This is a genomic window from Methylobacterium sp. BTF04 (assembly GCF_010692745.1).
Classification (GTDB): Bacteria; Pseudomonadota; Alphaproteobacteria; order Rhizobiales; family Beijerinckiaceae; genus Methylobacterium.
On sequence record NZ_JAAHTB010000035.1, the window covers coordinates 1 to 48814 of the forward strand.

Sequence of the window (48814 nt, forward strand, 5' to 3'; positions counted from 1 at the left end):
TCACAGGCGGAGTCAGGCCGTCAACGACAAGGGTTCAAACTGATAGATGCTCAGCCCCCGAGCCGACGAATGTTCTTTCGGCCTGCAGGCGTGACCGCAATGCTTCCTGCCGACTTTCGTCGATCTCTGAACTGCCTCGATCGGCCACCCACCGGTCTTTGTGCAATACGCTGACACGCCGGGGGCATTTGTCCTCCGTTCTTCCTTTAGCGCAGGAGCGTCTGTACACATGCGTCGCTGATCGTGTCCTTCGCTCGATGCGGTCGGTGCGGCACGTCGAGTCCCTGTTGCCGCCCAGAGGATCTCTCATGCGCTTCCTGGCTCTCGCCCGCGCCGTGTCCATCCTCGCTCTCTTGCAAGGCGGAGCCGCGAGTGCCGCGGAGACCGGACGACAGGGAGCCGCCGAGGCGCCGGTCATGACGCCGCTGGTCGCCGATGTGCTGGCACCACCGCGTGTGGTTCCGATGTCCGACGGTCGCAACCACCTCGTCTACGAGCTTCGCCTATCGAATGTGCTGGACGGGCGCTTCGACCTGACGCGCCTTTCCGTCCTCGACGGCGGCTCTGGCCGGCCACTTCTGGTGCTCGACCGGGACGCGATCGGTCGACGCCTGTCGCTCGGCGGGCGCCGCGGCAGCGAGACAGCCTCGCTCGGCGCTTCCCAGTTCGGAATTGTCTTCCTCCACGTCAGCCTCGATGACGGGGCACGCGTGCCCGAGACGCTCGTCCACGAGATCGATGGTTTTGCCGAGCCACTGAAATCTGCGTTGTCGATGCGGGTCGCCGAAACTCCGGTAATCGATAAACCACTTCCCGTATTTGGGGCCCCGCTACGGGGACAAGGGTACATCGCAGGGGATGGATGCTGCGACTCCATCCGGCATGTCCGCGCCCTCCTGCCGCTCAATGGTGGCTTCCGGTTGGCGCAGCGCTTCGCCATCGACTGGGAAAAGCTCGATGACGAGAACAGGATCGTGCGAGGCGACCTGAAGGATGTGAGGAACTACGTCATCTATGGTGAGCCCGTGTTGGCCGTGGCCGACGGCGCGGTAGTCGGCGCGCGCAACGATCTGCCTGACCAGATACCAGGGGCGCTCCCTTCGAATCTCGCCATCGCCGAGGCGGACGGAAACTTCGTCGTGATCGATATCGGCGCCGGAGCATTCGTGCTCAACGCCCATCTGAAACCCGGAAGCGTCAAGGTACGCGTGGGTGATCGGGTGACGCGCGGCACGCCGATCGGCGAGGTCGGTAACAGCGGCAACAGCCAAGCACCGCATCTTCACCTGCACGTCATGGACGGCCCGGATGGTCTTGTGGCGAACGGTCTGCCGTATGTGTTCGAGGCTTTTACTATTTCGGCAGAGGCAGCGGCGGGGACTGCGGATTTCGATCAGGCGGAGGCGACCGGCGCACCCCTGACCCTGACTCGCAAGTCACCTGCGCTCATCGTGCGCAAAGCCCTGCCCGTCGACCTCTCGATCGTGGATTGGCAAGCGCCGCTCTCGGAGCGTGGGACACCGTAGCGTCCGATCCGAGGGGCCGACACCGACGCATTCGCAGCACGGCGCGCGTCATAGCCTGCGCTTGCTCGGACGCGCCATCGCGCCGTTCAGAGTAAGGATTGGTCCCCGAGCGCTCCGACGCGGCGACCTGGCGCTGATGCTCGAGCAGGCGCGGAGTACAGACGCCCTGGATAATTGATGCTCTCGGCAGATTGTTATTCGTTTGCGCGATAGTCCTCAGTCCACGAACAACACCCGAGTCCGATGGTCGACCATGAACGTCATTCTGATCCGGTCTCTCGACATGGCGCTTCTCAGCGTGTGGGTCGGAATCTGTGCAGCCGTTCCCGAGATCATCTGGCAGGGCGGGAAACTCCTGCTCGACCATGGCGAGATCGAGGAATTCTTGATCTCGGCGCTGCTGGTCGGGATGATGCTCGCGTTCTTCGTCGAGCCGCTGACGGAGCGGATCAAGGCGCGATCCTGGTCGGCCCATCACCACGCCCAAGGCTGGACCTTCGTCACCATCTTGGTCGCAATCCTGTTCGGTATGGTCACCGTGTGCATTCACCAATGCATCGACACCCTGCTCCACAACAAGAGCACGTCATCTTTGCAAGAAACTACCGGCCTTCACGAGGCAATTCGCATCGTTGTGCAGTGGGCTTTCATTCCCACGATCTTCACCATCGTCTGGTTCATTGGACTGAAAAACCGCCGCCTCGGCAACCTATTGATCTTCTTCGCGTCCATACTCGTTATGCTGGTAACGAAATTGGGTTTCCAATGGCATATCTACAACGCCGCCAGCTCGACCATCGTCGGAGCACTGGCCTCCCTACTGGTGATCAATTTTGCCAGCTGGGGTCGATTTTTTTATGCAAGCGGAAACTATCACCTATCGATCAGTGCCGGCTTCTGTTTTGGCCTCTGCACGCTGATCATAATGTTTATCAATTACTACGTCATAAAGATCGATTACGATGGTCTGGATTACGGCGAAGATGCGAGATTTTACCTCGGATGGGCCTTGGGCCTATCGTTCCTACCGGACCTTTATCGTAAAACAAAGTATTCAGACGCGGTAGATTCTCGACGAGTTTGAACTCGGCAATAATCGATCATTTATTAAAAAAATCCAGGCAGCAGGATATTGACTTGCGGGCAGATCTCGGAAGCTTTTGAAATCGCAAAACAAGCCGAGGAAATCTCTGTGGCTTGATCGCCCGATCTTCGCCGACTTGTACAGATTACGATTCAAAAAAACGCTCAGCGCGCCATGGCCCGGGCCTGCGGCCGCTCGCCGGAATATTGCTTGAGGAAGGCGGCCATCTCGGCGAGTTCAGGGGCCTTCGCGCGGAACGCCACCGAGAGCGCCAGCAGCGTGTCGGCATGGTCGAGGCCTGGATAGACCCGTTCCTGTACCGGCACACGGGCCTCGCGCAGGCGGGCGGCCAGATTCTGGGTGTTGCGGGGCCGTACCGTGGTGTCGCCGTCGCCGGTGGCCAGGAAGGTCGGCGGCGAGTGGGCGCTGGCGAACGTGATCGGCTGGGTCGCCGCCTTGTCGGGAGCTTCGCCGAACAGTTCGGTGGCGGTGCCCTGGTCGAGGGGCAGAAAATCGTAGGGGCCGGAGAGACCAGCCACCGCACGGACGATCTTGGGTTCGACGCCGGCCTTGCGCAGGTAGCGTGGATCGAACCCGAGCATCGCGGCATTGTAGGCGCCGGCCGAATGGCCTGCGAGGACGATCCGGCTCGGGTCGCCGCCATAGGCCGCGATGTTGTCGCGCACCCAGGCTATCGCCCTGGCGCCGTCATCGAGAAAATCGGGGAAGCGCACCTCCGGATAGAGCCGGTAATCGGGCAGCACCGTCACGAAGCCCTGGGCAGCCAGCGCTTGGCCGACGAACTCGTAGTCTTCCTTCGCGCCGTTCTTCCAGGACCCACCATAGAAGAACACCAGGACCGGGGCACCACCGGTCGCGGCCACGGGGGTGTATACGTCGACCCGCTGTCGCTTGTGCGGACCGTAGGCCGCGTTCTTCAGGGCGAGTTTGCCGCCGCTGTCGCGCGGGCCGATCGCGTCGAACAGCGCGAGCGGCGAACAGGCGGTGATGCCCAATGCGGCGAGGGCAAGAACGGTGAGACTGGCGAAAACGGCTAGAATGCGGGTCATGCATCTCTCAGAGCGGAACAGTTCATCCCTGTGACAGGGCGCACACGGCGCTTTCATGGCCAAATTGGTGCGTCACGTCCGCAACACGAGACAAGCGCCGCCCGCGCCGCGAATCTTGCCGCACAACGCATCGGCGGCGGCCCGGCTCTGAGCGGGAATACGGATGCGGTAGAAGGCGCGTGTCCCGCGATTGCGCAGCCGGGTCCCGATGATCATCGGACGGACGTCGCCGATCACGCTGGTGTAGAGCTGGCGTGCCCGCCCGAAACTCTGCAGCGCGAGCGCCTTCGAGAAGTTGCCGGCGAGCTGGATGCCCCAGGGCGCCGCCGGCCCTTCGTTGCCGCCGATGGCGAAGCGATCGCCGCGGGACGGAATGCGCAACAGGGCCGTGACCTGGAGGCAGGTCTTTTCCGACTCCGGCTTTGCTATGGGGCCGACAGCATCCTTCTCCTGTGCCGGCATTTCGACGCCGGCGCCGGCGCGCCATTCTTCGGCGGGCGCACCGGTGATCGCCAGGACATAAGTGCGCGTCTCCGCCGGAAGGCCGCCGGTCCCGGCAAGCCAAGCCGAGACCCGGCCGGGACCACCATTGTAGGCCGCCGCCGCGAGACCGAGATTGCCGAATTGCCGGTTCAGGTCGGCCAGCAGGTGCGCCGCATGCGGGATCGCCTGCTCCGGATCGAACGGGTCGGTGAGGCCGCGTTCGCGCGCCGTACCGGGCATGAACTGCGCCACCCCTTGCGCCCCGACGGGGCTTACGGCGCCCACGCGAAAACTGCTCTCGCGCCAGATCAGGCGGGTCAGGAACGGCACCGGCAGCCCGCGCGCCTTGGCCGATCCCTCGATCAGCCGGCACAGAGCCTGTTCGACGGTCTCGGTCGCCCCCTCGGTCACGGCGGCCGAGGCCGGTGGCGACGCCGCGCAGCCGAGCGCGGTCACGAGGAGGGCGGAGAAAAAGACAGGGATGCGAAGCAAAGTCACGTCCGGGTTGTAGCGCGGGTCGCGCTGCGATCAATCGCCTGATCGTTCGCCGTTCGGCCTGGGCCGCGCTATAACCCCAATGCCTCCCGAAATTCGCACCTGCCCGCCCTGAAACCGAGTGCCCCTCAGCCCGATGACCGACCCGCTGCTCGACGTCCAGGATCTGTCGGTGGCCTTCCGTTCGCGGGAGCGCGAGACCTTGGCGGTCGACCGCGTCAGCTTTTCGATCTCGGCCGGCGAGACCCTGGCTCTGGTGGGCGAATCAGGATCCGGCAAGTCGGTGACGGCGCTCTCGATCCTGCGCCTGCTCGATGGCGGCGCGCATCATCCGGGCGGCCGCATCCTGTTCAAGGGGCGGGATCTGCTCTCCCTGCCGGAGCGCCACTTACGCAGCATCCGGGGGGCGGACATCACGATGGTGTTCCAGGAGCCGATGACCTCGCTCAACCCGTTGCACAGCATCCAGCGCCAAATCGGCGAGGTGCTGGAGGTGCATCGCGGCCTTTCGGGCCGGGCGGCGCGGGCACGCATCCTCGAACTGCTCGACCTCGTCGGCCTGCGCGATGCCGAGCGCCGCCTCAACGCCTACCCGCACGAACTCTCCGGCGGCCAGCGCCAGCGCGTGATGATCGCCATGGCGCTCGCCTGCGAGCCCGACCTGCTGGTGGCCGACGAACCGACGACGGCCCTCGATGTCACCGTGCAGGCACAGATCCTCACGCTGCTCGCCGACCTGCAGAAACGGCTCGGCATGGCGATGCTGTTCATCACCCACGACCTCGGCATCGTGCAGCGCATCGCCACCTCGGTCTGCGTCATGCTCGCCGGACGCATCGTGGAGGCAGGTGCCACCGCCGAGGTTTTTGCGAAGCCTCAGCACGAATACACGCGGCGTCTACTCGCCTCCGAGCCGAAGGGCCGCGCCAATCCGGTGCCTGAGGGCGCGCAGGACCTCCTAGAGGCCGGGCCCCTGAAGGTCTGGTTTCCGATCCGCGAAGGGTTTTGGCGGCGGACCACCAGCCACGTGAAGGCGGTGGACGGCGTCGCCCTGCGGGTACGCGAGGGCGAGACCGTTGGCGTGGTCGGAGAATCGGGCTCTGGCAAGACCACGCTGGGCCTCGCGCTGCTCCGGCTGACGGGTTGCGAGGGGCCGATCGTCTTCCTCGGTCACTCCATCGCCGGGCTTCCGCCCTCCGCCATGCGGCCGTTCCGGCGCGACATGCAGGTGGTATTTCAGGACCCCTACGGCTCGCTCTCGCCGCGCATGACCGTGGCCGATATCGTCGCCGAAGGACTCGTGGTCCAAGGAGCGGTGAAATCCCGGGCCGAGCGTCAGGCGGTGGTCGCCGCGGCGTTAATCGATGTCGGCCTCGATCCGGCGACGATGGACCGCTACCCGCACGAATTCTCCGGCGGCCAGCGCCAACGCATCGCCATCGCCCGAGCCATCGTGCTCAAGCCGAAATTCGTCGTGCTCGATGAGCCGACCTCGGCGCTGGACCGCTCGGTGCAGGCCCAGATCGTCACCTTGCTGCGCGACCTCCAGCGCGAACGTAAGCTCGCCTACCTGTTCATCAGCCACGACCTGAAAGTGGTTCGGGCGCTGGCGAACTACGTCCTCGTCATGCAGAACGGGCGCGTGGTGGAGGAGGGACCGGCGGAGACGATTTTTTCGGCGCCGCAGACCGCGTATACACGCGCGCTGTTCGCCGCCGCCTTCGATCTTCAGAGCGACGCGGTCGCCGACGCCGTTCCGGTCTGAAAGCGACCATGCCGCGCGCGCTTCTCATCGTCCTCGATTCCGTCGGTATCGGCGGCGCTCCCGATGCGGCCCGTTACGGCGACACCGGGTCCGACACGCTCGGCCATATCGCGGAAGCCTGCGCCACCGGTGCCGGCGACCGGGCGGGCCTCCGGTCCGGCGCGCTACGGCTCCCGAACCTCGCCGCCCTCGGCCTTGGGCTGGCGGCACAGGGTGCGACAGGACGCGTGCCGCCCGGCCTCGCCATCGCGGTGGCGGCGGAGGGCGCTTATGGCCACGCCATCGAGACGGCGGCCGGCAAGGACACCCCGTCGGGGCATTGGGAGATCGCGGGCGTCCCGGTGCTGGAGGATTGGGGGCACTTTCCGGACACGGTGCCGGCGTTTCCGGCGGCGCTCATCGACGATCTGATCGCGCGTGCCGCTCTTCCCGGCATCCTCGGAGATTGCCATGCCGCCGGCGTGCCGATCATCGAGCGTCTCGGCGCCGAGCATGTTCGGACAGGACAACCGATCTGCTACACGTCGGCCGACAGCGTCTTTCAGATCGCCGCCCACGAGGAGCATTTCGGCCTGGATCGGCTCTATACCCTGTGTCGTGTCGCGCGCGACCTCTGCGATCCCTACCGCGTCGGGCGCGTCATCGCCCGACCATTCGTCGGTTCGGCCGAGGACGGCTTCCGGCGCACCGCCAACCGTAAGGATTATGCGGTTCAGCCGCCGGGAGAGACACTGCTCGACCGGCTCGATTCGGCTGGACGCGCCGTGATCAGCGTCGGCAAGATCGGGGACATTTTCGCCCATCGCGGGACCGGACGCGAGATCAAGCCCGCCGGGAATGCCGCCTGCCTCGACGCGGCTCTGGCGGCGTTCCGTGACCTCCCGGATGGCGGCCTCGTCTTCCTCAACCTTGTGGATTTCGACACCGAATACGGCCACCGCCGCGACGTGGCGGGCTACGCCGCCGAGCTCGAAGCCTTCGATGCGCGCGTACCAGCCATCCGCGCCGGCCTGCGCACCGGCGACCTCTGTCTGATCACCGCCGACCACGGCAACGACCCGACATGGCATGGCACCGAGCACACCCGCGAGCAGGTGCCGATTCTCGCCTTTGGGCCCGGCATCGCACCAGCCGCCCTCGGTGGGCGCGCGACGTTCGCCGATATCGGTGCCACGATTGCGAATCATCTGCACATCGCACCTCTGGCGGCGGGACACGCCTGGTGGTGAGCTATTACGGGGCAAACGGGCCATGATGGACGACGAAGACAGGCCACGCCGCCCGGTGACGCACACCGTCGGCGAGGCGCTGGACGCCTTGTCGGTGGAGGAAATCGGCGATCGGATCGCGCTTCTGACCCGCGAGATCGAGCGCCTCCAAGCCACCAGATCCACCAAGGAGGCCGCGCGCGACATTGCCGGCTCGATCTTCAAGTTCTGAGCAGAATGAGCGCTCCACGCCGCAATCGAAAGTCAGTGCCCGACAAAATCTCCGCCAGCGATGCTCGCATACATACCATCACCCAAACAGGGGATGAAGAATGCAACGGTTGAGGCTCCAATGCGGTCGACTTGTTGGGGGGCAACCATGCAGGCATTGTGGAACATCGCACCGTGGATGCGCCGGCGAGCGCAGCGGCATCTCGAACGCGGCAGCAGCATGAGGGTGGTTCAATACATCCTCAGTTCGGCCGGATCCGACTCGGCCAAGGCCATCGAAACACCGGTGACCACAGTCGAGCCGTCAGCCCACAACATCATCCTGTTCAGAGCGCTCAAGCAATATTCGTGACGAGCACAGGTCGATAGCCGGTGAGGCTTTCGGCCGTCATCTGGTCTGTCTGACTGTCGAGCATGCAGAGCTCCGGCACGCAGTGTGACATTGCGAGCCAATAGCGTTGCAACGCGGGTCGGCAGGTCGCGACTGCCGATCGATGGCAGATCTGGCACTCGTCCCTAACGCGCCAGACCAAATCCCGAGATCAGGCGGGCGAGGTCGACCTGTCGGGTCACGCCCGTCTTGGCGAAGGTCGCTTTCACCTGCGATCGGATCGTCTCGAGGCTGACCCCCTGCGCCGCGGCCAGGGCCGAGAGCGTCAAACCGCCAGCAATGCCACGAGCGATGCGTGCCTCGGCTGCCGTGAGGTCGAACAGACCTTCCAACAATTCGGCTCCGGGTACCTGTGTCGGCATGACCGGCGTCATCACCATCAGCAACGCACTACCGGCGAAGATGTCGCGCGCCAGACCGCGCATGGGGATGAGGTGCGCCACCATTGCCGGGGCATCGCCGTCCGGCAGGATCGGGATCGAGCGGGATTCGAGCTCTCGACCAGCCCCGAGAGCGTCGGCCAGAAGCGCGTCGGCGCGTGGGCTGGCAAACGTGATGCGCTCGCGCTTGTCACGCACGATTCGCGGAATGAGCTGCGCAAACAGGGCATTGGCGGTCTGCAACGTGGAGCTATGGGTGAGGATGGCAGCCGGCAGACCCAGCATTTCGAGGGCCTCGACCGCCGCTTTCACACGCTCGAGCTTCAACCGGGCAGAGAGCAGGGCGGCACGTCCGAGGTGCGGACGCAGAGAATCCAGAATTTCGGTGGCGGCCCGCGGAACTGGGCCATCGGCGTAGCGGCGCTCGATGCTGAAGATCAGCGTATCGCCCGTCGGCAACGGAAACGCCGTGGCCGTCCCCCAACCCAGACCACGGGGCCGAAGAAAATCACGGATCAGACCGTCGTTTTCGAGTTCCTTGGCCGAGTAGACATCCTCTTCCAAGATGAAGCCGGCATGTCGGGCATCGAGGAGCTTCTGTGTCCGGGTTCCGACCTTGGCCCATCCACCCGACGCGAAATCTTCCATCAACCCGTCGAGCGCTGGAGAACTCAGCCAGCGCAGGTTCTTCATATCGGCCGCGAGAAGGATCGTGCCTTCTGCGCCGGCGATCCGCGCCAAATGATCGAGGACGTCGGGCCACTGATCTGGCACGACGGCAGCCTCGTAGATCAGGTCCTTCAGCGCTTCGAGCGGTGATCTCGCTGCTTTTGTCGACATATCGAGGAGTCTCGAAGGAAGAGCGTCCGCCGGCTCACGGTACGTAATCGCACGAACGAGCCCTCCTTCAACCGGCAAGTATTGATCGATTCAGCCGCGGCCGCCCCAAGCTGGGCATTTTTCCGCACGTGAGGGAATCTTGTCACCAAACCGTGATCTCGATTGAACGCGAGCGTAACCGATATTGTTGCGAAGCGAGACAACCGGCCCGCGAAATCGGCGGACGACGACGATTTCTTCGCGCCGATCCGACCCCGCGGCGGCCAAAATGGTCTACGGACTTCCCGAAGCCTGAACCTTATGGCCGCTGGTCCGGTATCTCTCCCCGGATATCGGCGAGGAGTGAGACTTGCGACCCTGGCGAGACGGACCGGGAGACCGGCGTAGCTATCATCACGGCAACCTCAAGGAGGCGCTGATCGAGGCTGCACGCCGGTTCATCGCCGAGCGCGGGGTCGGCGGCTTCACGCTCGTCGATGCCGCGCGTCTCGTCGGCGTTACCCCTGCCGCACTCTATCGTCACTTTCGCGGACGCGAGGCCCTCTTGGAGGAGGTTGCCGGCCGCGGGTTCGCCGATCTTGCCGAACGTCTCGCGCGCGCGCTCTCCGCACGCGGAACGCCGCTGGAGCGATTCACGCGGATGGGCGAGGCCTACCTCGCCTTCGCCGAGGAGGAGCCGGGCTATTACGCGGCGATCTTCGAGACACGTGGGCTCGCGGCCAACGTCCCCGACACGGAGATCGCGGAACGGCCGAGCCCGTTCGATCTCCTGGTGGACGCCCTGCAATCGACCTTCCCTGAGGGCTTTGGTGGTGTCGCCCCCCGCTTCATTGCTCTGGAAGTCTGGGCGCTTTCGCATGGGCTGGCGACGCTCGCTGCCTCCGGCCATCTGCCCAGGGGACCGGGTGTCCCGGACAAGTACGAATTGTTGCGGGCCGGCGTCCTCGCCCTTGTTCACGGGGCGGCCAGCGACAGATCCCGGGTCTGACACAGCCAAAACGTCGCACCTGCGCTCCCCCTTGAAAGCCCACTAAGCCATCCGCATGTGAATGTTGTTCACATTGACATCGGAGACGTGAGCCGTGAGCTTTTCCTCGACTTCCCCTTGGGCCACCGGCAAAGCCTGCCGCAGCGGTCCGTTTCCTCGCCGCTCCTTCGAGATCGGCGCCATCGTCGTCGGCTTCATCTATTGGTGGCCGTTGGCAGCCGCCTACGTCGCCTGGAAGGTTGCGGGCTATCCGGCGCTCGGTGAGTTGCGCGGCTGGAAGAACCGCGCCGAGGCGTGGCAGGCCGGCGCTGGCCGTTCGCGCTTCGCCGCCGCATTCGACGCCGCCAATGGCGGCGGCAATACCGGTAACCGTGCCTTCGACGAGTATCGCCGCAGCGAGCTCGATCGGCTCGACGCCCAGCGCAAGGCGCTTCAAGAGGAGAGCCGGGCCTTCGCCGAATTCGTCGAGGAGCTGAAGCGCGCCAAGGACCGCGAGCAGTTCGACGCCTTCATGGCCAAGCGCCGCAGCGCCGACGCCAGGCGCAACGTCTGATCGTCTTCGCACGCGTCGAGGGGCTTCCGGTCTGTCAGGCCGGAAGCCCTTTTTGTTGCGCGGTGTCGCGCGGAGGGCTCCGGCTCACTTCCGCCCAAGGCGGAAGGATGGTCTAGACACCGCACCCCGGTCTCACCGATCATCCCGGGGGCGACGGGAGAGCGGACGATGGTGGATGCGGACGGCAGGATTGCCGCGACGAACGCTCCCGAGAGGACGCATCCTGCGACCAAGGCTCCCGTGACGGTGGTCGGCCACCCGCTGGTCCAGCACAAGCTCACGCTGCTGCGTCAGGTCGAACGGTCCACCAAGGGGTTTCGCCAGATCCTCAACGAGATCGGCATGCTGCTCGCCTACGAGGTGACCCGGGACCTGCCGCTCGAACCCATCACCATCCAGACGCCGATCCAGGCCATGGAGGGCCGGCAAATCTCCGGCAAGAAGCTCGTGCTCGCGCCGATCCTGCGCGCCGGCGTCGGCTTCCTCGACGGCATGCTGTCTCTGGTGCCCTCCGCCCGCGTCGCCCATGTTGGGCTCTATCGCGACCCCGAGACGCTCGAGGCGGTGGAATATTACTTCAAGGCGCCCTCCGATCTGGCCGACCGTACCGTGATGGTGCTCGACCCGATGCTGGCGACGGCGAATTCCGCCGTTGCGGCGATCAACCTTCTGAAGGCGCGCGGAGCGCACGATCTGCGCTTCGTCTGCCTGCTCGCGGCGCCCGAAGGCATCGCTCGGTTGCAAGCCATCCATCCCGACGTCCCGGTCTGGACCGCCGCCATCGACAGCCATCTGAACGACCACGGCTATATCGTGCCGGGTCTCGGCGATGCCGGCGACCGGATGTACGGCACCCGCTGAAAGGTCGGCGTGCCCTTGCCAACCAGCCCGTTGGCCGCACATGACCGGGCGAGCGACGAGGACCATCCCGATGACAGCATCCCTACCCGAGACCATGCGCCAGATCCGGTTCACCCAAGCGGGTGGCCCCGATGTCCTTGCGGTTGAGACGGTGCCGCTTCCGCAGGCCGGACCAGGACAGGTGCTGATCGAGGTGGTGGCGGCCGGGGTGAACCGGCCCGACATCCAGCAGCGCGAAGGCAAGTATCCGCCGCCGAAAGGGGCCACTGAAATTCCCGGCCTGGAAGTCGCAGGGCGGATCGTAGCGCTTGGCGACGGCGTCGACGGGCTTGCCCTCGGCGACGAGGTCTGCGCGCTGACGATCAGCGGCGGCTACGCAGAGTTCGCGGTGGCGGAAGCCGGCCAATGCCTGCCGCGGCCGGCCCCGCTCTCGCTCATCGAAGCGGCGGGCATCCCGGAAACCTATTTCACGGTCTACAGCACCGTCATCGAGCGCGGCCGTTTGAAGGCTGGCGAGACGTTCCTCGTCCATGGCGGATCGAGCGGGATCGGCTCCACCGCGATCCAGATCGCCAGACATCACGGCGCTCGGGTCTTCGCCACGGCGGGGTCGGACGCAAAATGCGATTTCTGCCGTGATCTCGGAGCAGATGCGGCGATCAACTATCGTGAGGCGGATTTCGTCGAGGAGGTGAAGCGTCTCACTGACGGTAACGGTGTCGACGTCATCCTGGACATGGTGGGTGCACCGTACCTCACCAAGAATCTCTCGGCGCTCGCCGTCGAGGGGCGTCTCGTCCAGATCGCCTTCATGCAGGGCTATAAGGTCGATGCCTTCAGCATGACGCCGATCATGATGAAGCGACTAACCTTCACCGGCGCCACTTTACGGGCCCGTCCGAAATCCGAGAAGGCTGCGATCGCGCAAGGTCTTGCCCGCGACGTGTGGCCGCTTCTCGAGGCGGGTACGATCAAGCCGATCATCCATGCGACTTTCCCGCTGGAGGACGTGCGCAGCGCGCACGAGCTGATGGAATCGAGCACGCATCTCGGCAAGATCCTGCTCGTGACGGGCCGCTAACGCCCTGCGGTCATATCGGCCAGGAACTCTCCAATCGAACACGGCGTTTGACGATCATCACAACAACCGATGGTCGAACGTCGTGCCGCGACCGGTATGACGCATCAACGAGGGTATCGATGGCAGAACAGCTTCACGGACAGGACGCGCGTCAAGGTCGGAAGGGCAAGCCGGTTCTCATCGTCTTGATCGCCAGTCTGGCGCTCCTTGCAGTGGCGATGGTGGGCCTGATGTCGTGGCAGGGTGCGAAATCCCCGCCGGATTACGCCAGCCAGACACCGGCCGGCGCGCAGAACCCGACCGCATCGACGCAGCCGAACAAAGGCTTGAAAACCGACGTTCCGTCGAGCACTGGCAGCACAATTCCGGCCTACACGCAGCCGTCCTCGCCGCGCTGAACCTTGGAGCTGAGCTGAACCTTGGAGCTGAAACGAAAGGAAGCCGGCCCCGTCGCCACGGAGCCGGCTTTCTCGTTTCGAAATTCGTGAGTTCAGCGGGTCGGGACCGGGGTCTCACCACGGTAATCGTAGAAGCCGCGCTTCGACTTGCGGCCGAGCCAGCCGGCCTCGACGTACTTCACCAGAAGCGGGCAGGGGCGATATTTCGAATCCGCCAGCCCCTCGTAGAGTACCTGCATCACGGACAGGCAGGTATCGAGGCCGATGAAATCGGCCAGCTGCAGCGGACCCATCGGATGATTGGCGCCGAGCCGCATGGCGGTGTCGATGGATTCTACAGAGCCGACACCCTCGTACAGTGTGTAGATCGCCTCGTTGATCATCGGCAGCAGGATGCGGTTGACGATGAAGGCCGGAAAATCCTCCGACATGGTCGAGGTCTTGCCGAGCTTGGCGATGAACGCCTTGGCCGACTCGTAGGTCGGGTCTTCCGTGGCGATGCCGCGGATCAGCTCGACGAGCTGCATCACCGGCACCGGATTCATGAAGTGGATGCCGATGAACCGCTCGGGCCGGTCGGTGGAGGCGGCAAGCCGCGTAATCGAGATCGACGACGTGTTGGTGGCGACCAGCGCATCGGGCTTCAGTGATGCGCACAGGGCGCTGAAGATCTGGCGCTTAATCGCCTCGTCTTCGGTGGCTGCTTCGATGACGAGGTCGCATGGAGCGAGATCGTCGAAGGTGTTCGCTGCGACGATGCGGGAGACGGCGCTGCGACGCTCCTCGTCGGCAATGGTCCCCTTGGAAACCTGCCGGGCGAGGTTTCCATCGATGGTGGCGAGGCCGCTGTTGATTCTGGCGGGGTCTCGGTCATTGAGCCGGACATCTAGGCCGGCCATGGCGCAAACCTGGGCGATGCCGCTGCCCATCTGACCGGCGCCGATGATTCCCACCGTCCTGATATCGATGCCCATCGCTTGAACTCGCACCCTCGAGACGCGGCCCAAGCCGTCACCGGACCTGCGCCCGGCGCCAGAGAACTCCTGCGCCTATGAAAACTTCGCGTTGCACCAATGTCGTAGATCATTTCCTGGCTCAGGTGCAGCCCGGACGATCGCGTAAAACACGCGATCCAGCGCGCCAATGCACACCGGATCGCGAAAAATCGGCCGTCTGTCAGCCCTTGGCTTTGAGAATGGCGGCCTGAAGGGCCGGCACCACCTGGAACAGGTCGCCGACGAGCCCGTAATCGGCCACCTGGAAGATCGGGGCATCCTCGTCCTTGTTGATGGCGACGATGACCTTCGAGTCCTTCATGCCGGCCAGATGCTGGATCGCGCCGGAAATGCCCACGGCGACGTACAGATCCGGCGCCACGACCTTGCCGGTCTGCCCGACCTGCCAGTCGTTCGGGGCGTAGCCGGCATCCACCGCCGCCCGCGAGGCACCCACGGCCGCACCGAGGGAATCGGCGAGCGGCTCGATCAGCTCCTTGAACTTGTCGGCCGAGCCGAGCGAACGGCCGCCGGATACGATGATCTTGGCGGCGGCCAATTCGGGGCGATCGGACTTGGCGATCTCCTCGCCCTTGAAGGTCGAGGCACCGGCGGCGGGCGCTGCGGCTTGAACCGGCTCCATAGCGGCGGCCGCGCCGCCCTCCACTGCCGGTTTGAAGGCGGCGGTCCGCACCGTGATGACCTTCTTGCCGGCACCGGCCTGCACGGTCTGGATCGCGTTGCCGGCATAGATCGGCCGCTCGAACGTGTCGGGCGAGACCACCGTGATGATGTCGGAAATCTGAGCCACGTCGAGCAGAGCGGCGACGCGTGGCAGGACGTTCTTGCCGGTGGTGGACGCCGCCGCAATGACGACATCGTAGGGCTCGGCGATCGCGACGATGAGCGCTGCGGTGGGCTCGGCCAGGGCATGATCGTAAGCGGCGTCTTCGCCGATCAGGACCTTTTCGATGCCGTCGAGCTTGGCCGCGGCCTCGGCCGCGGGTCGGCAGCCGGCGCCGAGCACCAGAGCGTGAACGGGGGCGCCGAGTTGGGTCGCGGCGGTCAGGGCCTTAAGGCTGCCGTCGCGGACTGCGCCGTTATCGTGCTCGATGAAGAGGAGAGTGGCCATCGTATGCGTCTTAACCTCGGATCATGGACCGGCGACGGCCCGTCGCTTCTGGAGCGCCGGGCCATCGGGCGCGGTGAGGGGAGAAGGGCTCAGATGACCCCGGCTTCGACCTTGAGCTTCTCGACCAGAGCCTCGGCCGACTCGACCTTGACGCCCGCTTTGCGGCCAGCCGGCTCGACGGTCTTCAGCACGGTGATCCGCGGCGTGACGTCGACGCCGAGGGCGTCGGGAGTCATCTCCTCCAGCGGCTTCTTCTTGGCCTTCATGATATTGGGGAGGGAGGCGTAGCGCGGCTCGTTGAGACGCAAATCCGTCGTCACGATCGCTGGTAGCGTGAGGGTGACGGTCTGCAGACCACCGTCGACCTCACGCGTCACGTCGATGGTGTCGTCGCCGAATTCGAGCTTGAACGCGAAGGTACCCTGCGGCCAGTCGAGCAGTGCCGCCAGCATCTGACCGGTCTGGTTGGAATCGTCGTCGATGGCTTGCTTCCCGAGGATGACGAGGCCGGGGGCCTCCTTCTCGACGATGGCCTTGAGGATCTTGGCCACGGCCAACGGTTCGACGAGGCCATCGGTCTTCACCAGGATCGCCCGGTCGGCACCCATGGCAAGCGCCGTGCGCAAGGTTTCCTGAGCCTGCTGCGGCCCGATCGAGACAGCGACGATCTCGGTAACCTTGCCCTTCTCCTTGAGACGGATGGCCTCCTCGACGGCGATCTCGTCGAAGGGATTCATCGACATCTTGACGTTGGCGAGGTCTACGCCCGAACCGTCGGCCTTGACCCGGATCTTGACGTTGTAATCGACGACCCGCTTGACGGGCACCAGAACCTTCATGGCGTTCGCAATCCTCCACGCGGATTTTTTGGAGGAGGGCCGGCGCAGCGCGCGGCGGAACACCGGATCGACCGGCGAACCTGAACCCTCACGTTAAGGCGGCGGACCGTAACGGGCTCATTTCGACCTTGTCAACGCGTGTCCACCGGCGTCGCAGCCCAAGGTGTCCGAGTGAACGCGGAACGATGGAACGAAGACCGAAGCGTCGGCCAAGGTCGCGGCCCTGAAAGCCTCGGCGTCAGGCCTCAGCGATTCTTGCCGGGAACCCATAATACGTCGTCGGCGCCGTTGGCATTGGCCGTGCGGCTCGCAACGAACAGGAAGTCGGAGAGCCTGTTGAGGTATTGCAGCGCTTCGGCCGAGACGATCTCGCCCTCCACAGCCGCCAGGGCGACGGCGAGGCGCTCAGCCCGTCGGCAAACGGTGCGAGCGAGATGGAGATTAGCGGACGCGGCGGAGCCGCCCGGGAGCACGAACGATTTCAGCGGCGACAGCTCGGCATTGAGCGTGTCGATATCGCTCTCGATGCGCTTCACCTGCGCAGCCACGATCCGCAGCGGCTCGTATTTCGGCGGCTCGGCACTCTCCGGCGTCGCGAGGTCGGCGCCAAGATCGAATAGGTCGTTCTGGATCATTCCGAGCATCGCATCGAGCGCGGGCTCGGCGTGGAGCCGGACGAGACCGATGCAGGCGTTGGTCTCGTCTACCGTCCCGTAGGTCTCGACCCGGAGATCGGCCTTGGACCGGCGCTCGCCGCTCGCCAGCGCCGTCGACCCCTTGTCGCCGGTGCGGGTATAGATGCGATTGAGCGTGACCAAAGCGTTATCCGTGACGGTGGGTGTCGGTTCAGAAGGTGTAGCCGAGCTTCCCGCCGTAATTGGTCAGGCCCCGGTTGTTGTCACACAGGCCGGCATTCGACATGTGCTCGATGGTGGCCATGATGCTCCAATGTTCGCTGAGACGGAAGCCCAGAGCGGCCGCCTCACGGAACATCGGCGAACATCCCAAGGTGTTGAACCCGTAGGGCGTACCGGATTTCGGGCCGGTATAGCCGTTATGGGCGACACCACCGAAGAAGCCGTCCAGGAAGACGCGACGTCCGAAGGTCTCCGGGAAGAGGTCGACGGTCCAGGTACCACCGATATAGGCGTAGCTTGTGCGGCCGCCGGTGTTGTAGCTGCCGCCCACGGTCGGACGCGGAACGAAGGCCTGCCAGAACGGGTCAGCGCTGACGACCGGCTTGGCGAACAGGACTTCACCGTTCACGTTCTCGGTGCTGAAACCCTTCAGCTTGCCCTCGGCGCTACCGGGATCCTGCACCGAGCCGCCGATGCGGATCTCGGAGACGATGCTCAACGGCTGGACCGGGCTCGCATAGGCGGCGGGCATCGCGTTGCGCAGATCGGCGGCGTCGACCGGAGCGACAGCGCTCAGTGCGAGCGCAGCGGCAACAAGGCGGGTGGAAATCGCATGCATCGATGGCGGGTCCGGTTGAACCGGATCTGTCTAGCATGGCTCAAAAGGACCGCGTCAGACTGATGGAGCGCTATTCATCCATCTGCACACCGATAGATTATCGGTGAGACCTCGCAGCCACACTCAGGCGGAGCGCCACCACACCACGCTCATGATCACCACGATGGCGACGAACTGCAACAGCACTCGCAGCCGCATCAGTTTCTGAGACGTATTGGCGCTACCGCCCCGCGTCATGTTCACGAGGCCGAGCAGCAGCACGATGGCCACCGCAACGCAGGCGGCCAGGACGAGGGTGTTGGTGGACATCACGGCGTCGGATCCTGCAGCTCTCGGGTCGTCGCTTCATATGGATCGGGCAATCACTCCGGCATAGGGGGCAGACCGCACCGGGAGGCCCATCGATCCGTCTCCCTGCGTCAGTTCCGGCGCAGCAATCGCTCGAAGTAATCGAGTTCCTCGCGCGGGCGGCTCGGGTCACCGAGCTTGCGCCGCAGTTCCTCCATGATCCGGCGCGTGCGCTGGACAGCAGACTCATCGGCAGTGGGGACGCGGGCGTTGCCGTTCGACATGTCGCGACCCTTGGTCGGGCGACCGAGCGGATCGTCTTCGCGGTTGCCGGCCTGGCCCTGCTGGCTCGGGTTCTGGCCGCCCTCCTGCTCGCCTTCACCTTCCCCTTCCCCTTTCCCTTTCCCTTCGGCCATGTCCTGCATCTGTTTCTGCATTCCCTCGGCGCCCTTCTTGAGCCCGTCGAGGGCACGGCCCTGGGCCTCGACGGCGTCGCCTTCCTTGCCCTGGCCGAGGGCGCCTTCGGCCTCACGCATCGCCTCCTCGGCATCCGACAGGCCGTCTTCGCCCTGCATGCCGAGTTCCTTCATGCGGTTCTGGAGATCTTGAAGCCGTTCGCGCAAGGCCTGCTGGCGGTCGCCGACACCGCCCTGGCCCTTCTGGCCTTGGCCTTTCTGCCCCTGCTCGCCTTGGCCCTGCTGACCTTGGCCCTGTTGACCTTGGCCCTGTTGACCGGGCGGCCCCCTCTGCCCATTCGGCGACTGGCCTTGCTGACCGCGCTGCGGGCGCTGGCCTTGCGGGGGCCGCCCCTGCTGAGCACCGTTCTTGTCCTGACCGTCCTTGAACGTCTCGTCGCGCAGGCCCTGCTGCTCGCGGGCGAGCTTGTCGAGTTCGTCTGCCTGCTTGCTCATCTCGCGGGCGCTCGGATCGGACTTGCCCCCTTGCTCGGCGGTCTGGAGGTTCTCGAGGATCTCGCGCAACTGGTCGAGCAGGCGTTGGGCTTCCGCCGTATCGCCGCGCTTCATCGCGTCGGCCATGTCCTTGAGCATCTTGTTGAGATCGTCCGGCGTCACGGTCTTGCCACCCTGCTTCGGGGGTGACTTCTCGCCGGGCGGCTTCTGCTGCTTGTTCTGACGTTCGGCCATGTTCTTCATGAACTTGTCGAGCGCCTGCTTAAGATCCTCGGTGAGCTTCTTGATCTCTTCGTCGGGTGCGTTGCGCTCGATGGCCTGCTTGAGGTTGTCCTGCGCCGCGCGGAGGCTCTTCTCGGCGTCGGAGAGGTCACCGTCCTCGATCTTCAGCGCCATCTCCCACAGCAGATCGGCGACCTCCACCACCGTCTCGTCGCTGCGGGCTGCCCGCAGGCGGCGCGATGCGGTCTTGAGCCCGAGGAAGATGCTCGGCTGCGGCGTGAAACGGTCGGGGGTGATCAACAACGCATCGAGCGCAGTCTGTACGCGGCCGCGGCTTTCGTCGGGTGCGGTGATCAGGCGGCGGCGCTCTTCGGCAAGCGCTCGAGCCAGGGGTTGGGAGAAAATCCGCGCCGGCAGTACGACCTCGGCCGTGGGCGTACGGCCCTCCTGGCCAGCCTCGTCCTTGACCACCAGTGTGAGGCGCACGCGCGCGCCGGACCACGGGTTGTCGGTGAGGTCGACCAGGGTCTTGGTATCGGTCTCGCCGCTCGGATCGCCGGGCAGCGCCAAGCCGATCCGGGGCGGGGGCACGAGGCTGCGGCCGGCACCGAGCGGCTCGACGACGCCTTCGGCCGAAGCGATTCCGTAATCGTCCTTCGCCCGATACGTCAGGTTGAAGGTGCCGCGCGCATTCACCTCGAGGGCGCCGATCCGACGCACTTCCGGGGGGGTATCGGGGATCGTCTCGACCACGAGGTGCTGAACCGGCGCCCCCCCGGTGGCGATGGTGAGGTCCGCCACACCGCCGGTGAGCTGGAATCGGTCCTCCCGCAGGTCGGCATGCGGTGGCTTACCGGGAAGCGGCTTAAGCCCTGCCTTCGTGGTCAGCACGGCTTCGCCATGGCCGGCGATGCGCACGATCAGGGTCGAATTGACGGGCGCGCGCAGGCGCTGCTCGGTCCCGCTCATGGTCACCACGAGAGGTGGCAGGCGGGTGTAGAGCGGGGGGTCGATCCAGCCGTCGACGCGGAAACTCGGGCCGGGCAGGGGCGGCGTCTGCCAGTCGAAGGCGGTACCGACGCGCTGGCGCCATTCGGAACCGGCGACGAACAGGCTGGCCACCGCTCCGACCAGGATCGCGGCACGCAAGGCAAAGGGGTCTCGGCGCGACATGGCCGGGCGTGGTGCGCCGGGCGACAGCCGCGCTACGACGGCGGCGGAGCGGCGCCGGTGCAGCGCCCAGAGAGCCTGGGTCTCCGGATCGCCGGTGCCGACGGCGAGCGTATCTTCGACGGCCGAAGCCGGACCGTGATCCAGGGCGCCACCATCCTGGCGGCCTGCGGCCTCGCGATCGATCCGGGTCAGGGCTTCACGCCGGGTCGGACGCCGAATCAAAACGAGGGGGGCGAGGGCGGCCAGGAATGCCAATCCGAACACCGCAAGCCCCAGCATCCGCCAGATCGGACCGAGATCGAGCCACAGCCCGAGCCAGGACACGACGAGAAAGGCGAGGCCCACGGCGAGCCCGCGCCAGAGGATCGGCCAAGCCTGTTCCCACAAACCTGCCGCCTGCGAGCCGACCACGAGCCGGTCGAGGCGCCGACGCAAGGCGGCCTCGCCCGAGGTCGATTGCGTCTTGCCGGAGGTCGCCGGATCGGCCTCGCCCATCGTGTCAGCTTCCTGCGAGCGGAGCCCCGCTCTGATTGACCAAGGCTAGCATGGTGGCGGCGGCAGACGAGGGGGTCAAATCCGCCCAGCCGGGGACGGCATGTCGCGGCGTGACAATCCGAACCGAACACGCCTCGCGGGTGTTTCCACCCGCATTGCACTTGGTACACGGGAGGCCCGCATGGCAGACGCCAAGACCATCGTCGATACCTTGGTGCGTTCGCGCCGGGGCAGTCTCGCGGCAGGCGCCGCACTCGGTGGTCTGGCACTGGTCGTGGGCTTGGCTGCGCGCGCGTTGCACCACCCGGCGGAGATCCCGGACGTCAGTGTCGCGCGGGATGCCGAATCCACACCGTTCGATCACGCCACCATCGGCGAGGACGAGGCGCGGCTGATGCTGCGCGCCATGGTATCGGCGACGATGGCGGACGGCCTGATGGACGACACCGAGCGCAAGCGTCTCCAAGACGCGATCGCCGCCTCGGGGATCGAGAAGGATGCCGAGATCTGGCTACGGAACGAGATGGACGAGCCTGCGGACGTGGATGAGATCGCGGAGCGGGTGAAGACTCCTGAACAAGCGACGCGCATCTACGCCGCTGCACGCCTCGCTATCGACGCGGACACGCTCCAGGAGCGCGAATTCCTCAAGATGCTGGCTGTCGCGCTCGACGTCCCCCACCACCCGACGACGCGGCTCGACGCAGAACTGTCCGCCTGACCCGCAACTCGTATCAGCCCGCCGATGCCAGCCAGTCGGGGACGCGATCGAGGCCGATGAGGTCCTCGTAGGTCGGGCGCGGGCGAACGATAGCGAATTGAGGTCCGCGCACCAGAACCTCCGGCACCAAGCGCCGGGTGTTGTAGGTCCCGGCCTGGACCGCACCGTAGGCACCGGCACTCATCACTGCGATGAGGTCCCCGGGTACGACTTCCGGCATGTCGCGTGCCAGAGCGATGTAGTCTCCGCTCTCACAGACCGGGCCGACCACGTCCGCAACGACGCGCAGAGTATTGAGCTTTGCTTCGATCACCGGCTTGAGCGCATGATACGCGTCGTAGAGCGTCGGACGGATGAGGTCGTTCATGGCCGCGTCGACGATGACGAAGGTGCGGCCCTCGGTGCGCTTCACGTAGAGCACCCGCGTGACGAGGATCCCGGCATTACCGGCGATCATCCGGCCGATCTCGAAGACCGGGCGCAGGCCCAGTGGCGCGAAATGCGGGCGCAGGATCGCCGCCAGAGCGGCAGGATCCGGTGGCGGCGCATTGTCGTCGCGATAGGGGATGCCGAGGCCGCCGCCGAAATCGATGTGGTGCAGCGCATGCCCATCGGAGAGGAGATCGCGGGCGAGCCCGGCCAGCAGCGATGCAGCGTGATCGAAGGGGGCGAGATCGGTGATCTGACTGCCGATATGCATGTCGACACCCGACACCGCGAGGCCCGGCAGACCCGCCGCCTGCGCGTACACGGCACGGGCGCGCGCGATCGGAATGCCGAACTTGTTCTCGGATTTTCCGGTGGAAATCTTGGCATGCGTTCCCGCATCGACATCCGGGTTCACCCGGATCGAGACCGGCGCCGTCAGGCCGAGGGAGGTCGCCACCTGTGAGAGAACGAAAAGTTCGGGCTCGCTCTCGACATTGAAGCAGTAGATGCCGGCCTTGAGCGCCGCCGCCATCTCTTCGGGCGTTTTGCCGACGCCGGAGAATACGATCTTCTGGGGATCGACACCGGCGGCGAGGGCACGGAGCAACTCGCCCTCCGAGACGATGTCCATACCCGCGCCCTGACGGGCCAGGGTGGTCAGCACCGCCTGGTTGGAATTCGCCTTCATCGCGTAGCAGACGAGGGCATCGTCACCGGCGAACGCTTGCGCGAACACGCGATAGTGCCGCTCCAGCGTCGCGCTGGAATAGCAGTAGAACGGTGTGCCGACCGTCTCGGCGAGATCGCTGACGTCGACGTCCTCGGCCTGAAGGCGGCCATCGCGGTATTGGAAATGATGCATCGGCGTGCCTTACAGCATGATGCGAAAAAGCGGAGGCCGGTTTCGCGCATCCATCACGCGAAACCACGCGATCCGGGCAGGTCGTTCATCACCGCCCAAGCGCGATGGGAAGCGATCCTACAGGAGCGGATCGAGGATGAATGGCTGCTTGGGCACGGTGTAGCCGCGTCTGGCCCCACGCGAAGTCTTGATCGGCGCCTCGGTCCCAGAGCCGGGGACGGCCTGAGGGTCGAGCTCGTCACCGTCGCGCACCGCATCCGGGTCCGGCGCCGCAGCGCCACCCCCGAGTCCGATGGTCTGCGGCAGGACGCGCGGGCTCGCCGTCACCGGCGCGGTCGCAGCCGATTTTTCTGTCTTGACGGCGGACGGCGCTTCGAGGCCGCCGCGCCGGCCACAGGCCGAAGCGGCAAGCGCGACGAGCGCCAATGCGGCGATCGTGGTCAGATGACTGGAAAAACGGAGGGGCATCGACGCATTCAGTCCGGCACTCGGTAGACCACAGCATAGCCGTTGGCGCGCAGCGATGCGAGTACAACGGCCACGCTTAATCCCGCATTCGGGATCGCGAGGATGCGCCGGTGCGACGCGCCTCAGCCCTTGTTGGCGGGCGCAGCCTGATAGGCGTCGATGGCCCGGCGGCAATTCTCGGAGAGCTTCTTCCAATTTGCCTGGAAGCACTTGTCCATGGCCGGATCATCCGGCGAAAGGTTGCCGCAATAGGTCAGGTAGTCGCCGGTGCAATACTTCTTCAGGGTCTCGTTGCCGCGCTTGGTCTGCGGGGCCGCTTGCGACAGGGCCGGACCGGCAGCCAGGGAGGCCGAGGCGACGAGGACGAGGGCAAACGAGGTCAACTTCAGTGCCATGGGGGGCGCAGTCCGTCTCATAGGATGGGGAATAGGCGATCCGATGATGCGCCGGCGTGGTCGAAACAAGGCAAGCACGTGGTCGCGCCGTGGTCGGAGCGCTTTCTACGCCGCAGCATTGCCACCGCGCAACGTGTGCCGAGGGTGACGAGGCAGATGCCCTCAGGATCTTGCAGAAATCGGGAATACGGTCGCCTTCGGAAGGTGATCGCGCTGCATCACCATGTCTGCGACCTCGGTGATCCGTCGCCGCAAATCGTCCGTTTCGCCGTCGCGTTGCGCCAGCGCCTGAGCGAGCGCCTCCTCGGCGGCCGCGAGACTGGTACGCAAGGCCTCTCGCTCGGCGAACAAGGCGGCCTGGTCCATGATCGGGGCGGGCGCGACGATTGGATCGAGGGGCACCTCGGTTCCGCTCTGCTGCATCTCGACCACCGCACTTTGCATGTGCCGAATCGCACGTAAATCCTCGATCACGTCCCGGTGGGCCTCTTCCAGGACCTGAAGCGTGGCGACGCCGATGGCACTGTCGCTGCGCGTGGTCTCGAGGTCGTGCTCGACGCCCCCGAGCGTCGCACGCGTCTCGGCGATGACGGCATCGCGCTCGCGCATGGCCGCCTCGCGCTCCTCGACGGTGCGTGCGAGAGCCGCGATCTCGAGGGTGCGCGCTCCGATGGCCGCCATATCCGCATGGCGATTCGCGCGGGTAGTCTCGACCTTGCGCTCCAGGCGCCGCTGCGCGACGGCGAACTGGGCCCGGAGGTAGTCCTTCTCGGCCGCAACCTCGGTCACGGATAGCGGCAAGCGGGCCTCGATTCGGCGCCGGGACAGGCGCGCGGCGCGGGCATTGACCGCAGGCAGGAGTAACAGGGCGCACAGGCTCGCCGCGAGGAAGCCGAGTGCGAAGATCATCACGGTTTCGATCACGCGGAAACGCTCATCCAACATGCCGGGGGGTGATGCGGGGCCGGCGAAGGCGCGAAAGATCACGCGTCGCCGGTACTCCCGTCTTTAGCCCATGTTCCCCCTCCGCGAGCAAGTCGCCGAGAAATCGACGACACCGTCAGAACGGGTTCCAGGTCGGCTTGGAAGTGAACTTGATATACCCGACATTGATGCCGAGACGGGCGCCGACGCCGGTGCGGATCGGCACCACGACGATATTGTTGGCCGTCACCGCGGTCATTCCGAAGCCGCCGATGAAGTAGGCCGAGCCGTCGAGGCCGCCGAAGCGCTGGTAGAGACCGGCCACAGCCGGCAGGTTGTAGACGAGCATCATGGTGCGGTCGCCGTCGCCGCCCACGTCGAAGCCGATCGATGGCCCCTGCCAGAAGATGCGGCGCTGGCCGGCATTGCGGGTGTAGAGCGTCCCCTCACCATACCGCACGCCGCCGACGATGGCGCCCGAGGCCTCCTGGCCGAGAATGTATCCGTTGGGCTCGCCCCAGCGGCGCGTGGCTTCCTCGACAGTGAGGGCGAGACCGCGCGAAACCGAACCGAAGAATCGATGCCCGTTATCGACGATCTCTTCCGGGCGGAACCGCCCCGGATCGCCTTCCAGGTCGGCGCGGGGGCCTGCGGCCTGCAACGGCGAGGCAGCGAGCACCAAGCAGCCCGATGCGGCGAGGAGGACGGCCAATCGGCGTCGCGTGAGACCGTCGCCGGAACTCTGGGATGCCTGCAGTGTCGACATCGTGCCTCCTGATCCGCGTACTGATAAATCGCTACAGCGATCCGGCCCATGCCCGACGGGCACCCAGGCATCCGGCGCGGATATCGGCGGCATGCCATCGGTTTTGAGGATGATGAATCAGAAACACGGCAACATAGGGTTAACGCGGCGTCACTGCGTCGGACTTGGCATCGCCAGCGTGGCCGCCGCCCCCGCATGGGCTGCGCAACTGGCACCCGAGCCCCCCGCCAGGGTCGCGCTCGGTGGGTTCGATGCCGTCAGCTACTTCCTCGGCGGCCAGAACAGCCCCGAAACCGGACTGGCTGCGTTCGAATACAGCTGGAGCGGCCGGACGTGGCGCTTCGCGCATCCCGCCAATCGCGAAGCGTTCCGGGCCGAACCGGCGATCTACGCGCCGCGTCTCGGGGGCTTCGATCCGCTGGGCGTGATCGAGGGCCGGTTCGTGAACACCGATCCGCTGATTTTCCTGCTGGTACCCGGTCCCGACGGATCGCGCCTGTACCTGTTCCGCTCAACCGCAAACCGAGCCGCCTTCGCGGCAGATGCCGATCTACCCGGACAGGCAGAAGCGCGCTGGCCGGACTTGCGCAGATCACCCGACGCCGACCCAGCCGAATGAGAAACAAGACGTCTTACGTCGGGAGCGGCGTGGTGCGCGCCGGAGGACTGCGTTCGGGCAGGCCGAGCCGGTCCGCATAACGGCAATCGCCCAAAGCGGCGAAGGGCCCGTTGCGATAATGGCTGGCGTAATGGCCGTAGGTGATCGGCGCCCCGGAGGCCACGACGACGCAGCCGCCGGCGCTCGTCAGAACGTGATCGCCGGCAGCCGTGTCCCATTCCATCGTCGGGCCGCAGCGGATGTAGATATCGGCCTCACCCGATGCGATCAGACAGAACTTCAGCGCAGACGCGATGCCGCGCGTTCTGCTCACCGGCAGAGAAGCGAGACAGGCCATGGTCTCGGCGTCGCTGTGGCGGCCGCTGACGAGCGCCACCGGGCCATCGGACGGAACCGGGCGAACGCCCACCGTCCGGGCATCGCCCGGCCGCCCGTCGATGATGGGACATTCGAAAGCGGTGGTGCCCGCTCCCCAGACCCGGCCGAGGCCGGGTGCTGCCAGGGCCGCGGCGATGGGCCGATTGCCTGCGATCAAGCCGATATTGACGCTATATTCCCGGTTTCCGGCCAGAAAATCGCGCGTCCCGTCGAGCGGATCGACGAGAAAGAACATCGGCGCCGGCGGATGATCGTAGGACGATTCTTCGGCGATCACCGGAATGTCGGGCCAGTTCCGGGCAAGCGCCGCGATGATGAACGTCTCGGCGGCAAGATCGGCGAGGCTCGCGGGCGAGCCGTCGGGCTTCACCACGTGCGGACAATCGCCGCCGTGGTAGCGTCGCAGAATCTCGCCAGCCTCGCAGGCAATCTCGGTCAAGGTCGCCGCGATCCGGTCGCGGCCCTGCTCATCGATCAACATGATCCTACCGTCATGCCGCGGCACGCGCCGGTTGTCGACTCGCGTGCGTCGACGAGTCGGCGCTTTTCAAAGCAACCCGGTCCGTCTATCGGTGCCCCTCGACGACCGGCCGCGACGAACCGTCATTCCATCGGCGGCCAAGACACGCCTGCGCGGAGCGCACCATGACCCTCGTCCAACTCGATGCCCTCGATCTGTCCGCGCTGTTGTGCTCGCGCGTCTGCCACGACGTGATCAGTCCGGTCGGGGCGATCGTGAACGGCCTCGAGGTCCTCGAGGACGAGAGCGACGCCTCCATGCGTGAATTCGCCCTGGAGTTGATCGCCAAGAGCGCGCGCCAGGCCTCGGCCCGCCTCCAGTTCGCCCGCATCGCCTTCGGTGCCGCAGGGTCGGCCGGCGCCTCCATCGATCTGGCCGATGCCGAGAAGGTCTCGCGCGGCATGTTCGTCGACGACAAGACCCAGCTGGCCTGGACCGCACCCCAGGCGCTCTACCCGAAGAACAAGGTCAAGCTGCTCCTCAACCTCGTGGTGATCGCCCAGAGTGCGATCCCCCGCGGCGGACTGATCGACGTCGTGGTACGCGGGGACGGCGACGCGCCGACCCTCACCCTGACGAGCAAGGGCTCGCATGCCCGTATTCCCGCTCACGTCGAGGCGCTGATCGCCGGAACGCCCGAGAGCGGCACCGTCGATGCCCATGCCATCCTGCCGTTCTACGCCGGCCTCGTGGCCCGGGCCGCGGCGATGGACGTGCGCTTCTCCATTGAGGGCGACACGGTAACGATCGAGGCCGTGCCGACGCGTGTGGCCGCCGAGCCGCACACCACGCCGGCAGCCGAGCCGGCACTGGAGGATGCGCGCCCCTCCGACAGCGAGCCTCCGGAAACCGCTCTCGCCTGAACTGCGGCCGCGACGCCGGCAAATATTGTCGAGTTTCGTGGCTTTGGGGTTTGTAGTGAAACCCTTCCCTAACCGGTTAGGCCCAAAGTCCATCTTGCACAGACTGTAGTGCGCGTATGGACCGAGTGCCTCTCATGGACGACTTGTTGCGTGAGTTCCTGACCGAGAGCGCCGAGCATCTCGACACGGTGGATGCCGAACTGGTGCGGTTCGAGCAGGACCCCAACAATCAGACCATCCTTCGGAACATCTTCCGCCTGGTCCACACCATCAAGGGGACCTGCGGCTTCCTCGGCCTGCCGCGCCTCGAAGCGCTGGCGCATGCCGCAGAGACGCTGATGGGCCAGTTCCGCGACGGCATGCCGGTGACCGGCCCCGCGGTGAGCTTGATCCTCGTGACCCTCGATCGCCTGAAGTCGATCCTCGGCGATCTGGAAAAGACCGGCACCGAGCCGCTCGGTAGCGACGAGGATCTCATCGGCGCGCTCGACGTGATGTCGGCAGCCCCGATGACCGCGCCCGTACCCGCGCCGGTCGTCGATATCAAACTGCCCGAGCCGGTCTCGCGCGAACTCAAACCCGGCGAAGTCAGCCTCGACGATCTCGAGCGCGCCTTCATGGAAGCCGAGGGCCCCGATTCCTTCGACGCGCCCGCTCCGCTGCCGGTCGTCGCCGCGGCGCCCGAAGTCAGGGACGAGCCCGAGCAGAAAAGCCCGCCCGCGCCGGAGCCTGCAGCGGCCCAGAAATCGGTCGACGCGCCGGCGACCGAAACCGAGGGCGGCATTGCCAAGGTCCAGACGATCCGCGTCAACGTCGACACCCTCGAACACCTGATGACGATGGTGTCCGAGCTGGTGCTGACCCGCAATCAGCTCCTCGAAATCGCCCGCCGCCACGACGATTCGACCTACAAGGTTCCGCTGCAGCGCCTGTCCCACGTGACGGCCGAGTTGCAGGAAGGCGTCATGAAGACGCGGATGCAGCCCATCGGCAACGCGTGGCAGAAGCTGCCGCGCGTGGTGCGCGACCTCTCGTCGGAACTCGGCAAGAAGATCGAGCTCGTGATGAGCGGCGCCGAGACCGAGCTGGACCGCCAGGTCCTCGAAGTCATCAAGGATCCGCTCACCCACATGGTGCGTAACTCGGCCGATCACGGCATCGAGTCCACCGCGGACCGCAAGGCCGCCGGCAAGCCGGCCCGCGGCACCATCCGCCTCTCCGCCTATCACGAGGGCGGCACGATCACGATCGAGATCGCCGACGACGGCAAGGGCCTCGATCTCGCCGCCATCCGCCGCAAGGCGGTGGAGCGCAAGGTCGCCAGCCAGGCCGAGATCGAGCGGATGACCGACGCCCAGGTGGCGAAGTTCATCTTCCACCCCGGCTTCTCCACCGCCGCCGCGATCACCTCGGTCTCGGGCCGCGGCGTCGGCATGGACGTGGTCAAGACGAACATCGAGCTGATCGGCGGTGTCATCGACATCAACACTCAGCTCGGCCGCGGCACCACCTTCACCATCAAGATCCCGCTCACCCTGGCGATCATCGCCGCCCTCATCGTCAAGGCGGGCGATCAGCGCTTCGCGGTGCCGCAGGTGGCGGTGCTGGAGCTGGTGCGCGTCGACAAGTCCACCGCACAGAAGGTGGAGCGGATCAACGGCTCACCGGTGCTGCGCCTGCGCGAGCGCCTGTTGCCGATCGTCACGCTCACCGGCGTCCTCGGTCACGAGCAAGCGATCGACGCGGCGGATTCCGGCTTCGTCGTGGTGGCCCAGGTCGGCCGCCAGCGCTTCGGCATCCTCGTCGACGAGGTCTTCCACACGGAGGAGATCGTCGTGAAGCCGATGTCCTCCAAGTTGCGCCACCTGCCGCTGTTTGCTGGCAACACCATCCTGGGCGACGGCGCCGTCGTTCTGATCGTCGACCCCAACGGCATCGCCCAGCAGGTCAGCCACGGCTCGCAATCGGGCGGTGTCCCGGTTGAGGCCGAGGCCGAGGAGACCGAGGCGGCGGATGCCAAGGCCACGCTTCTGGTCTTCAAGGGCGGCGCGGGCAGCTACAAGGCGGTCCCGCTCTCCCTCGTCACGCGCCTCGAAGAGATCGAGGCGTCCAAGATCGAGTGGGTCGGTGGCCGTCCGCTGATTCAGTACCGTGGCCGCCTGATGCCGCTGGTGCCCGCCGATCCGTCGATCGAGATCCGCAGCACCGGTACCCAGGCCTTGGTGGTCTTCTCCGATGGCGAGCGCGCCATGGGCCTCGTAGTCGACGAGATCGTCGACATCGTCGAGGAGCGCCTCGACGTCGAGATCGCCGCCGACCGCTCCGATCTCATCGGTTCCGCTGTGCTGCGCGGCCGCGCCACCGAGATCATCAACATCGCCCACTTCCTGCCGCTGGCCTACGACGATTGGGCGCGCGGCCCCCGCAAGGCCGTCAAGCGGTCCTCGACGCTTCTGCTGGTCGACGATTCGGCATTCTTCCGCGAGATGCTGAGCCCGGTTCTCAAGGCCGCCGGCTACAACGTCGTGACCGCCGGCAGCGCCGACGAGGCGGTGGCGACCCTGCTGACCAACGGTCGCATCGACGTGGTGGTGTGCGATCTCGAGATGCCCGGCCGCAACGGCTTCGATCTCGTGGGGGCCATGCGCAAGGTCGAAGGCCGTGTGTCCGATCTGCCGGTCATCGGCATATCGAGCACCATCGGCGCGGACGCCGTCGAGCGTGCACGTGCCCTGTCCATCGCCGATCTCGTGGCGAAGTTCGATCGAAGCGGCCTGATCTCGGCGCTCGCCGAGCTCGATGTCGCCAGCCTCGCCAACGCCGCCTGAAACCGGCCCCAGTATACGAGATCCGGAGCTCACGCCCATGATTCAGGCTGCCAACAGCAACGCCGCAGAGACCGGCGCCACGCGGGACTTCGTGACCGTGTTCGTCGGTGAGACCATGTTCGGTCTCGCCATCGACCGGGTCCATGACGTCTTCATCCCCGCCGGCGTGACGCCAGTACCCCTGTCCCCCCCGGAGATCGTCGGCCTGCTCAACCTGCGCGGCCGGGTCGTCACCGCCCTGTGCCTGCGCCGCCGCCTCAGCCTGCCGGCCCGGACCGAAGAGGGAAACCGGATGGCCATCGGCCTCGAACAGGGTGGCGAGACCTTCGCGCTGATCGTCGACGGTGTCGGCGAGGTGCTCAAGCTCGGTAGCGATACCTACGAGCCGGTACCGATCAACCTCGATGCGCGCTGGCGCGACCTCGCGCTCGGCGTCCATCGTCTGGACGGCCGCCTCCTCGTCATCCTCGACGTCGACGCGCTCCTGGCGTTCGGCGCCAACACCCGCGCCGTCGGCGCCGCCTGATCGACCTCAAGGAGGATAGACCGATGAAGACCTGCCTCATCGTCGACGATTCCGCCGTCATCCGGAAAGTGGCGCGCCGCATCTTCGAGAACATGAATTTCAAGGTCGGCGAGGCCGAGGACGGCGAAAAGGCCCTCACCGCCTGCAGCGAGGCGATGCCGGACGCCATCCTCCTCGACTGGAATATGCCGACCATGGACGGCTACGACTTCCTGAAGGCTCTGCGGCGGACGCCGGGCGGCGAAAAGCCGAAGGTCCTGTTCTGCACCACCGAGAACGACGTCGGTGCCATCGCCCGCGCGCTCCATGCCGGCGCCGACGAGTACATCATGAAGCCCTTCGACCGCGACATCGTCACGGCCAAGCTCGCGCAGGTCGGTTTTACCGCCGACGCCGACGCCGTCTGAAGAGTCTCGCAGCGGACGGGTTTCCCGCCCAGGCGGCGACGCTTCACTGCCCGAAATTTTTGCGTAGCTTTGAAGCGTGACACCCATGATGGCAGCCACCGCACCCTCCTACGCAGCGACGCCGAGCGTCGCTGTTCCGGCCAGCGGACACCGCGTCCGCGTCCTGATCGCGGACGATTCCGCGGTGGTGCGCGGGCTCGTCGCCCGCTGGATTTCCGAGGCCGGGCACGACGTGGTGGCAACGGCGTCGAACGGACGGATCGCCGTCGACGCGATGGCGCGCCACGACCCCGACGTCATCCTGCTCGACATCGACATGCCGGAACTCGACGGGACCCAGGCGCTGCCGCTGCTGCTCGCCAAGAGCCCAGGCGTGCAGATCGTGATGATGTCGACGCTCACCACGCGCAACGCCGACATCTCCCTGCGCTGCCTTGCGCTCGGTGCCGTGGACTATATCCCAAAGCCCGAGAGCAACCGCGGCGTCACCACCTCCGACGCCTTCCGGGTCGATCTCATCGAGCGGGTGCGTGTGTTCGGCTCGGCCCGCGCCCGAAAACGTGGGCCTGTCTCATCCGGCACTGCGACGACCGGCCACTCCGTCGCGCCGGCGGCGCGTCCCGCCCCGCCGATCGTCCTGCGCCCAAAGGCGCGCGCCGGTATCGCACCGCGCGTTCTGCTCATCGGCGCCTCCACGGGCGGCCCGCGTGCGGTGGGCGAAGTGCTGGAGAAAATCGGCAGCGCCACGCTGCGCCAGTTCCCGGTTCTGATCGTGCAGCACATGCCGCCGGTCTTCACCGCCGTCTTCGCCGAACATCTCGGCGCACGGACCGGCCTCCCGGCCGCCGAGGGCAAGGCCGACGAACGGCTGCAGCCGGGCCGGATCTACGTGGCGCCCGGCGGCCGGCATATGGGGCTGTCCGGAGCCCCCGGCGGGCGCGGTGAGGTGGCGATCCGCCTCCATGACGGGCCCGTGGTCAATTTCTGCCGTCCGGCCGTAGACGTGCTGTTCCACGATGCAGCTGCGATCTTCGGGCCCGCATCACTGGCCGTGGTTCTCACCGGCATGGGCTCGGACGGGACGGGGGGCGCGCGTGCCCTCACCGAGGCGGGCGCCGCAGTGCTGGCCCAGGACGAGGCGACGAGCACGGTCTGGGGCATGCCCGGTAGCATCGCCAAGGCCGGCCTCGCCCAGGCGATCCTGCCGCTCGGCGAGATCGGGGCGGCGATCCGTACACTTCTGATGGGGCAGGGCGCATGACCGACGTCGAGTTCGACTTCCTGCGCGCCTATCTCAAGACCCGCTCGGGTCTCGCGCTGAGCGGTGAGAAACGCTACCTGGTGGAAAGCCGGCTCGGGCCGGTCTGCCGACGCTTCAACCTTGCCGCCTTGCACGATCTCGTGAATGCGCTGAAGAACGGCCGCGACATCGCCTTGGAGAAGGCGGTGGTCGAGGCGATGACCACCAACGAGACCTTTTTCTTCCGCGACCGGGCGCCCTTCGACCTGTTCAGGGATGTGCTGCTGCCCGAGGCGATGGCCCGACGCGCAGGCCAACGCCGCCTGCGAATCTGGTGCGCGGCCGCATCGACCGGGCAGGAGCCCTATTCGCTGGCGATGATGCTGCACGATGCGGCGCCACGGCTCGCCGGCTGGCATGTGGACATCGTCGCCACCGATCTCTCCACCGAGGTACTGGAGAAGGCCAAGGCCGGCCTCTACAGCCATTTCGAGGTCCAGCGCGGACTGCCGGTGCAGTCCTTGATCAAGCATTTTGAGCAGGTCGGCGAGCAATGGCGCATTGCCGCCAACCTGCGCCAGATGGTCGATTACCGGCCGCTGAACCTGCTCCAGCCCTTCGATTCGCTGGGCGTGTTCGACATCATCTACTGCCGCAACGTGCTAATCTACTTCGATGCGCCGACCAAGGGCGATGTCCTCGCGCGCCTCAGCACCAGCCTCGCCCCGGACGGTTGCGTCCTGCTGGGCGCCGCCGAAACCGTGATCGGTCTCACCGACAAGCTGGTGCCGAGCGCGCAGCATCGCGGCCTCTACAACCAGGCCGCGGCGGCCAGCCGCGCCCCGACAGCGACAGCGGCCTTCCCGGCTCAGCAGTTGCGCCGCGTGGTCGGGCTGTAGGCAGCCTCCGCCGCCGAGCCACAGGGCGCTCGGCGGCCAGCCCCGGCGGAGGTGCGATCAGAGGCAGCAGCTTGTCGGCCGCCTCCACACCCTCAGCAGGTGCCTCGCGCCCACGCCCGACTCCGACACGATGGATCCCTTCGCGAAAAGTGCAGCAGAGCAGTGCCTTGAACGAAAAAAGCCCCGCTTGCGCGGGGCCGTTTCGTCAAAGCTGTCCGAAGGCTCAGACGGCGATGCGCTCTTCGCCCTCGTTGGGCTCGCGCAGCACGTAGCCACGGCCCCAGACGGTCTCGATATAGTTCTTGCCCGAAGACGCATTGGCGAGCTTCTTGCGCAGCTTGCAGATGAACACATCGATGATCTTCAGCTCGGGCTCGTCCATGCCGCCGTAGAGGTGGTTGAGGAACATCTCCTTGGTGAGCGTCGTGCCCTTCCGGAGAGAGAGGAGTTCCAGCATCTGGTACTCCTTGCCGGTGAGGTGGACCCGGGAGCCCGAAACCTCGACGGTCTTCTGATCGAGGTTCACGATCAGGTCGCCGGTGGTGATCACCGACTGGGCATGGCCCTTCGAGCGGCGCACGATGGCGTGGATGCGGGCGACGAGCTCGTCCTTGTGGAACGGCTTGGTGAGATAATCGTCGGCGCCGAAGCCGAGGCCCTTCACCTTGTCCTCGATGCCGGCCATGCCGGAGAGGATCAGGATCGGGGTCTTCACCTTGGCGACGCGGAGGTTCCGCAGCACCTCGTAGCCCGACATGTCGGGCAGGTTCAGGTCGAGGAGGATGATGTCGTAGTCGTAGAGCTTGCCGAGATCGATTCCTTCCTCACCGAGATCGGTGGTGTAGGTGTTGAAGCTCTCCGACTTGAGCATCAATTCGATGCTCTGCGCGGTTGCGCTGTCGTCCTCGATCAGAAGTACCCGCATCGTCGGTCCCCAGCCCAGCCGGCCGTGTGCAAGCGTACGGGCAAGCCCCCGCCTTCGTCCGCCACCGGCCCGTGGCGAACGCTCCCTCGTCATTGACGTGAAACGCTATTGGTTAATCGTTAACAAAACCTGATTCGCTGGCGCAAGCACCGATTTGAGGCTTGCCTTCAACCACGCTTTCCGCCGTTGACGATCTGTTCTCGAAAGACAGTCGATCGGCGTGATGCAAGACCTGAAGACTCTCACCTAAGTACCTGTACCATCGTTCCTTATTGCAGCCTGTCACTTCGGAGCCACGCCGTAGCGATGCCTGACGCGAAACTGAACGGACCCCGGCACCCGGCCAAGGCCGGGGGCCTGCTACAAGGCCGATGCACGCAGTGTTAAGGAGGGAGGTAAACGAATGGTTGAGAGATGCGTCGATGATCGCCGATGACCGACCTTAATCGCAGCAGCGCCCGCTTGCGTCTGGCCGGAGCACAGGCCGCACTCGCCAGCGTCGAGGTGCTGGAGACCTATGGCCGAGTTGTGGCTATTCGCGGCCTCCTCGTTGAGGTGGCCGGCCCCGTGGCAGCGATGCGACTGGGTGGGCGCCTCGATATCATGGTCGAGAACGGGCTCGGTGCCGTGCCGTGCGAGATCATCGGGTTCCAGGGCGACAGGGCTTTGGCCATGCCGTTCGGCTCCCTGGAAGGGGTGCGGCGCGGCTGCCCCGCCATGGTGCGTGATGAGGCCGCAGGCGCGATACGGCCGTCGGCCGGGTGGCTCGGCCGGACGGTCGACGCGCTCGGACGTCCCATCGACGGGCTCGGACCGTTGCCGCCGGGACCGGTGATCTATCCACTGCGCGCCGATCCGCCCGCCGCTCATGCACGCCGCCGGGTCGGCCCCCCCCTCGATCTCGGGGTCCGCTGCATCAACACGTTCCTCACCATGTGTGCCGGGCAGCGCATGGGCATCTTCGCGGGCTCGGGCGTCGGCAAGTCAGTTCTGCTGTCGATGCTGGCCCGCTACACCGCTGCCGATGTCGCGGTGATCGGCCTCGTCGGCGAGCGCGGACGCGAGGTTCAGGAGTTCCTTCAGGACGACCTTGGGCCGGCCGGCCTCGCGCGCTCGGTGGTGGTGGTCGCCACCTCCGACGAACCGGCGCTGATGCGGCGCAACGCGGCCTACGTGACGCTCGCCGTCGCCGAGTATTTTCGCGATCAGGGCGCGCAGGTCCTGTGCATGATCGATTCGATCACGCGCTTCGCGATGGCCCAACGCGACATCGGCCTGGCCGCCGGCGAGCCGCCAACTGCCAAGGGCTACACCCCCACGGTGTTCAGCGAGTTGCCCCGCCTGCTCGAACGGGCCGGCCCTGGCACGGGGGAGGGGGCGATCTCCGGCCTGTTCACGGTCCTGGTGGAGGGCGATGACCACAACGAACCGGTGGCCGACGCGGTTCGTGGCATCCTCGACGGGCACATCGTCATGGAGCGTGGCATCGCCGAACGCGGGCGCTATCCGGCGATCAACGTCCTGCGCTCGGTGTCACGCACCATGCCGCGCTCCTGCGACCCGGAGCACCTGCCCACCGTGCGGCGGGCGCGGCGGCTGCTCGCGACCTACGCGGACATGGAGGAGCTGATCCGTCTCGGCGCTTATCGCGCCGGCGCCTCGGCGGAAGTCGACGAGGCGGTGGCGTTGATGCCAGCTATGGAGGCTTTTCTCGGTCAGGGTAAGGAAGAAGCAACTTCGATCGGCGAGGGTTATCACCGTCTGGCAGAGATCGTCGGTCGTCCCTGAGGGCGATCCCATCGACGCCAAGGCGCGGCGGCACTGGTTTCGTGCGCCGGAGATACGGGCGTTGCGTGGAGTGGACCCCTCAGATGAAATCGCGTGACACGCTGATCCGGCTGCGCCGTTTCCAAGTCGACGAGAAGCGTCGGCGGGTGACGCAGATCGAGATGATGAAGGCCGATTTCACCCGGATGGCGACCGAGCTTGACCGTGAGGTCGCTCACGAGGAGAGCCGCGCCGGCATCTCCGATCCGGCGCACTTCGCCTATCCGACCTATGCCCGCGCCGCGGCGACGCGTCGGGACAACATGCGCCATTCGGCAGCCGCCCTCGAAGGGCAGCTCGCAGAGGCGCAAGCCGAACTCGGCGAAGCCTTCGAAGAGCTCAAGAAGATCGAGATCCTCGAGGACCGGGAGCGTAGCGCAGAGCGCGCTGCCGAAGCCGCCCGCGACCAGGCGGCCATGGACGGAATCGGTCTCTCGCGCATCCGCGCCTGACCCGCATCCCCCTCGAACGGGCAGGGCGGCACGAAACCGTCATGATCCGGTGAGAAGAGCCCCGCTGTAACGGGGCTTCTTCGCTTGCGATGCACAGCATCGTGGGGCAGGGAGGGCCCGAACGAGGGGCTCGCCTGTCCACCATGAAAAAGATCAGCGAATTCATCTGGCCGATCATCGGCCTGTGTGCCGTCATCGGGTCGGGCTACCTGCTGTATCGCGAGCTGGCCGGCATCTCGATCGCCGAGATCAAGGGCAGCTTCGCGGCGATCCCACTGCATCGCTTCCTCCTTGCCGCGGTCGCGACCCTCGTCGCCTACGCAGCTCTGGCTTGGTACGACCGAATCGCGCTGCTGCATCTCGGCGTGCGCCACATCTCGTGGGTCTTCGTCTCGCTGTGCTCCTTCACCACCTATGCGCTGTCGCACAACATCGGTGCTTCGGTGTTCTCCGGCGCAGTGGTGCGCTACCGGGCCTATACCGCCAAGGGGCTGTCGGCGGCCCAAGTCGCGGTGTTGGTGGCCCTGTGCTCGTTCACCTTCGGTCTCGGCACGATCCTGCTCGGCGGCTTTGTCCTGGTGACGCTGCCCGATACGCTGACCCGACTCAACGGCTACCTGCCCGCGCTCCTCACCGATCCCGCCACCGCCCGCATCCTCGGCGTGGTGCTGCTCGGGGTGGTGGCGCTCTACGTGGTCGGCTCGCTGCTCCATCTCAAGCCGCTGACGATCCGCTCCTTCAAGCTCGAATACCCGCGCCCGCGCATTATGATCCGCCAGATCATCGCCGCGCCGCTGGAACTGCTGGGTGCTGCCGGAATCATCTATTTCGCGCTTCCCGAGGTCGGAAATCCCGGCTTCCTCGTGGTGCTGGCCGTGTTCCTCGCCTCGTTCTCGGCCGCCCTTGTGTCGAATGCGCCCGGCGGCCTCGGCGTGTTCGAACTCGTGTTCGTCGTCGCGATGCCGGACATGGCCCGCCCGTCTATCATCGCGGCCTTGCTGGTGTTCCGCCTGTTCTATTTCTGGCTGCCGTTCCTGATCTCGGTGGTCGTGGTGCTACTCTACGAGCGCAACCGTCTCGCCAGCGCCCTGAGGGGCCAGGCGCCGGGCCCGGTACCTCCGGAGGCACCGTTCACGGCACCGGGCCTCGATGCGCACCAGATCGAGCGCCGGATGGAGAAGAAGCCGGTCTGATTCTTTTGACCGCGACGGGACAGGCCGCGAACCAATCTCGCAGGCCAATCAGAAGAGCCTCAGGCCAGTCGGCCTGAGGCTCTTTTTCGTTCTGGCATCGTCTCGTCAGACCGACCCGACGGTGCGCAGGCGCGCCCGCGGATGGATCTCAGCCTGGCTCATCACCGGCGTCTCGCGACGGAAGCGCTCGATGATCGAGCGCACGAAGGGACGGGCCTGTACCGAGGTGACGAGCACCGGCATTTCACCCATCCGGGCAGCCGTCTCGAAGCGGTCGCGGACGGTGTTAACGAATTCCGAGAGCTTCGACGGCTGCATGGCGAGGTAGCGCTCGTCACGCTCACCGGCGATCGATTCGAGGAAGGCCTGCTCCCAGGCCGGCGACAGGGTGATGATCGGCAGCATCCCGTCCGGTCCCTGATACTGGGCGCAGATCTGGCGGCCGAGGCGGGCACGGACGTGCTCGACGATGTCGCGCGGGTTCTTCACGTGGCCCGCCACCTCGGCGATGCCCTCGATGATCGCGCCGAGATCGCGGATCGACACCCGCTCGGCGAGCAGGAACTGCAGCACGCGCTGGATCCCGGTGGTTCCGATCTGGCTCGGCATGACCTCCTTGAGGAGTTCGCCGTGCTCCTTCGAGACCTCGCGCAGAAGCTTCTGCACCTCTACATGGTTGAGGAGTTCGGAGACGTGCGCCTTGATGATCTCGGTGAGGTGCGTCGAGACCACCGTGGCGGCGTCCACCACGGTGTACCCCTTGAGCTGGGCCTGATCACGCAGGGACGCGTCGATCCAGGTGGCGGGCAGGCCGAAGGTCGGCTCCAGCATGTGCTGGCCGGGCAGTTGAACCTGTCCGCCCATCGGGTCCATCGCCATGAACTGGCCCGGGAAGATCTGCCCGGTGCCAGCCTCGATTTCCTTGACCCGGACGACGTAGGCATTGGCGTCGAGCTGGACGTTGTCGAGGATGCGCACCGACGGCATCACGAAGCCGAGTTCGGCGGCGAGCTGGCGGCGCAGGGCCTTGATCTGGTCGGTGAGCCTGTCCTGGCCTTCGGGACCGTTGACCATGGCGAGCAGCGCGTAGCCCATCTCGAGCTTGAGGTCGTCGAGCTTGAGGAGATCGGTGACGGTCTCCTCCTTGGCGGCCTGGGCCGCGGCGACCGCGGTGGCATCCATCGGCGTCCCATTGGCATCGAGCGGCGGCGCCTCGCGGGCGACCTTGGCGAAATGCCAGGCGGCGTAGCCCGAGGCCACGGCCAGCGCCACGAACGGCAGCATCGGCATGCCGGGCAGGAGCGAGATCAGCACCATGACGCCGGACGACATTCCGAGCGCTTTGGGATAATTCGCAAGCTGCTTGCCGAGAGCCTTGTCGGCCGAGCCCTTCACGCCCGCCTTGGAGACGAGGATGCCGGCCGCCGTCGAGACGATCAGCGCCGGGACCTGGCTCGCGAGACCATCGCCGATGGTCAGCAGGGTATAGCTCTTGGCGGCGCCCAGGAACGGCATGCCCTGCTGGGCGACGCCGATGATGATGCCGCCGATGACGTTGATGAAGGTGATCAACAGAGCTGCGACGGCGTCTCCGCGCACGAACTTCGAGGCACCGTCCATGGCACCGAAGAACGAGGATTCCTCTTCCAGAGCCGCGCGCCGGGCCTTGGCGACTTTTTCGTCGATGAGCCCGGCCGAGAGGTCGGCGTCGATGGCCATCTGCTTGCCGGGCATCGCATCGAGGGTGAAGCGGGCCGCCACCTCGGCGATACGACCCGAACCCTTTGTAATGACCACGAAGTTCACGATGATCAGGATCGCGAACACGATGATCCCGATGACGAAGTTGCCGCCCATCACGAAGTTGCCGAAGGCTTCGATGACGTGTCCGGCCGCCGCCGTGCCCTCGTGGCCGTGGCCGAGGATCAGGCGGGTGGAGGCGAGGTTGAGCGCCAACCGGAGCAGGGTGGCCACGAGCAGGAGCGTCGGGAAGACGGTGAATTCGAGCGGATTGTCGATGAACAGCCCCGTCATCATGATCAGCACCGAGATGATGATCGAGACGGCCAGCAGCATATCGAGAAGGAATGCGGGCAGCGGGAAGATGAGTACCGTGAGGATACCCATCACGGCGGTGGCGAAGAACAGGTCGGTGCGCTTCGAAAGCGCGGTGAGGTTGGCGCGATTGGGGATCGCGAAGCTCGCGAACTGCCCCGCGGTCATCCCGGATGCCTGGCCGGGAGCCGGCGCGGTGGCGGCCGTTTCGCTCATCGTAAACCTCGTCGCCCCGGAGGCGGGACTCGGCAAGATTTGCCGGGTTTACGGTTAGCGAACGGTTAACGTTTTCGACGCCCGCCGCGTTCGGTGTGCGATCATGGCGCGACCGTTGCGATGGCGGCGGATCGGTAGGACACCGTCCAGAATGGTGCTGCAGCGCCGGCCGGTTACATCATGAACTTGCGGGTGAAGACGGCGGCTGCGAACAGGAGCGCCGATCCACCGGCGATGAGGCTGATCATCAGCAAGCGGCGCGGCTGCTGAGACGATTGCGCCATCACCGGCGGGACGATCATACTGAAGAACTCGATCTGCCGGGCTGCGATGATGCGCGCGCGTTCATTCGACGCGAGGACCTTGGCGAAATACTTCTCGGCATCCATCCGATCCGTATCGAACGCCTCGAACTTGGTGAGCGAGTCGGCCAGAATGCGTCGCTGATCGGGATTCTCACTCGCCGACTGCCGCTGGATCTTTTCGATGTTGTCATCGAGATCCTTGATCTGGGTCTTTATATCCTGGATTCGCCGCGTTTCCGGCGCGAGATCGCGCAGCGACAACGCGAGCTGCACTCCCAGATTGATCCGTGCCGTCGTCAGCTCACCGATGACCTTGAGGTTGCTGTCGTTCGTCTTCTGAGCATCGAGAACACCCTCGCGGTTGCGCAACGCTGCCACTTCGGTTCGGATCTTGGTCATCCGCTCCGCAGCGAGATTCAGCTCACGAACGCTCTCGGCGACGGCATCCTCGCGGGCACGCATACTGAGAGCATTGACCATGCGTTCGCTCTCTTCGAGAATCGCATTCGCAAGCTGCAGGGACTCCGCGGGATCGAACGTGTTCACGGTGAGCGTTATGATACCGGAGCCGGTCTCGATCTTGGTGTGGACCCGCTCGGCCCAATACTTGACGAATTTCTCGATCGGCAACGACGGGTCGAAGCGGGACGTGTAATCGATGCTATCCCGCGAAAACATTTCGCGAAGCGGCATCATCTTCTCGACGATCTCCACCATCGGGCGGCTGTTGATATAGTTGGTCGTGATAATGCTGTCCTGCGCCACCATCTGGCGGGCCACGCCAGAACTGGTACCGACCTGATCGGGTGCTGCCTTCTCGACATTGCCTATGGCTGGCCGCAAGGCGAAGCGTGCCTCGGTGACGTAGCGATCGGAGACGAAGAACGCGTAGTACAACGAGCCGACCAGGGTCGGGATGACGAAGCACAGCACGAACAGGATCGGGATGTAAGGGTCGGCCTTCACGTGGCTCTGGTAGGAGCGAATACCCTTCTTGCGATCGACGAATCGGGAGACGCGCGCGATCTGGCGCAGCGATTCCGACACGGTGTTCGAGCGGTCGGCGGTCGTGACCGGCTGTGCTCGGGGGGTAGTGATGTCCGCGCTCATGCGTCCCGACGTTCCGTTGCGTTGGCCGAGAGCCGTCTCCGCCGCCGCGGAATCGGCTCTCTATCTGTGAATGGTCGCGTTGTCGTCACATGACCCGTGTCGGTCGCGCGTGTAAAAGCGTCAGACCGAACGATGCCACGGTGGCCTATGGCGCGCCGACGCGGCAAAACCATGACGGGTCACATGGCGATGCTAAGCGTTGAGACGCCGATAGACCTCGATTGCGTCGGCGACGTCCTCATAGACGATGGCGCGACCGTTGATGAGCACGATGCCCTGCTCGCACCAGCTCTGGATCGTGCCCATGTCATGCGAGACCATGATCACGTCGGCGTTCTTGCGCCGCGCCGAGAAGGCCTCTTCGCAACGCTTCGCGAACCGGGCATCGCCGACGGACGTCACCTCGTCGATGAGATAACAGTCGAACGGGATCGCCATGCTCATGCCGAAGGCGAGCCGCGCTCCCATTCCCGACGAATAGGTCCGAATCGGAACGTCGAGATAGCTCCCGAGTTCGGAGAAATCCTCGACGTATTCCAAGACTCGCTTGGGATCCTCACCGTAGATTCGCGCCACGAAGATGACATTGTCGCGCCCTGTCATCTGCGGATGGAATCCACCGCCGAAGCCGAGGGGCCACGAGACCCGGATGTTGCGCGAGACGCGCCCCCGGGTCGGGGTCTCTGTCCCGGCAATCAGGCGCATGGATGTCGACTTGCCGGCCCCGTTGATGCCGAGGATGCCGTAGCTGACGCCCGGCTTGAGCGTGAACGACACGCGGTCGAGGATCGTACGGCGGTGCCCATCGGTCCGGTAGACCTTGGTCACGTTCTCGAAACGGATCACGTGGCGAACGACTCCCGAGAGCAGGCGACGGGAGCGCCCGCATCGGCCTGCCGGTTGGACCGGAAAAGCGGCGAATCTGAGGATCGACCCGCTTGAGCCTCAGGCCGACGGCGCGCCGCCCTTGCCCCCTATCGCAGCACCGCCGCCCGAAACCGAAACGCTGGGGTCCGCCCTACGCCCGCAGAGGACGAGGCTTTGCGGAGAATGCGCGCGAATCAAGACTCCTTCGCCTTGCACTGTCGGTTTCCGGCAGGTACAGCACCCGTCCCGACGCTTCGTGGAAAGTGCGGTCGCCTCGGCGATTGCCCGGTCAGGAATGCGTGGGCTGGAGGGGTGGCCGAGTGGTTGAAGGCGCACGCCTGGAAAGTGTGTATACCGGAAACGGTATCGCGGGTTCGAATCCCGCTCCCTCCGCCAGATCGCTTTCCAATGCGTGTCATTTGATACCGTCCTTTACATCTAAGCCCTTGCCAGCGCAGGCGCCCTGGCCTCAAACCGTCCCATGCGTGTCAGAATATACCGACGCAATCGCGGCGTCTTGGTAGGGCGCTTGGTGGGGTAGCGGTGGGGCGAGAGATCAACAGGCTTTCGGCCCGTCGCGTGCAGACCCTCTCCGAGGTCGGCCGACACGCGGACGGCGGCGGCCTCTATCTCGTCGTTGACCAGAGCGGCGCACGCCGGTGGGTGATGCTCTACCGGCTGGCCGGCAAGCGCCGCGAGATGGGCCTTGGCTCCACTCTCGCCGTGCCGCTCGCCAAGGCCCGGGAACTCGCCGCTGAAGCGCGCGCACTCATCGCTGGTGGGGTAGACCCCATTGAGGCCAAGCGCACCCAACCATTGGCCGTGGTCCAGGCGGCGGCCGTGACCTTCGCCGACATCGCCAAGGTCTACATGGCCGACCATGAGAAGTCGTGGCGGAACGCGGCGCACCGCCGGCAGTGGCGCGAAACGCTCGAGGTCCAGGCGCCCGAGATATGGGCGATGCCGATCACCGAGGTTGATGCAGAGATCGTGCTCACCGTTCTCCGCCGGATCTGGCATGAGAAGCCGGAGACCGCGAAGCGCTTGCGCGGGCGCATTGAGCGAATCCTTGATGCCGGACGGATCGGCGGTCATCGCGCAGGAGAGAACCCCGCCCGCTGGCGCGGCCACCTTGATGTGATGCTGCCCAAGCCCGGCAAGCTCATCCGAGGTCACCACGCCGCCCTGCCGTATGATGCCGTCCCGGCCTTCATCGCCATGATCCGCGAGCGCCAAGCGCAGACAGCTCGCGCGCTCGAGGTGGTGATCCTGACCGCCTCGCGTTCCGGCGAGGTCCGCGGAATGCGCTGGAAGGAAATCGACTTCGGCGCTTCGTTGTGGACCGTACCGAAAGAGCGGATGAAGATGGGCCGGCCGCACCGCGTGCCGCTTTCGGCCGTCGCCCTGGGAATCCTCAGCGATCATCGCCCGGCGGACGCCGACCCGGATGCCCTGGTGTTCCCGAGCCGAAACGGAACTGTGCTGTCCGATATGGCCTTCGCCGCGCTTCTGCGCCGATCCGAGCATGCCAGCATTACGACCCATGGGTTTCGATCCTCGTTCCGCGACTGGGCCGCCGACGAGACCGAACATCCTCGAGAGGTGATCGAGGCGGCTCTCGCGCATCTGGTCGGCGATGAGACCGAGCGCGCCTATCGCCGGGGCGACGCACTGGCGAAGCGTCGTCATTTGATGGATGACTGGTCTGCCTTCGCGACCGGCCTCCTCAGTAGGGCTTGAAGATCCTCCCGCGGGATCACCACGCACCCGCCGATCTTCGTGCTGAAAATCTCGTCGCTCGAGACCATGGCCCACATTTTGGAGCGGGACACGTTGAGGAGCTTCGCGGCCTGAGACACGCGGTAGCAGAGCGGGGCCTCCTCGGCGGCGGCAATCTTGAAGTGCTCACCCACGGTCCCCGTCCTCCTTCAGCGCAGCGCGGCCGACAGAAAAAGCGGCCCTGATAGCCTCGGCGAAGGCTGGCCCAGGCCCAAGACGTGATCCGGCCGGCCGCCGCGGCTTCCACGCATCCCATGCCGCGGCGAGCATTCCGGGAGTGATGTCGATTTCGGTAGCGAAGCCACGCGGCTTGGCCTCGACGCTGCGCCAAGCCGGCACCGCAACCGCCTCACCGCAGTCAGCCCATGGGCCACGTGCGCCGCAGCCAGTGCACCGGACCTGGAACGGCTCAAACAGTTCATGGGGCTCGCACCAAAGCTGCGCGCTGTCTTGGCGGCAGAATGGGCAGTGACCGACCTTCATGCGGAAATGGCCGGTAGTTCCTTGGAAGGTCGTGCCTTCATTCACGCTCGCCTCCTTGGGTTCTCAGAGTGTCGAGGGTGGATCGGGCGCGGCCAAGAATTTTACTAGCTGATGAGTAGGAAGCCTCAGCTTCAGTTATGTCGCGCACCGTCTTGCCTTCCCACAGCGCCCTGTATCGATCGGCGAGGTAGTCTGCGGCATCCAACGCGGCTGTCGCGGCGTCGAGGGCTGCGGTCAGGCGGGTGACTTCGGCCTCGGCGGTGAGGGTGCGATGCATCGGGGTGTAGTCGATCCACTCGCAATCCTCAGATCGGTGGTGGTCTCCTTGGCAGATAGCAACTACGCCGCCATCTCGTTCTTCGACGTTCCACCGGCGGCGATATGAAAGGCTATCCCGCTCGGCCTCAATCTCGGCGATGTGCGAGGCGATGGGGCCGGTTGGGGTGAGGAGGATTCGAGCCGCCTCTTCCGAGGAGCATGTCAAAACTCGTGTGAAGCTACCATCGGCGTTGGTGCGACCCTTGATCATGCTAAGGATTTTGAACGCCACCGCCTCCCGCAGTCCTGCCGTGCGGGCGTCGTGGGTGGTGGTCATGGGCGGGGCTCCAAGTCATTGGCGTCTATGTGGTAACGTTTACCGGCGTAAGTTGGGTGGCTTACGGTATAGACGATCAATGGCGCAGAGCCAGACTTGTAACTCCAAGAAGCGCGTATCCTGTACACTTTGCCAATCTGTTGCCGGCCATGCCGGTCAACGTATGAGATAGTTTGGCCGAGAGTGTGCCGCGGCGCGGCCGGCTCTTCTGCGGTATTCTTGAGCGCATCAGCCATCGCCCTACGCTCCCTCTACGGAGGTGGTGGGAGCGGCCGAGATCATGGCGGCGTAGATCAGTGGCCGGAGATCAATACGACTTTCATACCGGGCGCCTGTGATGCTTGACCCCTCTGCAAGCGGGGCATCCAACATCGCCGCTGTCGGCTCACGCGGGACCAGCACGAACTTCTTTTCATCATAAGTAACCGTTTTCATATCGACACCCTGCCAGTTGTGTTTGAAGAAGACACTGGAACAGTCAGGGCATGATCTGCGGACCATCCACTATCCAGGCGCTTTGCTAGAGTTCGGCGCTTGATCCCCATAATCTGCGCCCATTCGGTGACCGTTCGCGTTTCTCCATTGTAATTTACGATACGGTTATTTCCTTTGTTTCTGCTTTGCGCTTTAGCCGAAGCCCATTCGCAGTTTTCCGGGCTGTAGTTTCCGTCATTGTTTATGCGGTTAAGCGTTAGATTATCTGGCCGCTCGCCCATGTCTTCCATGAACAGACGGCGACAAATCCATCGGTCGCAAACCCTGATTCCTCGCCCGCCATATCGCGGATATTTGGGGTGACTTGGGTCATAGCATCGGGAAATCATTTGCCCCCAAGCAGTTTGGACGGTCATGCCTGTAACTTCCAGTCAGATGATGGGACGGCCTTCGCGCAGATACCGCAGAGCGTGTAAGGGTCGCTGCGCTGGTGAGAGCACGGGCTGATTGCAGAACAGCAACCTTCGGCCATTCGCCGCTGTCCCTTCTCGTCCGGCACCTCCACCGTCTGCCGATCGCCAGGGGGGCTGACGCTGGGGGATGCGAGGGCGGCGCGGTCGCTCTCGATTTTTCGAAGAATGCCCTTGGCGGAAACTGCGATCTCGTCGCCGCCGGCCCGAAATGTCATGGCACGAGCGATACGCTCAGACAGGTCCCCGGCAACCGGCACGCCCACACTTTCGTCATGGGCCATGCCCTGAATAACCTCGACTTCGACGCAGAAATCGTTCGCGGGATCGGGGTGATGGCCAAACCGTGCCAGCGCATCCCGCTCCCCGCCCGCTGGCGCAGGGGCTTCGGCGCGGAGAACTCCCGAAGGGGTAAGGCCGGAGGCGTAAAGACTATCAAGGTGGCCCGGAATGAACGTCTGCCGATTTTCTGGCGCAGGGGCTTCGGCTGGGGGATTGGTGCGGAGGGCGGCCGAGGCAGCGTGAAGATCGCTGACCAAGGCGTTCACCGCCATGTAATGCCACCCGGTGCCAAGTCCTGGGTTCTTGCAGGCCACATACAGGTTGCCGCTTACGAGCCCGGCCGGCGGGAATTCGGTGAGGCTGTCGCCCGCCGCTGCAAACGGCTTAAGCGCCTCCCGCTCCCCCGGGGCGGTGGCCGGGGTCGCGAGGCGGAGTTCCCAAAGCCCATCAGCCCGCGCGTGCCACTGCCCGACGTCAACGCTTTTTCCATCCGGCGTTTCGACCTCAACGAAGCGGCCGGCCTGCGGGCCGGGAGGCCCGTCAAACACAACATGCAGGGCATGCGGGCTCGAAAGAGCCGAAGCGAGATCGCGCGTCAGATGTTGCCACCCTTCGTGCGACGGGTCGGAGTGCTCCTTGAAAATAGCCGAAGCTTCGTGCTTGGCGATGCTCGCTGCGCGCTCCAAGAAAGCCTGCGCCGAAGCAAGGGCTTCCTCGTTCACGCCGCGCGTCTGATTGGCGGCTGGGGTCGCGAGGGCGGCGAGCAATTGGCCCCTGGCCTTTTCGGCGAGGCCCTTCTCGAAATCGTTGCCCCCATCGGCAAGCGCGACAGCCTCGTTGTAGGCAGTCGCTGCAACATTATGGACCATCTGTTCGAGGCTCAGTGTCGCTTCGCCGCTCGCCTGACCGGCGCTCTCGGCCGGACGGATGGCGTCTGCGGCGGCGAGGGCGGCGCGCATTTCTTCACGGCAGCCGTCCGCGTATTCTCCAAGAACTGTACGCCAATCCTCTCCGGGATAGAATGCGTCCATGGCAGCCTCGACCCGCCTCGTCTCGGTCTTGGGATGTGTGGTGGTCATGCGGCATCCTCCAGTTCGATCATCCGCACGACGAGGGCGAGGGCGGCGCGTTTCCGGCGCTCGTTCTCTAACGGCGTGACCGGCTCCATGTGAGAGGGCCTAACGCAGAGCTTGTTCCGGCAGAGGTGATCAAGGTGAAGATCTCTTGGCAGCTTGCCGTTTTCCGCCTCATAGACCGCTCTGTGAGCGTTCTTCTTGATTCCATCAACCTGAGTTGTCCCATATCCTTTACGGCTTGGTGCCCCAGCCCAGTCCCAGCACAATGTATTGTACCCGTGGTCAGCCTCAGAGTAGCGAGAGAGGTCTGCCATTCCTTTTCTATTGTGCCCCGCTATTCGCGGCAGCGGCTCTCCTTTTACATGCCCAAGGCGCGCATTGTTGCGCTGCGCTAACGGAGCGGGAAGCCCGCAGCCGCATGTACACGACGGAGTAACTTGCGCGAGGCGGTCTTCGTTGATTTGGAATGTGGTCATGGCTCAAACCTCCGGCTTCGTCTGCGTGGAAGGGCGGGTTGAGGGGGAGGCTGGAGTTCGGCCGGCCAGAGCAGCAAGAGCACGCTTGACCAAACCAGTCCCGGCAGGTGCGGTCGCCGCGGCCGGCGCGTGTCCCTCATCCTCAAGAAATCGGCGGATGATGTGCGAGACCAGCCGTTGGGCCTCGGCGGCCGACGCGGCGTCGCGATCCAGGTTGTCGATCTCGGCGGCGATGCCGGGGCACTCGTCGGCCACGGCCACCTGATCGGCGAGCCGGAGGCACCGGTGCTGGCGCCGGGCCAGGGCGAGAAGCCCGGCAGAGAGGCTGTCGAGGTCGAAGCTCGAGAGGTCGGACGGGTTCAGCATGACGGGGCAGCCTCCCGACCCATCTCGATCGCTGCCATGATGCGGTGGACGCTGGTCTTGCGGGTCGGGTCCGCCACGATCCGGCGGTAGGATTCGAGGACATCACGCTCGTCGGGTGTCACCTCGACCAGGGCCGGATCGGCGAACAGAATCGGAGAGACGTCGAGCGCCT

The 48814-nt window shown here is 65.4% G+C and carries 47 protein-coding genes and 1 tRNA gene; 24 read left to right on the forward strand and 24 right to left on the reverse strand.

Annotated features, from left to right (window positions below):
• On the forward strand, window positions 1–1526 hold a 1526-nt coding region (locus tag G3T14_RS17885; RefSeq protein WP_246733409.1), incomplete at its 5' end, for a M23 family metallopeptidase.
• A 253-nt stretch (window positions 1527–1779) separates the two neighbouring features.
• Entirely contained in the window at window positions 1780–2610 is an 831-nt protein-coding gene (locus tag G3T14_RS17890; protein WP_163643899.1) for a hypothetical protein, read from the forward strand.
• A 164-nt stretch (window positions 2611–2774) separates the two neighbouring features.
• Here G3T14_RS17890 and G3T14_RS17895 read toward each other — a convergent pair whose 3' ends face one another.
• Together G3T14_RS17895 and G3T14_RS17900 are read right to left on the reverse strand one after the other, a co-directional pair.
• The gene (locus tag G3T14_RS17895; protein WP_163643900.1) at window positions 2775–3680 is read right to left on the reverse strand and encodes an alpha/beta hydrolase; all 906 of its coding nucleotides are present in this window, start codon (window positions 3678–3680) and stop codon (window positions 2775–2777) included.
• 72 nt (window positions 3681–3752) lie between these two features.
• Window positions 3753–4619: a lytic transglycosylase domain-containing protein gene (locus G3T14_RS17900; RefSeq protein WP_163643942.1), complete on the reverse strand. Its 867-nt coding sequence runs from the start codon at window positions 4617–4619 to the stop codon at window positions 3753–3755.
• A 175-nt stretch (window positions 4620–4794) separates the two neighbouring features.
• Between G3T14_RS17900 and G3T14_RS17905 the strand changes: the two genes are divergently transcribed.
• From G3T14_RS17905 to G3T14_RS17920, 4 genes are all read left to right on the forward strand, one after another.
• The gene (locus G3T14_RS17905) at window positions 4795–6423 is read left to right on the forward strand and encodes an ABC transporter ATP-binding protein (RefSeq protein WP_163643901.1); all 1629 of its coding nucleotides are present in this window, start codon (window positions 4795–4797) and stop codon (window positions 6421–6423) included.
• A gap of 8 nt (window positions 6424–6431) precedes the next feature.
• Entirely contained in the window at window positions 6432–7652 is a 1221-nt protein-coding gene (locus G3T14_RS17910) for a phosphopentomutase (protein WP_163643902.1), read from the forward strand.
• Between the two features lie 22 nt (window positions 7653–7674).
• The gene (locus G3T14_RS17915; RefSeq protein ID WP_163643903.1) at window positions 7675–7863 is read left to right on the forward strand and encodes a DUF1192 domain-containing protein; all 189 of its coding nucleotides are present in this window, start codon (window positions 7675–7677) and stop codon (window positions 7861–7863) included.
• 147 nt (window positions 7864–8010) lie between these two features.
• Window positions 8011–8214: a hypothetical protein gene (locus tag G3T14_RS17920; protein WP_163643904.1), complete on the forward strand. Its 204-nt coding sequence runs from the start codon at window positions 8011–8013 to the stop codon at window positions 8212–8214.
• Window positions 8215–8378: 164 nt separating this feature from the next.
• On the opposite strand, the gene G3T14_RS17925 is transcribed toward G3T14_RS17920, so the two are convergent.
• Entirely contained in the window at window positions 8379–9473 is a 1095-nt protein-coding gene (locus G3T14_RS17925) for a helix-turn-helix transcriptional regulator (protein ID WP_163643905.1), read from the reverse strand.
• 349 nt (window positions 9474–9822) lie between these two features.
• On the opposite strand from G3T14_RS17925, the gene G3T14_RS17930 reads away from it, so the two are divergent.
• The 5 genes from G3T14_RS17930 (at window position 9823) to G3T14_RS17950 (ending at window position 13354) form a co-directional block, all read left to right on the forward strand.
• Window positions 9823–10461, forward strand: coding sequence for a TetR/AcrR family transcriptional regulator (locus G3T14_RS17930; RefSeq protein WP_163643906.1), 639 nt, complete (start codon window positions 9823–9825; stop codon window positions 10459–10461).
• Between the two features lie 94 nt (window positions 10462–10555).
• Entirely contained in the window at window positions 10556–11014 is a 459-nt protein-coding gene (locus tag G3T14_RS17935) for a DUF2852 domain-containing protein (protein WP_163643907.1), read from the forward strand.
• A gap of 168 nt (window positions 11015–11182) precedes the next feature.
• Window positions 11183–11875 (forward strand): uracil phosphoribosyltransferase, encoded by a 693-nt coding sequence (gene upp / locus G3T14_RS17940; RefSeq protein WP_246733410.1) that lies wholly within the window; start codon window positions 11183–11185, stop codon window positions 11873–11875.
• Between the two features lie 70 nt (window positions 11876–11945).
• A complete protein-coding gene (locus G3T14_RS17945; protein ID WP_163643908.1) occupies window positions 11946–12956 on the forward strand; it encodes an NAD(P)H-quinone oxidoreductase in 1011 nt (336 codons plus the stop codon).
• 119 nt (window positions 12957–13075) lie between these two features.
• Window positions 13076–13354: a hypothetical protein gene (locus G3T14_RS17950; RefSeq protein ID WP_163643897.1), complete on the forward strand. Its 279-nt coding sequence runs from the start codon at window positions 13076–13078 to the stop codon at window positions 13352–13354.
• Between the two features lie 92 nt (window positions 13355–13446).
• Here the strand turns inward: G3T14_RS17950 and G3T14_RS17955 are convergent, their stop codons facing one another.
• From G3T14_RS17955 to G3T14_RS17985, 7 genes are all read right to left on the reverse strand, one after another.
• Window positions 13447–14328: a 3-hydroxybutyryl-CoA dehydrogenase gene (locus tag G3T14_RS17955; RefSeq protein ID WP_163643909.1), complete on the reverse strand. Its 882-nt coding sequence runs from the start codon at window positions 14326–14328 to the stop codon at window positions 13447–13449.
• Between the two features lie 202 nt (window positions 14329–14530).
• Window positions 14531–15481, reverse strand: a complete 951-nt coding sequence (locus G3T14_RS17960) for an FAD-binding protein (RefSeq protein WP_163643910.1) — start codon at window positions 15479–15481, stop codon at window positions 14531–14533.
• An 89-nt stretch (window positions 15482–15570) separates the two neighbouring features.
• Entirely contained in the window at window positions 15571–16320 is a 750-nt protein-coding gene (locus G3T14_RS17965; RefSeq protein WP_163643911.1) for an electron transfer flavoprotein subunit beta/FixA family protein, read from the reverse strand.
• Between the two features lie 245 nt (window positions 16321–16565).
• On the reverse strand, window positions 16566–17138 hold the full coding sequence (locus G3T14_RS17970) for a cob(I)yrinic acid a,c-diamide adenosyltransferase (RefSeq protein ID WP_163643912.1): 573 nt from the start codon (window positions 17136–17138) through the stop codon (window positions 16566–16568).
• Between the two features lie 28 nt (window positions 17139–17166).
• Window positions 17167–17796: an acyloxyacyl hydrolase gene (locus tag G3T14_RS17975; RefSeq protein WP_163643913.1), complete on the reverse strand. Its 630-nt coding sequence runs from the start codon at window positions 17794–17796 to the stop codon at window positions 17167–17169.
• Between the two features lie 123 nt (window positions 17797–17919).
• Window positions 17920–18105 (reverse strand): twin transmembrane helix small protein, encoded by a 186-nt coding sequence (locus tag G3T14_RS17980; protein ID WP_163643914.1) that lies wholly within the window; start codon window positions 18103–18105, stop codon window positions 17920–17922.
• 110 nt (window positions 18106–18215) lie between these two features.
• Window positions 18216–20885, reverse strand: coding sequence for a TIGR02302 family protein (locus tag G3T14_RS17985; RefSeq protein ID WP_163643915.1), 2670 nt, complete (start codon window positions 20883–20885; stop codon window positions 18216–18218).
• Between the two features lie 181 nt (window positions 20886–21066).
• Between G3T14_RS17985 and G3T14_RS17990 the strand changes: the two genes are divergently transcribed.
• On the forward strand, window positions 21067–21606 hold the full coding sequence (locus tag G3T14_RS17990) for a DUF533 domain-containing protein (protein ID WP_163643916.1): 540 nt from the start codon (window positions 21067–21069) through the stop codon (window positions 21604–21606).
• Window positions 21607–21619: 13 nt separating this feature from the next.
• Here G3T14_RS17990 and lysA read toward each other — a convergent pair whose 3' ends face one another.
• The 5 genes from lysA to G3T14_RS18015 form a co-directional block, all read right to left on the reverse strand.
• Window positions 21620–22897 (reverse strand): diaminopimelate decarboxylase, encoded by a 1278-nt coding sequence (lysA, locus tag G3T14_RS17995; protein ID WP_163643917.1) that lies wholly within the window; start codon window positions 22895–22897, stop codon window positions 21620–21622.
• 117 nt (window positions 22898–23014) lie between these two features.
• Window positions 23015–23365 carry a hypothetical protein gene (locus G3T14_RS18000; RefSeq protein WP_163643918.1) on the reverse strand — a complete coding sequence of 117 codons (351 nt, stop codon included), beginning with the start codon at window positions 23363–23365 and terminating at the stop codon, window positions 23015–23017.
• A gap of 122 nt (window positions 23366–23487) precedes the next feature.
• The gene (locus tag G3T14_RS18005) at window positions 23488–23760 is read right to left on the reverse strand and encodes a 3',5'-cyclic-nucleotide phosphodiesterase (RefSeq protein WP_163643919.1); all 273 of its coding nucleotides are present in this window, start codon (window positions 23758–23760) and stop codon (window positions 23488–23490) included.
• A 162-nt stretch (window positions 23761–23922) separates the two neighbouring features.
• The gene (locus G3T14_RS18010; protein ID WP_163643920.1) at window positions 23923–24684 is read right to left on the reverse strand and encodes a hypothetical protein; all 762 of its coding nucleotides are present in this window, start codon (window positions 24682–24684) and stop codon (window positions 23923–23925) included.
• A 136-nt stretch (window positions 24685–24820) separates the two neighbouring features.
• Window positions 24821–25450 carry a DUF1134 domain-containing protein gene (locus tag G3T14_RS18015; RefSeq protein WP_163643921.1) on the reverse strand — a complete coding sequence of 210 codons (630 nt, stop codon included), beginning with the start codon at window positions 25448–25450 and terminating at the stop codon, window positions 24821–24823.
• Window positions 25451–25559: 109 nt separating this feature from the next.
• Between G3T14_RS18015 and G3T14_RS18020 the strand changes: the two genes are divergently transcribed.
• A complete protein-coding gene (locus G3T14_RS18020; protein ID WP_246733411.1) occupies window positions 25560–26069 on the forward strand; it encodes a YHS domain-containing (seleno)protein in 510 nt (169 codons plus the stop codon).
• A 13-nt stretch (window positions 26070–26082) separates the two neighbouring features.
• Here the strand turns inward: G3T14_RS18020 and G3T14_RS18025 are convergent, their stop codons facing one another.
• Window positions 26083–26928 carry a 3'(2'),5'-bisphosphate nucleotidase CysQ gene (locus G3T14_RS18025; protein ID WP_163643922.1) on the reverse strand — a complete coding sequence of 282 codons (846 nt, stop codon included), beginning with the start codon at window positions 26926–26928 and terminating at the stop codon, window positions 26083–26085.
• A gap of 164 nt (window positions 26929–27092) precedes the next feature.
• Between G3T14_RS18025 and G3T14_RS18030 the strand changes: the two genes are divergently transcribed.
• The 6 genes from G3T14_RS18030 to G3T14_RS18055 all read left to right on the forward strand — a co-directional run bounded on the left by G3T14_RS18030 (window position 27093) and on the right by G3T14_RS18055 (window position 33730).
• Window positions 27093–27830 carry a histidine phosphotransferase family protein gene (locus G3T14_RS18030; protein WP_163643923.1) on the forward strand — a complete coding sequence of 246 codons (738 nt, stop codon included), beginning with the start codon at window positions 27093–27095 and terminating at the stop codon, window positions 27828–27830.
• Between the two features lie 134 nt (window positions 27831–27964).
• Window positions 27965–30658: a hybrid sensor histidine kinase/response regulator gene (locus G3T14_RS18035; RefSeq protein WP_163643924.1), complete on the forward strand. Its 2694-nt coding sequence runs from the start codon at window positions 27965–27967 to the stop codon at window positions 30656–30658.
• A 37-nt stretch (window positions 30659–30695) separates the two neighbouring features.
• Entirely contained in the window at window positions 30696–31184 is a 489-nt protein-coding gene (locus G3T14_RS18040; protein ID WP_163643925.1) for a chemotaxis protein CheW, read from the forward strand.
• A 23-nt stretch (window positions 31185–31207) separates the two neighbouring features.
• A complete protein-coding gene (locus tag G3T14_RS18045) occupies window positions 31208–31591 on the forward strand; it encodes a response regulator (RefSeq protein ID WP_163643926.1) in 384 nt (127 codons plus the stop codon).
• 85 nt (window positions 31592–31676) lie between these two features.
• Window positions 31677–32852 carry a chemotaxis response regulator protein-glutamate methylesterase gene (locus tag G3T14_RS18050; protein WP_163643927.1) on the forward strand — a complete coding sequence of 392 codons (1176 nt, stop codon included), beginning with the start codon at window positions 31677–31679 and terminating at the stop codon, window positions 32850–32852.
• A complete protein-coding gene (locus G3T14_RS18055; RefSeq protein WP_163643928.1) occupies window positions 32849–33730 on the forward strand; it encodes a protein-glutamate O-methyltransferase CheR in 882 nt (293 codons plus the stop codon). Before G3T14_RS18050 ends, G3T14_RS18055 begins: the two co-directional genes overlap by 4 nt.
• Window positions 33731–33953: 223 nt before the next feature.
• Here G3T14_RS18055 and G3T14_RS18060 read toward each other — a convergent pair whose 3' ends face one another.
• Window positions 33954–34655, reverse strand: a complete 702-nt coding sequence (locus G3T14_RS18060; protein ID WP_019903129.1) for a response regulator transcription factor CtrA — start codon at window positions 34653–34655, stop codon at window positions 33954–33956.
• A gap of 432 nt (window positions 34656–35087) precedes the next feature.
• On the opposite strand from G3T14_RS18060, the gene fliI reads away from it, so the two are divergent.
• The 3 genes from fliI (at window position 35088) to G3T14_RS18075 (ending at window position 38127) form a co-directional block, all read left to right on the forward strand.
• Entirely contained in the window at window positions 35088–36443 is a 1356-nt protein-coding gene (gene fliI, locus G3T14_RS18065) for a flagellar protein export ATPase FliI (protein ID WP_163643929.1), read from the forward strand.
• A gap of 83 nt (window positions 36444–36526) precedes the next feature.
• Window positions 36527–36934 carry a flagellar export protein FliJ gene (fliJ, locus tag G3T14_RS18070; RefSeq protein ID WP_163643930.1) on the forward strand — a complete coding sequence of 136 codons (408 nt, stop codon included), beginning with the start codon at window positions 36527–36529 and terminating at the stop codon, window positions 36932–36934.
• Window positions 36935–37077: 143 nt separating this feature from the next.
• A complete protein-coding gene (locus tag G3T14_RS18075) occupies window positions 37078–38127 on the forward strand; it encodes a lysylphosphatidylglycerol synthase domain-containing protein (RefSeq protein ID WP_163643931.1) in 1050 nt (349 codons plus the stop codon).
• A gap of 105 nt (window positions 38128–38232) precedes the next feature.
• Here the strand turns inward: G3T14_RS18075 and flhA are convergent, their stop codons facing one another.
• The 3 genes from flhA to G3T14_RS18090 all read right to left on the reverse strand — a co-directional run bounded on the left by flhA (window position 38233) and on the right by G3T14_RS18090 (window position 42659).
• Complete coding sequence (gene flhA / locus G3T14_RS18080) at window positions 38233–40398, reverse strand: flagellar biosynthesis protein FlhA (RefSeq protein ID WP_163643932.1); 2166 nt, start codon at window positions 40396–40398, stop codon at window positions 38233–38235.
• Between the two features lie 173 nt (window positions 40399–40571).
• On the reverse strand, window positions 40572–41813 hold the full coding sequence (locus tag G3T14_RS18085; RefSeq protein WP_163643933.1) for a capsule biosynthesis protein: 1242 nt from the start codon (window positions 41811–41813) through the stop codon (window positions 40572–40574).
• Between the two features lie 192 nt (window positions 41814–42005).
• Window positions 42006–42659: an ABC transporter ATP-binding protein gene (locus G3T14_RS18090; RefSeq protein WP_163643934.1), complete on the reverse strand. Its 654-nt coding sequence runs from the start codon at window positions 42657–42659 to the stop codon at window positions 42006–42008.
• Window positions 42660–42986: 327 nt separating this feature from the next.
• On the opposite strand from G3T14_RS18090, the gene G3T14_RS18095 reads away from it, so the two are divergent.
• Both G3T14_RS18095 and G3T14_RS18100 read left to right on the forward strand, forming a co-directional pair.
• Window positions 42987–43076 (forward strand) — tRNA-Ser (locus G3T14_RS18095).
• Between the two features lie 183 nt (window positions 43077–43259).
• On the forward strand, window positions 43260–44420 hold the full coding sequence (locus tag G3T14_RS18100) for an integrase arm-type DNA-binding domain-containing protein (protein ID WP_348645301.1): 1161 nt from the start codon (window positions 43260–43262) through the stop codon (window positions 44418–44420).
• Window positions 44421–44979: 559 nt separating this feature from the next.
• Here the strand turns inward: G3T14_RS18100 and G3T14_RS18110 are convergent.
• The 4 genes from G3T14_RS18110 to G3T14_RS18125 all read right to left on the reverse strand — a co-directional run bounded on the left by G3T14_RS18110 (window position 44980) and on the right by G3T14_RS18125 (window position 48642).
• Entirely contained in the window at window positions 44980–45537 is a 558-nt protein-coding gene (locus tag G3T14_RS18110) for a hypothetical protein (protein ID WP_163643937.1), read from the reverse strand.
• Between the two features lie 847 nt (window positions 45538–46384).
• Window positions 46385–47803 carry a hypothetical protein gene (locus G3T14_RS18115; protein ID WP_163643938.1) on the reverse strand — a complete coding sequence of 473 codons (1419 nt, stop codon included), beginning with the start codon at window positions 47801–47803 and terminating at the stop codon, window positions 46385–46387.
• Complete coding sequence (locus tag G3T14_RS25440) at window positions 47800–48276, reverse strand: HNH endonuclease signature motif containing protein (protein WP_163643939.1); 477 nt, start codon at window positions 48274–48276, stop codon at window positions 47800–47802. The genes G3T14_RS18115 and G3T14_RS25440 overlap by 4 nt, the downstream gene beginning before the upstream one ends.
• Window positions 48277–48279: 3 nt before the next feature.
• Entirely contained in the window at window positions 48280–48642 is a 363-nt protein-coding gene (locus G3T14_RS18125) for a hypothetical protein (protein ID WP_163643940.1), read from the reverse strand.
• Between the last annotated feature and the right edge of the window lie 172 nt (window positions 48643–48814).

What these genes read in the sequence shown, in the direction of transcription:
- G3T14_RS17890 (WP_163643899.1), top strand. Translation starts at nt 1,780, where the DNA reads ATGAACGTCATTCTGATCCGGTCTCTCGACATGGCGCTTCTCAGCGTG.
- G3T14_RS17895 (WP_163643900.1), bottom strand. Translation starts at nt 3,680, where the DNA reads ATGACCCGCATTCTAGCCGTTTTCGCCAGTCTCACCGTTCTTGCCCTC.
- G3T14_RS17905 (WP_163643901.1), top strand. Translation starts at nt 4,795, where the DNA reads ATGACCGACCCGCTGCTCGACGTCCAGGATCTGTCGGTGGCCTTCCGT.
- G3T14_RS17910 (WP_163643902.1), top strand. Translation starts at nt 6,432, where the DNA reads ATGCCGCGCGCGCTTCTCATCGTCCTCGATTCCGTCGGTATCGGCGGC.
- G3T14_RS17915 (WP_163643903.1), top strand. Translation starts at nt 7,675, where the DNA reads ATGATGGACGACGAAGACAGGCCACGCCGCCCGGTGACGCACACCGTC.
- G3T14_RS17920 (WP_163643904.1), top strand. Translation starts at nt 8,011, where the DNA reads ATGCAGGCATTGTGGAACATCGCACCGTGGATGCGCCGGCGAGCGCAG.
- G3T14_RS17925 (WP_163643905.1), bottom strand. Translation starts at nt 9,473, where the DNA reads ATGTCGACAAAAGCAGCGAGATCACCGCTCGAAGCGCTGAAGGACCTG.
- upp (WP_246733410.1), top strand. Translation starts at nt 11,183, where the DNA reads ATGGTGGATGCGGACGGCAGGATTGCCGCGACGAACGCTCCCGAGAGG.
- G3T14_RS17945 (WP_163643908.1), top strand. Translation starts at nt 11,946, where the DNA reads ATGACAGCATCCCTACCCGAGACCATGCGCCAGATCCGGTTCACCCAA.
- G3T14_RS17950 (WP_163643897.1), top strand. Translation starts at nt 13,076, where the DNA reads ATGGCAGAACAGCTTCACGGACAGGACGCGCGTCAAGGTCGGAAGGGC.
- G3T14_RS17955 (WP_163643909.1), bottom strand. Translation starts at nt 14,328, where the DNA reads ATGGGCATCGATATCAGGACGGTGGGAATCATCGGCGCCGGTCAGATG.
- G3T14_RS17960 (WP_163643910.1), bottom strand. Translation starts at nt 15,481, where the DNA reads ATGGCCACTCTCCTCTTCATCGAGCACGATAACGGCGCAGTCCGCGAC.
- G3T14_RS17965 (WP_163643911.1), bottom strand. Translation starts at nt 16,320, where the DNA reads ATGAAGGTTCTGGTGCCCGTCAAGCGGGTCGTCGATTACAACGTCAAG.
- G3T14_RS17975 (WP_163643913.1), bottom strand. Translation starts at nt 17,796, where the DNA reads ATGCATGCGATTTCCACCCGCCTTGTTGCCGCTGCGCTCGCACTGAGC.
- G3T14_RS17980 (WP_163643914.1), bottom strand. Translation starts at nt 18,105, where the DNA reads ATGTCCACCAACACCCTCGTCCTGGCCGCCTGCGTTGCGGTGGCCATC.
- G3T14_RS17985 (WP_163643915.1), bottom strand. Translation starts at nt 20,885, where the DNA reads ATGGGCGAGGCCGATCCGGCGACCTCCGGCAAGACGCAATCGACCTCG.
- G3T14_RS17990 (WP_163643916.1), top strand. Translation starts at nt 21,067, where the DNA reads ATGGCAGACGCCAAGACCATCGTCGATACCTTGGTGCGTTCGCGCCGG.
- lysA (WP_163643917.1), bottom strand. Translation starts at nt 22,897, where the DNA reads ATGCATCATTTCCAATACCGCGATGGCCGCCTTCAGGCCGAGGACGTC.
- G3T14_RS18000 (WP_163643918.1), bottom strand. Translation starts at nt 23,365, where the DNA reads ATGCCCCTCCGTTTTTCCAGTCATCTGACCACGATCGCCGCATTGGCG.
- G3T14_RS18005 (WP_163643919.1), bottom strand. Translation starts at nt 23,760, where the DNA reads ATGGCACTGAAGTTGACCTCGTTTGCCCTCGTCCTCGTCGCCTCGGCC.
- G3T14_RS18015 (WP_163643921.1), bottom strand. Translation starts at nt 25,450, where the DNA reads ATGTCGACACTGCAGGCATCCCAGAGTTCCGGCGACGGTCTCACGCGA.
- G3T14_RS18020 (WP_246733411.1), top strand. Translation starts at nt 25,560, where the DNA reads ATGATGAATCAGAAACACGGCAACATAGGGTTAACGCGGCGTCACTGC.
- G3T14_RS18025 (WP_163643922.1), bottom strand. Translation starts at nt 26,928, where the DNA reads ATGTTGATCGATGAGCAGGGCCGCGACCGGATCGCGGCGACCTTGACC.
- G3T14_RS18030 (WP_163643923.1), top strand. Translation starts at nt 27,093, where the DNA reads ATGACCCTCGTCCAACTCGATGCCCTCGATCTGTCCGCGCTGTTGTGC.
- G3T14_RS18035 (WP_163643924.1), top strand. Translation starts at nt 27,965, where the DNA reads ATGGACGACTTGTTGCGTGAGTTCCTGACCGAGAGCGCCGAGCATCTC.
- G3T14_RS18040 (WP_163643925.1), top strand. Translation starts at nt 30,696, where the DNA reads ATGATTCAGGCTGCCAACAGCAACGCCGCAGAGACCGGCGCCACGCGG.
- G3T14_RS18045 (WP_163643926.1), top strand. Translation starts at nt 31,208, where the DNA reads ATGAAGACCTGCCTCATCGTCGACGATTCCGCCGTCATCCGGAAAGTG.
- G3T14_RS18050 (WP_163643927.1), top strand. Translation starts at nt 31,677, where the DNA reads ATGATGGCAGCCACCGCACCCTCCTACGCAGCGACGCCGAGCGTCGCT.
- G3T14_RS18055 (WP_163643928.1), top strand. Translation starts at nt 32,849, where the DNA reads ATGACCGACGTCGAGTTCGACTTCCTGCGCGCCTATCTCAAGACCCGC.
- G3T14_RS18060 (WP_019903129.1), bottom strand. Translation starts at nt 34,655, where the DNA reads ATGCGGGTACTTCTGATCGAGGACGACAGCGCAACCGCGCAGAGCATC.
- fliI (WP_163643929.1), top strand. Translation starts at nt 35,088, where the DNA reads ATGACCGACCTTAATCGCAGCAGCGCCCGCTTGCGTCTGGCCGGAGCA.
- fliJ (WP_163643930.1), top strand. Translation starts at nt 36,527, where the DNA reads ATGAAATCGCGTGACACGCTGATCCGGCTGCGCCGTTTCCAAGTCGAC.
- G3T14_RS18075 (WP_163643931.1), top strand. Translation starts at nt 37,078, where the DNA reads ATGAAAAAGATCAGCGAATTCATCTGGCCGATCATCGGCCTGTGTGCC.
- flhA (WP_163643932.1), bottom strand. Translation starts at nt 40,398, where the DNA reads ATGAGCGAAACGGCCGCCACCGCGCCGGCTCCCGGCCAGGCATCCGGG.
- G3T14_RS18085 (WP_163643933.1), bottom strand. Translation starts at nt 41,813, where the DNA reads ATGAGCGCGGACATCACTACCCCCCGAGCACAGCCGGTCACGACCGCC.
- G3T14_RS18110 (WP_163643937.1), bottom strand. Translation starts at nt 45,537, where the DNA reads ATGACCACCACCCACGACGCCCGCACGGCAGGACTGCGGGAGGCGGTG.
- G3T14_RS18115 (WP_163643938.1), bottom strand. Translation starts at nt 47,803, where the DNA reads ATGACCACCACACATCCCAAGACCGAGACGAGGCGGGTCGAGGCTGCC.
- G3T14_RS25440 (WP_163643939.1), bottom strand. Translation starts at nt 48,276, where the DNA reads ATGACCACATTCCAAATCAACGAAGACCGCCTCGCGCAAGTTACTCCG.
- G3T14_RS18125 (WP_163643940.1), bottom strand. Translation starts at nt 48,642, where the DNA reads ATGCTGAACCCGTCCGACCTCTCGAGCTTCGACCTCGACAGCCTCTCT.